The 57,671-nt window shown below is 41.7% G+C and carries 50 protein-coding genes and 2 pseudogenes (2 of these 52 only partly in view); 29 read left to right on the top strand and 23 right to left on the bottom strand.

Annotation, left to right across the window (positions count from 1 at the left end):
- A protein-coding gene (locus tag B9T38_RS08790; RefSeq protein ID WP_086196434.1) for a DNA translocase FtsK crosses the window boundary here: on the top strand, nt 1–2,962 show its 3' portion. It extends 131 nt beyond the left edge of the window; the window shows 2,962 of its 3,093 coding nt (coding positions 132–3,093); its start codon lies beyond the left edge, outside the window; it ends in the stop codon at nt 2,960–2,962.
- A 152-nt stretch (nt 2,963–3,114) separates the two neighbouring features.
- A complete protein-coding gene (locus B9T38_RS08785; protein WP_086196433.1) occupies nt 3,115–4,017 on the top strand; it encodes an AEC family transporter in 903 nt (300 codons plus the stop codon).
- An 80-nt stretch (nt 4,018–4,097) separates the two neighbouring features.
- Here the strand turns inward: B9T38_RS08785 and B9T38_RS08780 are convergent, their stop codons facing one another.
- The 6 genes from B9T38_RS08780 to yihG all read right to left on the bottom strand — a co-directional run bounded on the left by B9T38_RS08780 (nt 4,098) and on the right by yihG (nt 8,630).
- The gene (locus B9T38_RS08780; protein WP_086196432.1) at nt 4,098–4,385 is read right to left on the bottom strand and encodes a PA4642 family protein; all 288 of its coding nucleotides are present in this window, start codon (nt 4,383–4,385) and stop codon (nt 4,098–4,100) included.
- Nucleotides 4,386–4,626: 241 nt separating this feature from the next.
- Nucleotides 4,627–4,899, bottom strand: coding sequence for a cell division topological specificity factor MinE (gene minE, locus B9T38_RS08775; protein WP_086196431.1), 273 nt, complete (start codon nt 4,897–4,899; stop codon nt 4,627–4,629).
- 3 nt (nt 4,900–4,902) lie between these two features.
- Nucleotides 4,903–5,715, bottom strand: a complete 813-nt coding sequence (gene minD, locus B9T38_RS08770) for a septum site-determining protein MinD (protein ID WP_086196430.1) — start codon at nt 5,713–5,715, stop codon at nt 4,903–4,905.
- A 66-nt stretch (nt 5,716–5,781) separates the two neighbouring features.
- Nucleotides 5,782–6,513 carry a septum site-determining protein MinC gene (gene minC, locus B9T38_RS08765; protein WP_086196429.1) on the bottom strand — a complete coding sequence of 244 codons (732 nt, stop codon included), beginning with the start codon at nt 6,511–6,513 and terminating at the stop codon, nt 5,782–5,784.
- A 122-nt stretch (nt 6,514–6,635) separates the two neighbouring features.
- On the bottom strand, nt 6,636–7,688 hold the full coding sequence (locus B9T38_RS08760) for a hypothetical protein (RefSeq protein WP_086196428.1): 1,053 nt from the start codon (nt 7,686–7,688) through the stop codon (nt 6,636–6,638).
- Nucleotides 7,689–7,706: 18 nt separating this feature from the next.
- The gene (gene yihG, locus B9T38_RS08755) at nt 7,707–8,630 is read right to left on the bottom strand and encodes a 1-acylglycerol-3-phosphate O-acyltransferase, YihG family (protein WP_086196427.1); all 924 of its coding nucleotides are present in this window, start codon (nt 8,628–8,630) and stop codon (nt 7,707–7,709) included.
- 248 nt (nt 8,631–8,878) lie between these two features.
- On the opposite strand from yihG, the gene B9T38_RS08750 reads away from it, so the two are divergent.
- The 9 genes from B9T38_RS08750 to B9T38_RS08710 all read left to right on the top strand — a co-directional run bounded on the left by B9T38_RS08750 (nt 8,879) and on the right by B9T38_RS08710 (nt 18,471).
- The gene (locus B9T38_RS08750; RefSeq protein ID WP_086196426.1) at nt 8,879–9,532 is read left to right on the top strand and encodes a YiaD family glycine zipper/OmpA-like lipoprotein; all 654 of its coding nucleotides are present in this window, start codon (nt 8,879–8,881) and stop codon (nt 9,530–9,532) included.
- 137 nt (nt 9,533–9,669) lie between these two features.
- On the top strand, nt 9,670–11,709 hold the full coding sequence (locus B9T38_RS08745) for a UvrD-helicase domain-containing protein (protein WP_086196425.1): 2,040 nt from the start codon (nt 9,670–9,672) through the stop codon (nt 11,707–11,709).
- 51 nt (nt 11,710–11,760) lie between these two features.
- Nucleotides 11,761–12,213, top strand: coding sequence for a dUTP diphosphatase (gene dut, locus B9T38_RS08740; RefSeq protein ID WP_086196424.1), 453 nt, complete (start codon nt 11,761–11,763; stop codon nt 12,211–12,213).
- A 460-nt stretch (nt 12,214–12,673) separates the two neighbouring features.
- A complete protein-coding gene (locus B9T38_RS08735) occupies nt 12,674–14,098 on the top strand; it encodes a phosphomannomutase/phosphoglucomutase (protein ID WP_086196463.1) in 1,425 nt (474 codons plus the stop codon).
- Between the two features lie 10 nt (nt 14,099–14,108).
- A complete protein-coding gene (argB, locus tag B9T38_RS08730; protein WP_086196423.1) occupies nt 14,109–15,008 on the top strand; it encodes an acetylglutamate kinase in 900 nt (299 codons plus the stop codon).
- Nucleotides 15,009–15,202: 194 nt separating this feature from the next.
- On the top strand, nt 15,203–16,051 hold the full coding sequence (locus B9T38_RS08725) for a class II glutamine amidotransferase (protein WP_086196422.1): 849 nt from the start codon (nt 15,203–15,205) through the stop codon (nt 16,049–16,051).
- A 417-nt stretch (nt 16,052–16,468) separates the two neighbouring features.
- The gene (locus tag B9T38_RS08720; RefSeq protein WP_086196421.1) at nt 16,469–16,924 is read left to right on the top strand and encodes a bacteriohemerythrin; all 456 of its coding nucleotides are present in this window, start codon (nt 16,469–16,471) and stop codon (nt 16,922–16,924) included.
- A gap of 141 nt (nt 16,925–17,065) precedes the next feature.
- Nucleotides 17,066–18,148: an SLC5/6 family protein gene (locus B9T38_RS08715; protein WP_086196420.1), complete on the top strand. Its 1,083-nt coding sequence runs from the start codon at nt 17,066–17,068 to the stop codon at nt 18,146–18,148.
- Complete coding sequence (locus B9T38_RS08710) at nt 18,148–18,471, top strand: RnfH family protein (protein ID WP_086196419.1); 324 nt, start codon at nt 18,148–18,150, stop codon at nt 18,469–18,471. Before B9T38_RS08715 ends, B9T38_RS08710 begins: the two co-directional genes overlap by 1 nt.
- Nucleotides 18,472–18,516: 45 nt before the next feature.
- Here the strand turns inward: B9T38_RS08710 and B9T38_RS08705 are convergent, their stop codons facing one another.
- Nucleotides 18,517–18,915 (bottom strand): outer membrane protein assembly factor BamE, encoded by a 399-nt coding sequence (locus B9T38_RS08705; RefSeq protein ID WP_086196418.1) that lies wholly within the window; start codon nt 18,913–18,915, stop codon nt 18,517–18,519.
- Between the two features lie 112 nt (nt 18,916–19,027).
- Here B9T38_RS08705 and fur point away from each other — a divergent pair, with 112 nt between their 5' ends.
- Nucleotides 19,028–19,465: a ferric iron uptake transcriptional regulator gene (gene fur / locus B9T38_RS08700; protein ID WP_086175193.1), complete on the top strand. Its 438-nt coding sequence runs from the start codon at nt 19,028–19,030 to the stop codon at nt 19,463–19,465.
- Nucleotides 19,466–19,536: 71 nt separating this feature from the next.
- On the opposite strand, the gene B9T38_RS08695 is transcribed toward fur, so the two are convergent.
- Together B9T38_RS08695 and B9T38_RS08690 are read right to left on the bottom strand one after the other, a co-directional pair.
- Nucleotides 19,537–20,658, bottom strand: a complete 1,122-nt coding sequence (locus B9T38_RS08695) for a PilT/PilU family type 4a pilus ATPase (RefSeq protein WP_086196417.1) — start codon at nt 20,656–20,658, stop codon at nt 19,537–19,539.
- Between the two features lie 26 nt (nt 20,659–20,684).
- Entirely contained in the window at nt 20,685–21,722 is a 1,038-nt protein-coding gene (locus tag B9T38_RS08690) for a type IV pilus twitching motility protein PilT (protein ID WP_086196416.1), read from the bottom strand.
- 123 nt (nt 21,723–21,845) lie between these two features.
- Between B9T38_RS08690 and B9T38_RS08685 the strand changes: the two genes are divergently transcribed.
- Nucleotides 21,846–22,532: a YggS family pyridoxal phosphate-dependent enzyme gene (locus tag B9T38_RS08685; RefSeq protein WP_086196415.1), complete on the top strand. Its 687-nt coding sequence runs from the start codon at nt 21,846–21,848 to the stop codon at nt 22,530–22,532.
- A 160-nt stretch (nt 22,533–22,692) separates the two neighbouring features.
- Nucleotides 22,693–23,490, top strand: coding sequence for a thioesterase family protein (locus B9T38_RS08680; protein WP_086196414.1), 798 nt, complete (start codon nt 22,693–22,695; stop codon nt 23,488–23,490).
- A 67-nt stretch (nt 23,491–23,557) separates the two neighbouring features.
- On the opposite strand, the gene B9T38_RS08675 is transcribed toward B9T38_RS08680, so the two are convergent.
- Entirely contained in the window at nt 23,558–27,154 is a 3,597-nt protein-coding gene (locus B9T38_RS08675; RefSeq protein ID WP_086196413.1) for an AAA family ATPase, read from the bottom strand.
- A gap of 9 nt (nt 27,155–27,163) precedes the next feature.
- Nucleotides 27,164–28,417 carry an exonuclease SbcCD subunit D gene (locus tag B9T38_RS08670; protein WP_086196412.1) on the bottom strand — a complete coding sequence of 418 codons (1,254 nt, stop codon included), beginning with the start codon at nt 28,415–28,417 and terminating at the stop codon, nt 27,164–27,166.
- Between the two features lie 548 nt (nt 28,418–28,965).
- Between B9T38_RS08670 and B9T38_RS08665 the strand changes: the two are divergent.
- Nucleotides 28,966–29,929 (top strand): annotated as a pseudogene (locus B9T38_RS08665) (diguanylate cyclase).
- A gap of 66 nt (nt 29,930–29,995) precedes the next feature.
- Here the strand turns inward: B9T38_RS08665 and B9T38_RS08660 are convergent.
- The 3 genes from B9T38_RS08660 to B9T38_RS08650 form a co-directional block, all read right to left on the bottom strand.
- Nucleotides 29,996–30,967, bottom strand: coding sequence for an MBL fold metallo-hydrolase (locus B9T38_RS08660; protein ID WP_086196411.1), 972 nt, complete (start codon nt 30,965–30,967; stop codon nt 29,996–29,998).
- 38 nt (nt 30,968–31,005) lie between these two features.
- Complete coding sequence (locus B9T38_RS16865; protein ID WP_213033056.1) at nt 31,006–31,401, bottom strand: hypothetical protein; 396 nt, start codon at nt 31,399–31,401, stop codon at nt 31,006–31,008.
- A gap of 235 nt (nt 31,402–31,636) precedes the next feature.
- Nucleotides 31,637–32,796, bottom strand: a protein-coding gene (locus tag B9T38_RS08650) for an IS3 family transposase (RefSeq protein WP_143222677.1) whose coding sequence is annotated in 2 segments (ribosomal slippage) — nt 31,637–32,562 and nt 32,562–32,796 — 1,161 coding nt in all. Because the reading frame shifts where the segments join, the coding sequence is not laid out codon by codon here.
- Nucleotides 32,797–32,839: 43 nt separating this feature from the next.
- Between B9T38_RS08650 and B9T38_RS08645 the strand changes: the two genes are divergently transcribed.
- Nucleotides 32,840–33,226 (top strand): hypothetical protein, encoded by a 387-nt coding sequence (locus tag B9T38_RS08645; protein ID WP_086196410.1) that lies wholly within the window; start codon nt 32,840–32,842, stop codon nt 33,224–33,226.
- A 51-nt stretch (nt 33,227–33,277) separates the two neighbouring features.
- On the opposite strand, the gene purD is transcribed toward B9T38_RS08645, so the two are convergent.
- The 7 genes and pseudogenes from purD to B9T38_RS08610 all read right to left on the bottom strand — a co-directional run.
- Nucleotides 33,278–34,561 carry a phosphoribosylamine--glycine ligase gene (gene purD, locus B9T38_RS08640; protein ID WP_086196409.1) on the bottom strand — a complete coding sequence of 428 codons (1,284 nt, stop codon included), beginning with the start codon at nt 34,559–34,561 and terminating at the stop codon, nt 33,278–33,280.
- Between the two features lie 130 nt (nt 34,562–34,691).
- Nucleotides 34,692–36,266, bottom strand: a complete 1,575-nt coding sequence (purH, locus tag B9T38_RS08635) for a bifunctional phosphoribosylaminoimidazolecarboxamide formyltransferase/IMP cyclohydrolase (RefSeq protein WP_086196408.1) — start codon at nt 36,264–36,266, stop codon at nt 34,692–34,694.
- 88 nt (nt 36,267–36,354) lie between these two features.
- Nucleotides 36,355–36,624: a DNA-binding transcriptional regulator Fis gene (gene fis, locus B9T38_RS08630; protein WP_001086304.1), complete on the bottom strand. Its 270-nt coding sequence runs from the start codon at nt 36,622–36,624 to the stop codon at nt 36,355–36,357.
- 390 nt (nt 36,625–37,014) lie between these two features.
- Nucleotides 37,015–37,890, bottom strand: coding sequence for a DUF3426 domain-containing protein (locus B9T38_RS08625; RefSeq protein ID WP_086196407.1), 876 nt, complete (start codon nt 37,888–37,890; stop codon nt 37,015–37,017).
- 3 nt (nt 37,891–37,893) lie between these two features.
- Entirely contained in the window at nt 37,894–38,811 is a 918-nt protein-coding gene (gene prmA, locus B9T38_RS08620; RefSeq protein WP_086196406.1) for a 50S ribosomal protein L11 methyltransferase, read from the bottom strand.
- A 132-nt stretch (nt 38,812–38,943) separates the two neighbouring features.
- Nucleotides 38,944–39,819, bottom strand: a complete 876-nt coding sequence (locus tag B9T38_RS08615; protein ID WP_086196405.1) for a bile acid:sodium symporter family protein — start codon at nt 39,817–39,819, stop codon at nt 38,944–38,946.
- A 257-nt stretch (nt 39,820–40,076) separates the two neighbouring features.
- Nucleotides 40,077–40,421 (bottom strand): annotated as a pseudogene (locus B9T38_RS08610) (hypothetical protein); the annotation flags it as partial.
- A gap of 254 nt (nt 40,422–40,675) precedes the next feature.
- Here B9T38_RS08610 and mnmG point away from each other — a divergent pair.
- The 3 genes from mnmG (at nt 40,676) to B9T38_RS08595 (ending at nt 44,528) form a co-directional block, all read left to right on the top strand.
- A complete protein-coding gene (gene mnmG, locus B9T38_RS08605; RefSeq protein ID WP_086196403.1) occupies nt 40,676–42,565 on the top strand; it encodes a tRNA uridine-5-carboxymethylaminomethyl(34) synthesis enzyme MnmG in 1,890 nt (629 codons plus the stop codon).
- Nucleotides 42,566–42,873: 308 nt separating this feature from the next.
- A complete protein-coding gene (gene mhpT, locus B9T38_RS08600) occupies nt 42,874–44,079 on the top strand; it encodes a 3-(3-hydroxy-phenyl)propionate transporter MhpT (RefSeq protein WP_086196402.1) in 1,206 nt (401 codons plus the stop codon).
- Nucleotides 44,080–44,201: 122 nt separating this feature from the next.
- Complete coding sequence (locus tag B9T38_RS08595; RefSeq protein WP_086196401.1) at nt 44,202–44,528, top strand: hypothetical protein; 327 nt, start codon at nt 44,202–44,204, stop codon at nt 44,526–44,528.
- A 67-nt stretch (nt 44,529–44,595) separates the two neighbouring features.
- Here the strand turns inward: B9T38_RS08595 and glnG are convergent, their stop codons facing one another.
- Together glnG and glnL are read right to left on the bottom strand one after the other, a co-directional pair.
- Nucleotides 44,596–46,074, bottom strand: coding sequence for a nitrogen regulation protein NR(I) (gene glnG, locus B9T38_RS08590; RefSeq protein ID WP_086196400.1), 1,479 nt, complete (start codon nt 46,072–46,074; stop codon nt 44,596–44,598).
- Nucleotides 46,061–47,170 carry a nitrogen regulation protein NR(II) gene (gene glnL / locus B9T38_RS08585; RefSeq protein ID WP_086196399.1) on the bottom strand — a complete coding sequence of 370 codons (1,110 nt, stop codon included), beginning with the start codon at nt 47,168–47,170 and terminating at the stop codon, nt 46,061–46,063. The genes glnG and glnL overlap by 14 nt, the downstream gene beginning before the upstream one ends.
- A 360-nt stretch (nt 47,171–47,530) precedes the next feature.
- Between glnL and rimO the strand changes: the two genes are divergently transcribed.
- The 10 genes from rimO to lpxD all read left to right on the top strand — a co-directional run.
- The gene (rimO, locus tag B9T38_RS08580) at nt 47,531–48,874 is read left to right on the top strand and encodes a 30S ribosomal protein S12 methylthiotransferase RimO (protein WP_086196398.1); all 1,344 of its coding nucleotides are present in this window, start codon (nt 47,531–47,533) and stop codon (nt 48,872–48,874) included.
- 58 nt (nt 48,875–48,932) lie between these two features.
- Nucleotides 48,933–49,661, top strand: a complete 729-nt coding sequence (pyrH, locus tag B9T38_RS08575; RefSeq protein WP_086196397.1) for a UMP kinase — start codon at nt 48,933–48,935, stop codon at nt 49,659–49,661.
- A gap of 78 nt (nt 49,662–49,739) precedes the next feature.
- The gene (gene frr, locus B9T38_RS08570) at nt 49,740–50,294 is read left to right on the top strand and encodes a ribosome recycling factor (protein WP_086196396.1); all 555 of its coding nucleotides are present in this window, start codon (nt 49,740–49,742) and stop codon (nt 50,292–50,294) included.
- A 6-nt stretch (nt 50,295–50,300) separates the two neighbouring features.
- Nucleotides 50,301–51,053, top strand: coding sequence for a polyprenyl diphosphate synthase (gene uppS / locus B9T38_RS08565; protein ID WP_086196395.1), 753 nt, complete (start codon nt 50,301–50,303; stop codon nt 51,051–51,053).
- 3 nt (nt 51,054–51,056) lie between these two features.
- Entirely contained in the window at nt 51,057–51,881 is an 825-nt protein-coding gene (locus B9T38_RS08560) for a phosphatidate cytidylyltransferase (protein WP_086196394.1), read from the top strand.
- Nucleotides 51,882–53,078, top strand: a complete 1,197-nt coding sequence (ispC, locus tag B9T38_RS08555) for a 1-deoxy-D-xylulose-5-phosphate reductoisomerase (protein WP_086196393.1) — start codon at nt 51,882–51,884, stop codon at nt 53,076–53,078.
- Nucleotides 53,079–53,081: 3 nt separating this feature from the next.
- Complete coding sequence (gene rseP, locus B9T38_RS08550; protein WP_086196392.1) at nt 53,082–54,437, top strand: RIP metalloprotease RseP; 1,356 nt, start codon at nt 53,082–53,084, stop codon at nt 54,435–54,437.
- Between the two features lie 41 nt (nt 54,438–54,478).
- The gene (gene bamA / locus B9T38_RS08545) at nt 54,479–56,986 is read left to right on the top strand and encodes an outer membrane protein assembly factor BamA (RefSeq protein ID WP_086196391.1); all 2,508 of its coding nucleotides are present in this window, start codon (nt 54,479–54,481) and stop codon (nt 56,984–56,986) included.
- A 35-nt stretch (nt 56,987–57,021) separates the two neighbouring features.
- Nucleotides 57,022–57,519: an OmpH/Skp family outer membrane protein gene (locus B9T38_RS08540; protein ID WP_086196390.1), complete on the top strand. Its 498-nt coding sequence runs from the start codon at nt 57,022–57,024 to the stop codon at nt 57,517–57,519.
- A gap of 3 nt (nt 57,520–57,522) precedes the next feature.
- Nucleotides 57,523–57,671 carry the beginning of a UDP-3-O-(3-hydroxymyristoyl)glucosamine N-acyltransferase gene (lpxD, locus tag B9T38_RS08535; RefSeq protein ID WP_086196389.1) on the top strand. The gene runs 919 nt beyond the window's last position, so the window shows 149 of its 1,068 coding nt (coding positions 1–149); the start codon lies at nt 57,523–57,525; the stop codon falls past the right edge of the window.

The following is a 57,671-nucleotide window of genomic DNA, read 5'->3' as shown; positions in this document are numbered from 1 at the left end:
TGATACCCAGCATGTATCGAATGCCAGCGGAGTTGCCGGGGCGTGGATTGCAGATTTACTGTTCGGTTTCTTAGGCTGGGCGAGTTTGCTCATTCCAATTTTTCTCTTCGTTGAGGCAATTCAGGTCTGGTGGCCGTATAGCTTTTTGAATAAACCTTTTCGCTATGCTGCACAGTTCTTTATTTTACTGGCGACAGCAAGTCTGTTGTATCTGTATTGGCAAGTGCCGGCTGATACGCTGGATAATTCGTCGGGCGGGATCATTGGGTATGAGTTGGGGCAAAGTCTTACCCAGATTTTAACCATTTATGGTGCAACGACTTTTCTGCTGCTGTTTTGGCTGGTTTTATTCACCTTTGCATTTGGGGTGAAGTGGAACAAAACCTGGGTTACGCTCAAGGCGACACCTGCTTATTTACAAGACTTATTTTATAAAAATGTGCCTGAAGCCGAATCTGCATTTGACCGGACAAATCCTGAAGTCAAAAAATCATTGGTAAATAACAAACAAAAAACAGCCACAGAAAAAGTAGCAGTAGTAGCCGAACATAAGGAAGTAGAATTGTCACCAGTCGTTCGTGATCCGGCTGCAGAGCGCCTGTTCGATGACATGGTTGAAAAAGAGCAGTCTGCGCAGCAACAACTGGTGGATGAGGAAGATGAGGCGGAATTTGAACAAATTTTAGAAAAAGCCCATCGTCTGGAACAGAATACACATCGTGTTGTGGCTACAGGTGAAGTGTGGCGTGCATTACATGCAGATGAAAATCAAAATCATAACCAAGATATTGATGCACTGTTAAAAGCGGCTGAAGAATCTGGACCCCATACACCACATGACCATTTTCAGGCATTTGTTGATGAGCAACCTGCAGCAACGACTCCGCAGACCTCGAAGCAAAATCTGGATTGGGATGATGACGAAATTTTTGATGAATTGCTTGCAGCTGTGCCGGGTGGAAAAACTGCAACAGATGTACATACGCCATTTAATTCTGTGAATCCAGAACCAGCAGTAGTCATCCCTGAAGAAAAAATGCTGACAGCATCTGCAAGTATCACGGTATCGCCATCACTGAATCATAGTACGCCTAAAAATAGCGCACTGGATGACGAGTTTGATGAACTGGATGATCTGCTGGTAGATGATTTACCAATAGATAATTTACCGGTGGATCACTTGGAGCCAGCAGCGCCTGTAGCAGCACGTACTACGAGTAGTTATGCCCAATCTTCAGCCTTTGTGCGTGCAGAAATCAATACTCAATTGCAGCCGCAATCCACCATTTCTGAAGATGAAAAGGCGTTGATTGCTGCCAATAAAGATGCCTTCCGTGAAGTTTGGCAGGAAACGGCTGGAAAACCTGTCGACGAGCTTGAATTGGATGAAGATGATTTTGATCCGGATGCCCCTTTAACCGATGCCATGGGTCGTCCGATGTCTCGTTCCATGCAGGTGGCGCAAAAACGTCGTGATTTGCCGCCATTGCCAGGTCTGGAGCTGCTGGATAAGGTTGACCCTAACAAGAAGGTGAATTTCACTGCCGAGCAATTGGCACGATTATCTGAGTTACTTGAAATTAAACTGCAAGAGTTTAATGTGAAAGCCAAAGTGATAGAAGCACAGCCTGGCCCTGTAGTGACACGTTTTGAGCTGGATTTGGCACCGGGGGTAAAAGCCTCTAAAGTGACCAATATTTCACGTGACTTGGCGCGTTCAATGTCAATGGCATCGGTACGTGTAGTCGAGGTCATTCCGGGTAAACCTTATATCGGGATTGAAGTACCGAACAGTAGCCGTGAAATGGTTCGCTTGATTGAGCTGGTACAGATTCCCAAATTCAATGATTCTGATGGCATTCTTTCCATGGCTATGGGTAAAGATATTTCGGGTAATCCTGTGATTACCGAACTGGGTAAAGCTCCGCATATGCTGGTTGCCGGTACAACCGGTTCTGGTAAATCGGTTGCGGTGAACTCGATGATTCTATCGATGTTGCTGAAGTACACGCCTGATCAACTACGTCTGATCCTGATTGACCCAAAACAGCTGGAACTGGCCAACTATAATGATATTCCGCATTTGCTCACGCCAGTCGTGACCGACATGAAAGATGCGGTCAGCGCCTTGAACTGGTGTGTCAATGAAATGGAACGTCGCTATAAGCTGATGTCTTTCCTGAAAATTCGTAAGCTGAGCGACTATAACCGTAAGGTTGAAGAAGCGATTGCCAATGGTGAAGAACTGTTTGACCCGACCTGGAAAGCCAGCGAATCGGTTGTGGGCGAACGTGCACCGCGTCTGACTCCATTGCCATCTATTGTCATTGTGGCGGATGAATTCGCCGATATGATCATGCAGGTGGGTAAAAAAGCGGAAGAAATGATTACCCGTTTGGCGCAGAAATCGCGTGCGGCAGGAATTCACCTGTTACTTGCGACACAGCGTCCATCAGTGGATGTGATCACCGGTTTGATTAAAGCCAATATTCCAACCCGTGTAGCATTGCGTGTGAACTCGAAAATTGACTCGCGTACCATCCTGGATGCTGGTGGTGCAGAAGACTTGTTAGGTCATGGTGATATGTTGTTCCTTGGCCCAGGCAAGATTGAACCGGAACGTGTGCACGGTGCCTTTATTGCCGATGACGAAGTGAACCGTATCTGTGATGCATGGCGTGAACGTGGCGCACCAAACTATGTCGATGAAATCTTAACGCCATTTGATGAAGAGCCAAGTAGCCGTGGTTTTGAAGATGGCGGAGAAGGTGGTTCGGACCGTGATGCGCTTTATGATCAATGTGTATCTTTTGTGCTGGAAACCCGTAAGGCATCCACATCTTCGCTACAGCGCAAGTTTAGCCTGGGTTATAACCGTGCTGCACGTATCATTGACCAGATGGAAGAAAATGGCATTGTTAGCGGTATGGGTGCCAACGGTAAACGTGATATTTTAATTTAAGTGTAGATATCAATAAAAGGCCTGCAAATGCAGGCCTTTTTCTTGAGCACAATTGGACGATATCAGGTAAATTAAGTGAATATTCATGAAAAACAAAAGTATCATGCAGCTCGGGAAAGACTGAAATATTTCATTAAGGATACAGATAGAGCATGAATATTGTCATGGCGCTATTTCCATTGATCATTTTGATTGCAATGGGATATCTACTTAAACAGACACGTTTTGTCACAGATGAATTTTGGGGAAACTCTGAAAAGCTCAATTATTTTATCTTGTTTCCTAGCTTACTCTTTTTGAATTTATCTCATGTCGAGCTAGAGATGCTTACTGTGTCGAGCATGCTGGGAATCTTGATCCTGATAATTTTGCTGGCAGCTATGGCTCTTTTTGTGGCCAAAAAAATCTATAACATTCCAGTACAGCGTTTTGGCGTGTATATGCAAAGCCAGGTGCGCTTTAATACCTATATCGGCCTGTCGCTCATGGCATCTTTATTTGGACCGAAAGGCATGCAAATGTTTGCCATGCTGATCGCTGTCGCGATCCCTTTGGTGAATATTCTGTCGGTACTGGCATTATCCAGTTTGAGCTGGAACACACTTGGAAAAACAGTTATTTCGATTACAAGAAATCCATTAATTCTCGGCTGTATTGTTGGCGTGGGTTTCAATCTGCTGAATCTGCCCTTAATTGATGGCATAGGGCAACTTGTGAAATTACTTGCTGCAATGAGCTTGCCTTTGGGTTTGCTGTCAGTGGGGGCAGCATTGCAATTTGACCAGTTTAAAATCAATATCTATCGTTTATTGATGAATGTGTTTGGGCGTTTGCTCATCATGCCCATTTTGGCATTTGCAGTATGCCAGGCTTTTGATTTAAGTCATTTAGAACGCATGATTTTAGTGGTATTTTTTAGTTTGCCGACAGCTTCAGCTTCTTATATTCTGACCCGGGTATATCAGGGTGACCATCGATTAATGGCGGCTGTAATTAGTTTGCAGACAATCTGTTTTGCGGTGACTTTTCCCGCATTGATGTTATTGCTGCCTTAAAATAAAAGTTTAAAAGAAAATTATTTTGATAAAAAAGCCTGGCTGTTCTATGCAAACAGCCAGGCTTTTTTATATTTTACTTAAGCAAACTTAGCAAGCACTTCCAGAAAGCCTTCGCTTTGACGCGGGTACTGTGCAATCACATCATGAATGCGTTGACCTTCAGGATTGGTGGCATTGACATCACGGCCATCGGCAACGAATTGAGTCAGTAAACGCTCATAATCATTTGGACGCATGTGCTTGAATGCATGATAAAGCACATGAAAATCAGCATTAACGCCTGCAGGAGGTAGCTGGGTTAAGTAGGCAAATACACGCTCATCTGACCATTCTTCATTGAACGTTGCTGGCTGAGATAATGCCATCGCAATCTCCTTGGTATACTGATTAAAATAAAAAAGGCAAAATATGAGGCTAGACAAAGCGGTTTTGCTCGACCCTGCCAACTTGAAGCACAGCTTCTCGTCTTGCGGCTGACTAAAGCAGTACCTAAATTGTTCAGGCACTTCGAAGCACAGCTTCTCGTCTTGCGCCTGAACAAAGCAGTGCTTTGTTCAGGCTCATATTTTGCCTTGATTCAATTTGCTTGACTAATCAAAAATCAGATTATCGCTCTTCAGGCAAATTGATATTCATTTCTAACATTTCAATATTGGCTTCAGAACGAACCGACATTTGAATGTGTTGTTCATCTACACCACGGACATAGCGGTTGACCACCTGCATGATTTCTTTCTTCATGAGGTCAATCTTTTCCTGACTTAAGCGTTTGCCTAGACCCTGTTCAGAGGCGACAATGACTTTTAAGCGATCTTTAGCAGTCTGTGCACTTGATGGTTTATCCTCACTACTAAAAAGTTTACTCCAGAATCCTGCCATTTCTTACGCTCCAAATAGTCTTGCTAACCAGCCTTTAGGTTTGACTTCAATATGACGGTAAGGACGTTCTTCACCCAAAAAGCGCGCTACAAGGTCATCATAAGCCTGACCTGCAGCTTCTTCAGTAAACAGAATAACCGGTTTACCTTCGTTAGATGCTTGCAGTACGCTCTTACATTCAGGAATCACACCTAGTGTAGGGACACGTAAGATATCTTTAGAAATATCGTCAATGGTTAACATTTCTTGTTTATCAGCACGTTCAGGGTTGAAACGTGTAATACAAAGATGCTTACGGATGCGACCTTCGTTCTGCTCTACCTTTTTGGTTTTGCTGTCCAGCATACCAATAATACGGTCAGAGTCACGTACAGAGGAAATTTCCGGGTTGGTCACAATGATCGCTTCATCTGCATGATACATGGCCATGATGGCACCACGTTCAATCCCTGCAGGCGAATCACAAATAATATAATCAAACTCTTGAGAAAGTTCATCCATAACGCGTGCAACACCTTCATCGGTCAAGGCATCTTTGTCACGGGTCTGTGATGCAGGCAAAATATATAAATTTTCAATATCTTTGTCACGAATAAGTGCTTGTTGAAGACGCGCTTCGTTATTCAATACATTCACAAAATCATAAACAACGCGACGTTCACAACCCATAATTAAATCAAGGTTACGTAAACCCACGTCAAAATCGATCACAACAGTTTTGTGACCACGAAGGGCTAAACCTGTTGCAAAAGATGCACTTGTAGTAGTTTTACCTACACCACCTTTGCCTGATGTTACGACAACAATTTTCGCCACCGAATCCACTCCTGTTATGGTTCAAACCCCTTTTTAAATATGGGGCTTTTGGTGTTTATTTATACATTAAAACTCGAGAACTTCAAAGACAAGTTCTTGATGATCATTCAAGTAAATATGGACAGATTTTTTCAGGACATGTTGTGGAATGTCATCTGCCACACAATATGTCCCTGCAATCGATACCAGTTCTGCTTCCAGTGAATGACAGAAAATACGCGCTGCACCATTCCCGCCTGCGCCGGCGATGACTCTACCACGTGCGCTACCATAAATATGTATATTTCCTGAAGCAATGACTTCAGAGCCGCTATTGATTCCTGCGTTAAGAATAATATCGCCATGATCCTGAACCAGGCATTGACCGGTGCGCAAAATTTCATCGTGATAAGAGGTCACATGGCTGATGACACGAGCTGGTTTGACTGGCTCTTCTTCAGCACTGTGGGTTGGGGCAGAGTCAACTTCAGGTTTGGCCTCAACCACTTGTTCTTTGGTCGCTTTAATACGCTGTAAAGGTTTGTTGTCTGCGGGCAGAATAGGAAACTGAATGGCCCGGGCTTCATCGGAAAGAATACCGTCAATCACGCCCATCGGCTGTAAGTCCAGACTGATCAATAGCTGAATCAGTGCAATCAGTTCCTGTTCTACCGTGCTGTCAATAATGACCAGCGTGCCATGAGAAGCAGTTTCTTGGAGCATTTGAGTCAATTGCTGGCGGATTGCATTGTGATCATTGGTGTCAAAAGTTAATCGGGTAAAATTAACCATTCTGCCTGTAATCCGTATATCAGCCATAATTATTCCTTAAGACTTCTGACTCATTAATTTTATGTCGAAGTGATGTTGTAAATAGAGCAAATGCTAGAACAAATTGCAGCTTTTCTCTAGCCACGTTTTCAATATTTTTAATTTCATGATCATTCTTTAACTTGATCATGCTGTTCCAGGATTTGTTGCCATTGTTTTACTTTTACCTGTTTGCGAATGGCTTCTAAACTCTCAAAAACAGCCGATTCCACCAGGTTTTCCACATAGGTATTATTTTCAAATTGTATTTGACTGATTTTATTCGAAATTTCTAAATATGCCAGATTTTTTTCATTTTTATGACCGTATGCAAAAGGTTCAATCAGCCCCAGCGTAATATTTTCTCCCAAACGTTGTCCAATGCTCTGGATTTGTTGCTCGATGCGTCCCCCCACAATCGGAATCAGGCGCAATAATTGGGTCAGTTCAGGGGTGTCTTCAATGGCACGATTGACAATGTCGCCGACATTTTCGGCAATCATGATTTTTTGTGCCTGCAGCTCTTTGCCTAAAGACTCTTGCAAAATATCCGCCAGGGCAGCAGCAAACATGTCACGGTGATGGGCAACCAGATCTTCAATCAGTTTTTTATGTGTGGTACTGGTCGAGAGTTCACGTTTTATGCCATCTAAGACCGTAAGTACAATACGGCTGGTGAGTTCTTCAAGCACCATGTGGTAATAGAATTTAGCCCGCCGATACCAAGCGTCCGGAATGACTTTATAACCATGCTGGTGCAGGTTGTAGCCGATGGCCCCGGCACGTAATAAACGTAAGAAACGCAGCTGCGGAATAATGGAGAGAATTTCGTACCAGTGAATAAAGGGAAAGAAAAACCAGCGCTTATGATGTTGCCCAATGACCGCAATTACCCAGCGGGCCAGCAGTTCAATGACCAGAAAACTGGTAAACCAGCTTTCGGTAATGATGACCCAGGGACGCAATGAGTTACGGTAAAAATGTAACAGTTCAGGAAGATGAATAAAGTCAAACAGCCAGCCGCCAAAATCACTCATCAGAATGGCATTGGCACTCAGGCAGAACAGGTTGATGATGATCAGAATCATCATAAAAATGTCATAGCCCAGTGCGACTTTCCATCCCCAAGTACCTTTTTTTACAAAAGAAAAGGTGGGGGATGTGATCTGGTCGTCTTGCTTCATTTTTTTCCTTGCGTGTGCTTAAGCTTTCGCAGCCAATTCTTGCTGCATGCGTTCAATCAGTTGGTCTTTCTCAGTCCATAGCGCATGAACCCATTGCTGAAAACGTTCACGATATTCAGCATCATCTTCATAATTACCACCTAATACCCAGTCTGGAATATCGATTTTACGCAAATTCACCGCAATGCGATTGACCTCTCCTAGCCAGAAATCGCCATAACCTGGGACACCATCTGGATAAACAATAGTCATGTCGACCAGCGCATCAATTTTGTCACCTAAAATGTTGAGGGCCAAGGCTAAGCCACCCGCTTTAGGTTTGAGTAAATGTTTATAAGGTGATTGCTGCTGCGTATGCTTCTCTGGCGTAAAGCGCGTACCTTCCAAATAGTTCAATAAGGTAAAAGGTTGACTTAATAGCTGCTCGCAGGCTTTACGCGATTCTTCCATATCACGGGTTTTAAGTTCCGGATTTTTTGCAATCTGTTCCTTGCTATGGCGCTTCATCATCGGGAAGCCCAAAATTTTAAAGGCTTGCCCCACGAAAGGAATAAAGATCAGCTCCCACTTGGTAAAGAAACGGGTAAGTGGCATGCGGGTTAAACCAAAATATTGATTTACCGTAGTATCCACCCAGCTTTGATGGTTACAGGTCATCAGGTAACGGCCTTGCATACTGAGCTCTAAACCTTTCTCAATCGTGATATCCCACTTTAAGTTGGGCAATACATGGTCGATCAGCCAATTATTGACACAGAGCCAGCTGTTGGTAATTTGAATGTTGGTTTCGTCTATTTTACGTGATTTTTTAATGAGTTTGGTTAATCCCAAAGCGAGTACAGGTGGTCCATGAAAAAAAGTACTTCCAGTAATGACCGATCCGACAGTAAGCCCGCGAGATATTTTTTTTAATATCGGTTGCTTGGTATTTTGAGATGACATATAAAAAAAGGCCTTAAAAGAAAATCATCGAAGGTTTTTATTTAGTATTCAATATAATTGTAGAATTTAAAATAAAAAAGTCTATTCATACAAGTATGGAGAAATTGTGCTGAAGTTATTCTTGACACTCAGCTGAAATATTACAAAATGTAACTAATAAATGGGTTATTTACAAAAAATCAATGGTATGCCGATTTTTTTTAATTCATTATTCCACTATACGATAAAACACAAGAAGGAGGCATGCGATGCGTGCACTAGTCATTTCAGCAGCAGTAGCAGGGGCATTGGCACTATCAGGCTGTCAAACAACTGGCAACAACATTGGCGGTATGGAATACGATAAAACAGCAATTGGCGCAATAGTGGGTGCAGCTGCGGGTTATGGTCTTTCTAAAAGTAACGCAAATACAAGCGCTCAAAATAACCGTGCTGCAGCAATCGGTGCTGTATTAGGCGGTGCAACAGGTGTATATCTGGACAATAAAGAGAAAAAATTACGTCAACAAATGGCGGGTACTGGTGTAGATGTTACACGTAATCCGGATGGTTCTGTTGGCCTGATTATGCCGGGTAATATTACTTTTGATACCAACAAATCGAATATCAAACCGAACTTCTACGCGACTTTGAACAAAGTTGCACAAACACTGACTGAAGACAACAAGAGCGGTATTCTTGTAACAGGTTATACAGACAGCACGGGTAATGACTCGATTAACATTCCATTATCTCAAGCGCGTGCTCAATCAGTAGCTAACTATCTTGCCGGTCAGGGCGTGGCACGTACACGTATTAATGCACAAGGTCAAGGTTCAGCGAACCCAATCGCATCAAATGCGACTGCTGAAGGCCGTGAACAAAACCGTCGTGTAGAAATCAGCATTTACGCGGTTCAATAATTCTTCATTTAAGTTCATGATGAATTGAAAAGACCACCTTCGGGTGGTTTTTTTATGAATGTCAAATCTGTATTTTAGGTTATGCAAGTTGGGTGGAGATGACTATAATCGAGCTCCAATTAACACGAGGAAATCCTATGTCGTCGGCAAGTCAACTGAATGACAAGCAACTTGAAGCTATGAAATACACTCAAGGGCCCTTGTTAGTACTTGCAGGGGCAGGTTCGGGTAAAACCTCGGTAATTACGCGAAAAGTCGCACATCTAGTCAAGAATTGCGGTATACCGGCACATCGGATCACGGCCATGACCTTTACCAACAAAGCAGCACGCGAAATGAAGGAGCGTGTCGGTAAATTATTGTCTCGTGAAGAAGCCAAAGGTCTGTCTGTTTCAACTTTCCATACCTTTGGTCTGAATTTGCTCCGATTGGAACTCAAACATACCCCATTAAAAAATAATTTTTCTATTCTGGATGCCGATGATTGTAAGCGTATCCTGATGGATTTAATGCACCGTGATAATTTATCCGGCGCGGAAAGTAAAGAACTCATTGCCAAGGCAATGAAGATGATTTCGGACTGGAAAAATGACCTGATTCCACCGGAACAAGCACATACCACCTGTGAAACCACTGAAGATGTCCAGTTTGCGCATTTATATCAGCTTTATGAACGCAACCTGCGTGCCTATAATGCGGTGGATTTTGATGACCTGATCGTGATGCCGACCCGTTTGTTGCAGGAAAATGCTGAAGTCCGGGATAAATGGCAAAATCGGGTGCGTTATCTGCTGGTGGATGAATATCAGGATACCAATACCGCACAGTATATTCTGGTGAAACTGCTGGTCGGTGTGATGGGACAATTTACTGCGGTAGGTGATGATGACCAGTCCATTTATGCCTGGCGTGGGGCAAAGCCTGAAAATATGGCTTTGTTGAAGGAAGATTTTCCGAATTTAAAAGTCATTAAATTAGAACAAAATTACCGTTCCACCAGCCGTATTTTGAAAGCAGCGAATACGGTGATTGGCAATAATCCGCATATTTTTGATAAAAAACTCTGGTCGGATAAAGGCCATGGTGAGGTGATTCGCGTGATTACCTGCCGTAATGATGATGATGAATCTGAACGCGTAGTGAAGGATCTGATCACCCATAAGCTGATGAATGGAAAAAACTGGAAGGATTATGCGATTTTGTATCGCGGTAATTTTCAGGCCCGTATTTTAGAAACACAGCTGCGTCAAATGCAGATTCCATACAAGCTTTCTGGCGGCCAGTCTTTCTTTGCTCGTGCAGAAATTAAAGACATCATGAGTTATTTGCGTCTGATTATTAACCCTGAAGATGACAGTGCATTTTTACGGATTATTAACACGCCGAAACGTGCCATTGGACCTGTAACCTTAGAAAAGTTAGGTCTATTTGCACAGGAAAATCATTTGTCATTGCTGGCAGCGGCAGGTGATCAGCGCCTGACCATGGTGATGCCGAAAAAAGCGACTACACAACTGGCTGAATTTTCTGATTTTATTGGTAATTTTACCCGTAATTTACTAGATGATGACGAGCCTGTGCCAATTATTCGCCAGATGATGCAGGAAGCAGGCTATATCGATTACATCAAGGAATCCGCAGCAACGCCAGCGCAGGAAAAAACCAAGCTGGATAATATTGAAGTGCTGTATAGCAGCATTCAGAGCCTGATTAACCGCGCTGAAGATGTGGATGACAAGAATATTGAAAGTGTGATTCGTAAAATGGTACTGCTGGATATGCTGGAGCAGCAGCAGGAAGAAGAAGATACCGATAAAGTGAATTTATTGACTTTGCATGCATCCAAAGGTCTGGAATTTCCTTATGTCTATCTGATTGGACTAGAAGAAGAAATTCTGCCGCATAAAAACTCGATTGCAGCCGAAACCGTGGAAGAAGAACGCCGTTTGATGTACGTGGGTATTACCCGTGCCCGTCAAGGTTTGACCATTACTTTGGCTGAGCAGCGTAAAGCGGGCGGACAGATGAAACAGATGACGCCAAGCCGCTTTCTGGATGAATTGCCGCAAGATGAGCTGGAATGGCTGGGTCGCAAGAAAAAATTGGCAGGCAATATTGATCCAAAATTGCAAGCCCAGCATTATCTGGAAAATTTACGCGCCCTAATCAAGCGTTAATTCACGATTTAAACCATGCAACATTTAAACTATGCAATTAGGAAAAAACAAATGAAAGTTCAAGTGAAAGTGCTCGATACACGTTTAGGCAATGAATGGCCGATGCCTACCTATGCGACTTCGGGTTCAGCAGGTTTGGACTTGCGCGCTTGTGTCGATGAAGCGACTGTCATTGAACCGGGTCAAACAGTATTGGTGAAAACCGGTTTGGCTATTTATATTGAAGATACAAATTTTGCTGGCTTAATTTTGCCGCGTTCAGGTCTGGGCCATAAACATGGGATTGTTTTAGGCAATCTGGTCGGCCTGATTGATTCGGATTATCAAGGCGAGTTGATGGTATCGGTTTGGAATCGTAGCCAAACAGCATTTACCTTGCAACCGGGTGAACGTTTAGCACAATATGTACTTGTTCCAGTTGTCCAGGCGCAGTTTGATGTTGTGAATGAATTTGAAGCGACTGAACGCGGTGCAGGCGGTTTTGGCCATACGGGTAAAGGCTAAGTTTGATTTAGCATAAAGATGACAAAACCTGATGCCTAAACAATATTATTTGTTTGTGTCAGGTTTTATTCTTTAATTTGAACAGGCTTTTATTTAAAATTATTAGCTTTTTTATAAAAAAGTACAAATAAACAATGAATTATATTATTAAAGTGCAAAATAATTTTTAATGTATGGATCAGTTAAAAATATTTTATTGTTTTTGTAAATAATTGTTTTAAATTAAAGTTATTTGAATACTTTTGTTTTCTAATTTCACAAATGATTTATTTTTCAATCAAATAAAGTATTTTGAAAACAAAGTTGTAAGAAACTTTTACCGTTGCTTAATAACATGAAATGCTTTTAAATATTAATCTTCTTATTTCATCAGATGATGCACTGGTTGTGAATACTGAGCTAATCCAGCATGCCATGAAATTCTCATTTCATGGGTTATTCTAAAGTAGAAGATGTCATCATGAATTTTAAAAATAAAAAATTTCCTCTACAAATTTTTCGTGCTTATGATATTCGTGGAAAAATATCACTTTTGACGCCTGAAATTGTACAAGCGACTGCTTATGGATTGGTTGAGCAATATCGCAAGGCTGGGCAAACACAGCTGGCTATCGGCTATGACGCACGTTTAACCAGTCCTCAATATGCAGAAATTATCAGACGGGTATGTGAAGAAAAAGGACTGCATGCCACAATCATTGGCTGTTGTTCGACACCCCTTTTATATTTTATTGCCCGTCAGTTTGGCGGTAATGGCATTATGATTACAGCCAGCCATAATCCAAAAACTGACAATGGAATTAAATGGATTGTTCAGGGTGAACCACCCTGTCCAGACATGATTCAACAGGTCGGTCAGAGCGCGAGCGCGGCTTTTGATCTATTATATAATCTGGTAATTCAACCGGTTCAGCATGAAATTGTGGTGAAATACTGTCTTGAATATCAACAGGCACTCCTAAACGATATCCAGTTAAAGCGGCCATTTAAGGTGGTGCTGGATGGCCTGAATGGTTCAGCTGGACGCTGTGCAGCCCTGGTGTTAAAAAAACTGGGCTGTGAACTGACCACTATCCGTTGTGAAGCCAATGGCCATTTTCCTGACCATGCACCCGATCCGTCACAAGAGAAAAATCTGACAGAGTTAAAGCAGACCGTACTTGAACAGCAGGCTGATATTGGTATTGCTCTGGATGGCGATGGTGACCGAGTCGTGTTGATTGATGAACATGGCACCACAATCTCCGCAGACCGGTTGTTGTCGCTATTTTCAGAAATGTGCCTGAAAACCCATCCTAGTCATGAAGTAGTTTTTGATGTCAAATGTTCCACCATGGTGGGCAATACTGTGCGTCATCTAGGCGGACAGGCCAAAATGATTCGTACCGGAAGCTCTTTTTTACGGACTTACATGTCGCAGTCCAAAGGCAGAGCTGTATTTGGTGGAGAATATGCAGGTCATTATGTGTTTAATGACGGGCGTGGTTTTGGCTATGATGATGGCTTGTATGCGGCGTTACGGGTACTGGAATATCTTGGTCAGCAGGCTGATTTAACTCTATCCCAAGCCTTAAACGCTTATCCGGAACGTTATTGCACTGAAGACACCTATATCAGTACCCATAACATAGAGCCCAAAGCAGTATTGCATGATGTCGAAATGCAAAGTCAGGATTTTGGTGCCCAGTTAAGTAAAATTGATGGGGTACGACTTGATTTTAAAGATGGATTTGGCATTATTCGGGCATCGAATACCGGGGAATATTTTACCGTGCGCTTTGATGCGGATAATCCTGTAAGATTAAACGATATTCGACACACATTTGTTTCCATGTTAAGTGACCGATATCCTCAAATCGCACAAGACATTTTAGATGCCCAATAAGGAGAGGTGAATGCCATATCAACATACCGGCCTCGACAAAGCACAAGTTTTGACTGAAGCTTTGCCGTACATTCAACGTTTTGCAGGTAAAACGCTGGTTGTGAAATATGGTGGCAATGCAATGACCGACCCAGAGCTGGAAAGCTCGTTTGCGCGTGACATTGTATTGTTGAAAACGGTCGGTTTGAATCCGATTGTGGTTCATGGTGGCGGCCCGCAAGTTGATTCATTTTTGAAACAGTTAGGCCGAGAATCTGACCGTATTGATGGCATGCGCGTCACTGACCCTGCAACCATGGAAGTGGTGGAAATGGTCCTGGGTGGTAGCGTAAATAAATCCATCGTCAATCTGATCAATCAGCACGGCGGTCGTGCCATTGGTTTGACCGGTAAAGATGGCAACCTGTTACGTGCCCAGAAGTTATTGATGGAAAAAACCGCTGAAGATGGCACGGTCAAGCAGATTGATCTTGGTCTGGTGGGTGAAGTCGTTGGTGTGAAAACCGACGTTCTGGAAATGTTTACCCAAGGTGATTTCATTCCTGTGATTGCGCCTCTGGGTGTAGATGAAGAAGGCAATACCTATAACATCAATGCCGATTTGGTGGCAGGTAAAGTCGCTGAAGCTTTAGGCGCAGAAAAACTTATTCTGTTGACCAATATCACCGGTGTGCTGGACGAAAATAAAAACCTGCTGACGGGTTTAACGACCCAGGAAGTGGACCGTTTAATTGAAACGGGTGTGATTTATGGTGGCATGATTCCAAAAGTGGGCTGTGCACTAGATGCAGTCAAAGGTGGCGTGGTCAGCGCACATATTGTTGATGGCCGTGTTCCACATGCCACTTTATTGGAAATTTTTACCGATCATGGGGTAGGAACTTTAATTACCAACCGTGCCAAGCATTAAACCGTGATTTTAAAAAGCCTCCTTGTGAGGCTTTTTTATGGCGACTATTTTGACCCGCTCAATAGACTGATGATTGAAATCTCAATTTTGTCCTAATACATAAAATCGTGATGACTATCGTGAATTGAGATTTGCAACCCTCTGCCCAGTCATGCAAAATAGAAAAATCATGTATTTGCTGTTTGATCAAGATTATGTGCCAGTTACTCGGAATGAATTGTGCTACGCCAACGGATGTGACTTTCTCATTTCGTGGTTTTTCTCAGCGTGCTGGCATTACATCAGACCATTGTGATGGTTTTGGCATTGCTTTTTTTGAAGATAAAGCCTGCCGACTTTTTGTCGATAATCAATCCGCAGTTGAATCGCCGATTGCTGAACTGATCCGTAATTATCCAATTAAGTCGCGCAATGTGATTGCACATATCCGTAAAGCCACTCAGGGTAAAATCAATCTGGAAAATTCACATCCCTTTAGCCGTGAGCTTTGGGGACGGCAGTGGATTTTTGCCCATAATGGTGATTTACATGACTTTAATCCGACTTTATCGGGGCGTTTTACTCCGGTTGGCAATACCGACAGTGAGCGTGCATTCTGTTATTTGTTAGATCAACTGGTACTTAAGTTTGGTTATCATGAACCCAAACTCGATCAGGTCTTCGATTTATTGGCTGAAGTTTCTCCAAAAATAGCCGAACATGGCACCTTTAATTTCTGCCTGTCGAACGGTCAGGCACTCTTTACGTATGCGATTACCAAATTGCACTGGCTAGTACGTGAATATCCTTTTAAACCTGCACAATTGATTGATCTGGACGTTGAAGTTGATTTCAGTCAGGTGACGACTCCAGAAGATCGTGTCGCCGTCATTACCACAGAACCTTTGACCCAAAATGAAACCTGGAACGCTTTTGTACCAGGAGAGATGATTTTATTTCAGGATGGCCGACCAGTTCGGAAACAGCAGACTCATGTTGAGCGTTTAGAACGTGAACGCTTGAATCCGGCATTGAAACGAATCACTAAAGCCGATCAATATTGATTGCAATTTCAGATAAAACTTTAGTGTCAGATATTTATTAGATAAATGTCTGGCTTTATTATTTATAATCAGTTGAAATATTTTAAAATTTTATCGCCAGATTTTAATCTTAAGGGCTTCGGGATATTTTTATATAATCGTACTATATTTATCTAATATAATTAAAAAATGACTTCTAAAAAATATAGTTTATAAAATCATGTTAACTCCTGAATAAAGCATTTTTTTAATGAAGCTGGTTAAAAAATACTTTATCCTTTTAGTGGGTATTTTATCATAATTATATATATATCAATTGGTTATGTTTGTTTTATAAAAAAAACTAAAAGTCGACTGTTTTGGTGCATTTTTATTTGTTTAATATCAATATATTATGAATTTATGTGATTAATCGTTTATATCTGATAGGTGGTCGTAATGAAAATGAAATGGGTTCCAGAATATAATACTGGCATCGATGTGATTGACGATCAACATAAACGAATTCTGGATTACATCAATGAAATTGATGATATCGTTGAAAATACCGACCGTGCGCGTATTAAACAGATTCTTGAAAATATTATTGATTACACTCAGTCGCATTTTACTTTTGAAGAATCTTTGCAGGAAGAGGCGGGTTATAAATACCGCGTACCGCATAAACGTGTTCATGATTTATTCATTAAAAAGATTGAATCTTATCGTGATCGCTTTGAAATGGGACAGGCGATTGAAGGTGAATTGCATGAAGTACTGGCGAAATGGCTGATTAACCATATTCAGCACGATGATGCTGATTATGTCGGTGCTGTAAAACAAAACATGATGGGCATTATTAAAGAAAAAGAACAAAAAAAAGGTAAAAACTGGTTTGCTCGGTTTTTCTCATAAAAGATAAATGAGATAACTACAATTAAAAAAAGATAATAATCTTGCGCTGCAAATCATTAGGCATAATGGTTTGCTTTTTTCTTTTTGATTTTCACTTATGAGAAAGGCAAAATAGCGAAAGACTTTTTTTAGGAACGCATCATGCAGGACAATGCTATGACACGATGGCTATCACCGCTGATGGCATTTTGTTTATCTTTTATCATCATTGCCACTTTAGCACCGATTGTAGGGATTCAGCTTGATCGCCAGCTTGATTTTTGGCTGTTATGGTTAGGTACCATGCTTATTTTGGCTTTACCGATCTGCTATTTAGAAATTGCCTTGGCAAAGCGTTCTAAAACCACAGCTTTAAATGCCTTGTCCAGCTTGACCCGTGATGCGGATGCCTCGCAGAAATGGCGTATCGTTGGCTGGCTGGCCGTGGTCTTTATTCCTTTCCTGGCAGGCGGCATATTGTCGAATGCGAGCCAATTGCTGGGGCATTTTGCCGCTAATGGAATTGCAGCCAATTTTTTATTTATTGCTCTTGCGATAGTTGCAGTTTTACTTTCATTTGCACCACGAAAAATTATTCTGCTTTTAACGGTGATTGGTGTTTTTGCTGCTTTAGTTCTGGCCAATGTGATGGGAACCCCTTTGCCGGCTTGGCATGTCACAGCGGTTGAATTTAGCGAGTGGGGCAGTGCTACCGTTTTGGCACTGGTAGCAAGTGGTTTAGGCATGGGTCTGTACTGGCAAAGTAGTCTGCCTGCTGTTCAACCGCAAGATACTGCAAGTAAAACAGTATTGCCGATCTGGATTGCACAGTTACTTGCGGTAATTGCTTTTGGTTTCTTTGCTGCCAATGCTCAAATCCCGAGTTTGGCTTTTGTGGTTGCCGTGGTGAGTGCTGCGGCCTTGTTATTGCAAATGGCGCGTGAACAGCTGTTACACCGTCAGTTGAATATCGTGATTCAATGGCTGCTTATTTTAGCTGCCGTATTTGTCTGGGCAATTCCAGCCATCACTCCAGTTTTCAATAGCCTGCTGATGCTTTGGGGTTTAGCAATCTGCCTGATCTATGCCATTTTTGCCGGATGGATCATGAAAATTAGCCATCTGCGTAAAGCGATGAATTTCAGCAATGAGTTATTTTATAACCTGTGGCGTATTGCTGTTCGTGTGGTGTTACCTGTTTCGATTATTTTGGCGATAATCGCAATTATTGGGCAATTGTTCTGATGAGTGAGATACAACAGGTTTGGGTCGCCTATGCAGCACCCGAGCAACAGTTTCATATTGCGGTGCCCTTTCAGCAAGGGATGACCGCTTTAGAGGCGATTGAACAAAGTGGTATTCGCGTACAGGTTGATTTGGCAGAACCACTTGCTCTGGGAATTTTTGGCGTGCGCCTGAAAGATCTGCACCATATTTTACAAGCCGGTGACCGTGTCGAGATTTATCGACCGCTAACTATCAATCCGAAGGATATTCGACGCAAACGTGCAGCAGCCAACCCGGTTGGGCGATATTGTCGTGGAAATCGCTTTAAACAATTGAAGTAATAAGAAAAACCCCTCAATGAGGGGTTTATTTTTATTTTAAAGCGTCTATAGTGGTGGCGCAGTTAAAATCGCTTCTTTTGAACCTGGTAAGCCGGGTTGAGATTCTGGAATAGTTTCTAGACCTTCAATCTTTTGCACCGTACCGGTTTGATCGAAGTAAATTTTTAAATGTTGACCATGTGCTGCAGGAATCTTGGCTTTTTTAGCATAAGTTCCTGGGATGTAGTTGTAGATATAGTCCCAACGTAAAGGATTCATTGGATCTGTGACCGTTGGACTGCCTAGCAAAAAGCGAACTTGTTGGTGGCTCATACCGACTTGAATTTTTGATGCTTGTACTTGAGTTAATGGTGTTCCTTGAGGAATATCAACTTTATAAACGCCCAAGGTCGAACAGCCTGCGAGCAGTGAAGTGACGAATAACGTCAACATGATTTTTTGCATTTTGCTACACTATCCCAAATTAATTATGATGCATTTGATCCACGGATAGATCATACTGCATCTTAACTTTGTTGCATATTCCAACTTTAAATTTGTTGAGAGACCCTTTTACATGCCTATTTCAAATCAAGATTTACGCAAAGCTGGACTTAAAGTTACGCTTCCACGAATAAAAATATTAGAATTATTAGAAAATTCAAGACAACATCATTTAAGCGCAGAAGATATTTATAAGACTTTACTTGAACAGGGTGAAGATGTCGGTTTAGCAACTGTGTATCGCGTGTTAACACAGTTTGAAGCAGCAGGTATTATCCAGCGTCATCATTTTGAAAATAATCATTCAGTTTTCGAAATTATGCAAGAAGATCATCATGATCATATTGTTTGCCAAAATTGTAATAAAGTGGTCGAATTCACCAATGACGTGATTGAACATGAACAACATGAAGTAGCTGAAAAATTTGGCTTTACTTTAACGGGTCACTCTTTAAATTTGTATGGTTATTGTGATGCAGCGGAATGCCAGGACGCATTACGTAAAAAATAACACTGACTTGGAATCAGGTTAAAAAAACAGGCTTCATTTGAAGCCTGTTTTTTTGCATTTTAGTATGGAGCTTAAGCCTGACCATCGAAGGTAATATTGGAACTGGCGCGCATTAAGCGATCGCCACCTTCTTCCGACAACTTGATTTGCAAGCGTAGATCGTTTGGTGAGTCGGCATGCTTAAGCGCATCTTTATAGCTAATTTGCTTGGCTTTGTACAAGTCAAACAGGGCCTGGTCAAAGGTTTGCATACCCAGTTCACGTGAACGTTTCATCAGGTCTTTAATTTCATGCACATCACCTTTACGGATCATGTCTGAAATTAAAGGTGAATTGATCAGGATTTCAATCGCTGCACGACGTGAGTTGCCATCTATGGTTGGAATCAATTGCTGCGCTACAATAGCTCTTAAATTGAGCGATAAATCCATAAACAGCTGGTTATGACGGTCTGCCTCAAAGAAGTGAATAATACGGTCAATCGCCTGGTTGGCGTTGTTGGCGTGCAGGGTGGCAAAAACCAGGTGGCCGGTTTCGGCAAAGGCAATGGCATAATCCATGGTTTCGCGGGAACGAATCTCACCAATCAGAATTACATCTGGTGCCTGACGCAGGGTGTTTTTCAAGGCCACTTCAAAAGAGTCAGTATCGATGCCCACTTCACGCTGGGTAATGATACAGCCTGCATGTTCATGGATAAATTCAATCGGGTCTTCAATGGTAATGATATGACCTTTAGAATTTTGGTTACGGTAACCAATAATCGAGGCTAAAGAGGTGGATTTACCGGTACCAGTTGCACCGACAAAAATGATGATGCCACGTTTGTTCATCGCCAGTTCTTTTAAAATGGGCGGTAACTTGAGGTCATCTATGGTTGGAATTACAGTTTCAATACGACGTAAAACCATACCCGGCTGATCGCGCTGTTGAAATGCGCTGACACGGAAACGGGCAGTTTTGTCGCGGTTGTTGATCGCGAAGTTACATTCGCGTGTTTCGGCAAATTCTTTACGTTGCTTATCACTCATAATCGAGTTTAAAAGCTGTCCCACAATTTCACCAGTCAGCTTGGTTTTGGCGATGGGCACAATCTGACCATTAATTTTCATGGATGGTTCAACATCGGCCGTAATAAACAAGTCCGATGCCTTCTGTTGAATCATCAAATTGAGCAAGTCATTAAAATCCATAATAAGAACCCCAATCCGTTTTCAAATTATAAGAATGATTCTGGCTGTTTTGCCATTGTGCGGGCAGTTTGCGCACTGATCACACCTTTTGCAACCAAGGTTTTTAAACTTTGATCAAGTGTGGTCATACCGTAGTTGGCACCAGTTTGAATGGCAGAATACATTTGCGCCACTTTGTTTTCACGGATCAGGTTACGAATGGCAGGAATACCAATCATGATTTCGTGTGCAGCGACACGGCCGCCACCATTTTTCTTCAGCAGGGTTTGTGAAATAACAGCTTGCAAGGATTCAGACAACATGGCACGCACCATGTCTTTTTCTTCGGCCGGGAAGACGTCAATCACACGGTCAATGGTTTTTGCCGCAGAGGTGGTATGTAGCGTTCCAAACACTAGGTGACCTGTTTCAGCAGCAGTCAAGGCCAAACGAATGGTTTCAAGGTCACGCATCTCACCGACCAGAATAATATCCGGGTCTTCACGTAGTGCTGAACGAAGAGCTTCATTAAAGCCATGGGTATCGCGATGCACTTCACGCTGGTTGACCAGGCATTTTTTAGATTCGTGTACAAATTCGATCGGGTCTTCTACCGTCAGGATATGGTCATAACGCTGATCGTTAATATAGTCGATCATGGCCGCCAGCGTAGTAGATTTACCTGAACCTGTAGGTCCGGTCACCAGTACGATACCGCGCGGGTAATTACAGATATCTTTAAAGATCTGACCCATGCCCAGATCTTCAATGGTGAGGACTTTTGAAGGAATGGTACGGAACACAGCACCTGCACCACGGTTCTGGTTAAATGCATTCACACGGAAACGGGCTACACCTGGAACTTCAAAGGAAAAGTCTGTTTCTAGCTTTTCTTCAAAATCACGACGCTGTTTATCATTCATAATGTCATACACAAGTTTGTGTACTTCTTTATGTTCTAAAGCAGGCAGATTAATACGGCGAACTTCACCATCGACACGGATCAGTGGCGGCATCCCCGCAGACAAGTGTAAATCTGATGCCCCGTTTTTAGCTGAAAACGCTAAAAGTTCAGTGATATCCATAATTTCCCCGAGTTCATTTAAATGTTATTTATTTTGATAGAATAATAAGGCTTTCCCAAAACTTAACCAACAGTTAGTTGTAAGGGAAGCCCAAAAAAGATGAATGAAATGAGAACCTCGTCAATGAATAGTCTTCAACAGTCACGAAATCAAGTTATACAGCAAATAGAAGATGCCTGTAAACACGCCCGGCGCAATGTAGAAAGTGTGCAGTTGCTGGCTGTTTCAAAGACCCATCTAAGTGAGTCTTTGCGCGAGATGTACCAAACTGGACAACGTGCATTTGGAGAAAATTATTTACAGGAAGCTTTAGATAAAATTGAGGCTTTAAGTGATCTGGATATTGAATGGCATTTTATTGGTCATGTGCAGCGCAACAAGACCAAGCATCTGGCAGAAAAGTTTGCTTGGGTACATGGGGTAGACCGTTTGATTATTGCAGAGCGCTTGTCGAATCAGCGTGAGGCGAATCAGGCGCCACTGAATATTTGTTTGCAGGTCAATATTGATGCACAAGACACCAAAGATGGCTGCCAGCCGGGTGAAGTTGCTGAGCTGGTGAAGCAGATCAGCCCGTTACCGCATTTAAAATTGCGAGGTTTGATGGTAATTCCTGCACCGAATAATCCACAGGCGTTTAGCGATGCCAAAGCCCTGTTTGAAGCTGTAAAAACTGAACATGCCCATCCTGAAGATTGGGATACCTTAAGCATGGGCATGTCGGGGGATATGCAGGAAGCCATTGCCGCAGGTTCAACCATGGTCCGTGTCGGCACGGCATTGTTTGGCGCACGGGATTATTCGAAATAAATCGCAGAACCACCCATTTTGCTGATTTGGAAAACTGAACCTTAGGGTTCAGTTTTTGTTTTTAAAGTTGAATTTTCCACTAAAGTTGAGTACAAAAAACAATCTAAAAAACGACTTTAGATAAGAAATTATTTATTAAACCAGGGAAATAGGGACGTGTATGGCGGCATATTATCAACTGATCGGGCGCAATACGGATGCGACAGGTATTGTTACGGCACATTATCAATCTACATTGCTGGCACAGGGTGCATGGAATGAGCACGAGCAACACATGGCACCCGCAACAGGCATTATCTGTGCAGAGTTAGACCGTTTTATGCCACGTCAGGGTATGCGGATTGGCCGGATCAGTTTAGATATTTTAGGTCTGATTCCTGCTGGAGAGTTTAGTATCACCACCAAAGTCATTCGCCCCGGGAAAACCATTGAACTGATTGAGTCCGAAATGAAGGCTCAGGGAAAAACCTGTATCGTTGCACGGACCTGGCGCATGATGACGCAAAACAGCCAGTTAATGAAAGGTTTGGAAGATGTCCATGGCGAAAGTCCTGAACATGCGCCCGTTTGGGAAGGAATCCGTCAGTGGCCGGGTGGATATATTGAATCGATCGAAGCACGCAGTCATCAGCGCCGTGCTGGGAAAGGCGTGGTCTGGCTGCGAACGCAACATGACATGGTTGAAGCTGAGCCTACCAGTGATTTTGTTCGTTTAATGGGGATGGTGGATACGGCCAATGGCGTTGTACCACGTCAAGAGGTACCCTTTAGCTGGGGCTTTCCGAATCTGGATTTACAAATTCATATGCATCGTTTACCGCAAGGTCAGTGGCTGGGTCTGGAAACCGTGCAGCAATATGGCGAAGACGGTATTGGTCTGACAAGTTCGGTGTTGCATGATGTTTATGGGCCATTCGGGCGCAGTGAACAGATTCTGACCTTGCGACCGATGGTATAGATATCTTGTTGATAAAAGCCTGGAGCATCCTCCAGGCTTTTTATGCTTTCTTGGATGAATTTTTAAATTAACCGACCACTTCAATGGTACTTGCACCAGCACCCAAGGGCTTGACCTGAATCTGTACCGGAATGCGTTCGTGCATTTCCTGAATATGCGAGATCAATACCACTTTGCGGCCCTGATTTTGCAATTGATCCAGCGCATTCATCACCATATATAAAGATGAGGCATCCAGCGTGCCAAAGCCTTCATCAATAAACAAAGATTCAATTTTCATGGAACCTGAGGCCATATTGGCAATCGCCAGAGATAAGGCCAGTGCAGTCAGGAAGGATTCTCCACCTGAAAGCGAAGCGACTGAACGGGTTTCACCGTCCATATCGTGGTCAATAATCGCCAGACTCAAGGAGTTGTCCAGACGTTTTAAGGTATAGCGCTGCGAGAGCATGGCCAGTTGCTGGTTAGCATGCTCAATCAAGATATCCAGATTATATTGCTGTGCATAATCGCGGAATTTTTTGCCGTTTGCATCTCCCATCAGTCCTGAAATTTTACTCCAACGGTGTTCTTCACTTTGAATGGCTTGAATTTGATCTGCAAATTGCTTTTGCTTTTCAAGATTACGTTGATGCATTTCAATTTTGAGTTTCACTTGATCCCGCTGTTCAATCAATTGCTTGAGCTGTTCAGTAACGGTCGTCAGTTGTGAAGATAGGGTTTCAGCATCAATTTCAGGTTGATGTTCCATATGTTGTAGAAGCTGTTCCTGAATGGCTTTAATACTTGCTAGAGCATCTGAGTGCGCTCGTTCAACATCGACCACACGCTGTTTAAGTTGCTGTTCTTGTTCATGTGAAATTTCGCTCAGTTGTTGCAATAACAGCGCATTGAAATCTGTATGCTGACTTAACCACTGTTGAATATTGTGTTCAACATTTTGCTTTTGGGTTTGAAATTGAGTTTGCTGAGTTTGACATTCTTTTAGCGTGCTTTGAGCAATTTCAAAAGCTTGACGTACTTGGTCAAACTGCTGACGAGCTTCATTAAATTGAATGTGCAATTGTTGTCTGTTTTGATCGAACTGCGCTAACCATTCATGTGGTTTTTCAACATTGCTTTGTGTCATGTCAAAAATGGCTTGAATGGCTAAATCGCTATTTTGTTTGCCTTCTTGTGTAAGGTTTTCTATGCGAGTTTCTGTCGTCTTAATTTTTTCCTGACTAAATTTTAGATTTTGAACAGCTTGATCGCGCTGTTGCGATTTTTGATTAAGCTGAGCATTTAAATCGTTCAGTTGTTTTAAGGTATTTTTACGCTGTAATAACATGACTCGAACTTGTTCAGCCGTACTCAGCGTATTGTGACTCCATGCTTGACCTTGGGTGTCATTCAATAAACCTACAACATCTTGAATATTTTCTTCAGCCTGTTTTAGGACAGAAAGTTGCTGGCTGGTTTGTTGAATTATTTGAAGAAGTGCATGACGCTGTTTTTGTACTTGCTCATGCGTACTGAGTGTAGCTTCAAGTTGTTTTTGCGTATGTTGAAATTCAATAACCTTTGTCGCCAGGGCTTGATCTAATACCAAATGATCTTGCGAGAAATCAAAGGGCATATTCAGCGTATTAAGTTGTTGTTCAAGCTGAGTTTGAGCAGGCTGCAGTCGTGATGACAGTATTGCTAGTTGGCGAGCATTTGCTTCCGATGATGCTATTTGTTGAGCATACATTTTTTGCAAATGTTGCCATGCTTCGAAAGCCGTTTTTTCTTTTTCAAGTTCTTGTTGTTCTTGTTGCTCTTGCAGTTTGAACAATTCGTTTGAAAGTGCATCCTGATTTTGTATATACGGATGATGTGTGCTACCACAAACTAAACATGCTTCACCGTCGACCAGGCTTGCTCTTAAATGTTCAATATTTTCAGTATGGAGTAAACGTTGCTTTTGCAACATCTGTTGTAATTGTTCACGTGCAATTTTTTGATCCTGATAGGCTTTTTCAGCAGATTGAAGTTGTACATGATTCTGTTCAATTTGTTGTTGCAGCTTATTTTGTGCCGAAACTAGCTTGCAGTTTTCAGCACTAATATTTTTGAAGTTTTGCCAATGCGTGTGTATGACATCAAGTAGATTCAGCTGTTGTAAATGATGTTCACGCTCAGTGCGTATAGCAGCAATTTTTTGATTCAGTTCATCATCTTGCCCATATTGCTGCGTCAGTTGTTCAAGCTGTTGCTGTTGTTGCATTACATTTTGATGCGCTTGACTCACATTGCCATGGTTTTTTTCAAATTGAGTATAGCTTTGAATAAAGCGTTGTAACTGGCTCAAATGTGCCGAAAGCCCATCATCCAAAGGATTGAAATGTGTAGATTCAGCCAAAAGTGCAGTGTGTTGTGTAATGTCATGTTGTAATTGTTGAAGCTCATTTTTGACTTGCTGTTCAGCATTTACAAGAGGAGAGTGCTGCTCCCGTAAAGTCTTTAGTTCATCTTTAATTTTAAGCAACTGATCACCCAAAACACGTCGATCGGCAATGCGAGCACGAACCATCTCAATGTTTTGCTGATGTTGAATTTCAAATTGATGTTGCTGTTTTTGCGCGTTATCTATTTTTTCAAAGGTCAATTTTTCAGTATTGAATTGTTGTTCAATCACCGTGAATTGCTTCTGAACGTGTTCTAATTTGGGTTGAAGTATTGCAATGTCAGCATTTAAATTTTTCTGCAGAATGACGCTAGGCCGAATAGAGGAAAAACGTTCAAGTTGTTGCAGTTGTGCTTTTTGCGGAGCAAGTGCATCTAGATATTGTTGCTGAGCCTCCAAATATTGTTGACGTGTTTGTATATCAGCTTGAAGTTTATGTTTTTGTTCAAACCATTGTTGTTGCTTTTGTAGATTTTGCTTTTCAATATCCACTTTTTGATGATCTTGGTTTAGTTGTTGAAGTTTTGAGGAGTAGGCAGTGAAATCCTCTTCAGACAGCAACTCAATATGACCTAAAACGTTTTCGAGCTCTTTGCGCTGATTGGCAATCTGTTTGGTTTTTTCATAAGCCAGCTGGCCAATTTTTCCGAAAATACTCGAATTGGTCAGATATTCCAGCAGTTCACCGCGTTCATTATCGCGGGCTTTTAGAAATGCCGTCACTTCTGACTGTGCCAATAACACAGCGCGGGTAAATTGCTCAAAACTGAGCTGGCAGATTTGATGAATATGGGTATCGACCGCTTTGGCTTTATCGGCAATCACCACGCCGTCGGTCAGGCAGGTTAAATAGCGCTGTACACTTTGTAGTTTGCCATCCACTTTTTCACGTGAACGTTTGAGTTCCCAGCGCGCAAGATAGCATTTCTGATCCTGTGCGACAAAGCAGACTTCGGTAAAACCATGCGCGGTGCCCCGGCGCAAAACGGTCAAAGGCGAGTTGGTCAATAACTCTGAACCATCGACATCCTGCAGTTTGCCATCACTGTCTTTAAGGCGTGGAATCTTGTTGAACAGTGCCAGACACATGGCATCCAAAATGGTCGATTTCCCGGCACCGGTTTTGCCGACGATGGCAATCAAACCCGCACTGGCCAAAGGTTCAGTTTCAAAATCAATAAAATGCTCACCCGAAAGCGAAGCTAAATTTTTTATACGAATGGATAAAATTTTCATGGACAGTTCTTAACGTATTTGTTGTTCTTCAAGTGATTTTTCTGCTTCTTGCATTAGACTGATAAAATCTTTTAATACATTTTCATCATTGCTATAGCCTTGCTTTTCCCAGATCTGCTGAAACAGTTTTTCCGGTGTTGGCGGTTCCAGGCAAATTTTGGCAATTGTTGAACTGTCACTTTCCGAAGATAAATATTGCCGTGAAATTCGTACTAGACGATAGCGATTTTTAGGCAGCGCGTCTTCAAACTGTTGTCTTAAATTGGGCAAGGGCGGTGTCAGGGTGTGATATTCAATATCGACATATTCACGCTGATCAATCTGTTCAATTTCACCTTCAGGCAAGGTTTTGAGTTTTTGCAGCACTTCATTCAGCTCGCCACGAATTTTATGAAACTGAATACAGCGCGGAATGGCAATCGCTTCAAACTGAAAGCATGATTCATCCTGCTTTAACGGATCAATCTGTACTTCTACAACCTGATGTTTGTAGTTGATTTCACTAAAAGACAAAGGGATAGGCGAGCCACTATAACGGATGTGCGGATGCTGAACTTTTTGTGGTTTGTGTAAATGCCCCAGCGCCACATAATCAATACAGTCATCAAATAATGCAGTCGATAAGGCTTCTTCATTGCCAATAATAATCGGACGTTCCGAATCAGACGTTTCACAGCCTTGCATATGCGCATGTGACATCAGAATAAGCGCCTGATTATCCGTTTTACGTTTTTTGGCTTCGGCAATCAGTTGCTGGTGCAAATAGGCAATGGCATTTTGGCTATTACTGGTGTGTTCATTCACACCGGTAATTTCTGCTGGACGTAAAAACGGTAGTGCCAGACACCAGGCTACAATCTGTTTTTGCTGATCGTAAATAGGCAGCAGCAAACGGTCTAAATCAATCTGGCCTGCCGCATTTTTATGAATCACTCCCACTGTTTTAGCATTATATTTTTCCAGTAAAGGTTCGACCTGTTCAATGCGATAACCCGAATCATGATTACCGGCGATCATCAGCGTTTGCATATGCGGGGCAAGGGCATGGGCATCGGCTAAAAATTGATAAAGCTGTTTTTGCGCGCTAGATGCAGGGTTGATGACATCAAAAATATCGCCAGCAATCAGCAGCGCATGGGGCTGTTTCTGCTGGATTTGTTGAAGTAGCCAGCTTAAAAACTGTTCATGTTCATACTGGCGTGAATGGTTATAAAAGAACTGTCCCAAGTGCCAGTCAGATGTATGCAAAAAATGAACAGCCACGAATGCCCCAAATCACAATGGATAAAATGAGCTTATAAATTACCATAAATGATGTAGCTGATTCTGTCATTGATTACAGAAAGAACCATTAAAATTAAAGTAAGTCTTTAGAATTAAAATATTTAATTTTTTGTTTCAGCAAAATATTTTACTTTACCAAATTTCCGGTCAAAACAATTTGTTGAATATGAAGGTCGCTAGATAGGTGCAAGGTTTGGACTGCAATCTAGACAATCTTATTCGCTCTTTGATCTAAACATAATGCATTCTGCATATTTTAGAAAATTTATAGGAGATATTTCGGATAAGAAATTTTTGACTACTTTTTAAAATATATTAAATGATCTGAAGGATATACTTTTTTTGGAGAGAAATTATAGAATAAATAATCATATTGAAACGTAAAAATGTTCAGTTGTGAAAAAGCAGTTTTTATTGGGGAACCTGCTGCAAGCAGGTTAATCATCAAGAGCGTATTGAAATGTCGTGTATGATAAAACCAGAACATGCGAAGACATTTTTTTGCCCATTCAAATTAGAGTAATTTTATGCCGGAAAACCCGTTTGATGAGCAGCAATTGTCGAATGACATGTTTTATAAAACATTATTAGAGTCGACTTTGGCCATACCCTGGAGCATAGACTGGGCCACCAAACAGTTTAGTTATATTGGTCCTCAAATTGAAAAGTTACTGGGCTGGGAACAGGATTCCTGGAAGTCGGTGCAGGACTGGGCAAGATCGTATGCACCGGGATGATCGTGATCATGTGTTGAATTATTGTGTGTCGCAATCGATTGCCGGCATAGATCATGAAGCGGATTATCGTGCCTTAAAGGCAAGCGGTGGATATTGCTGGATTCGTGATGTGGTTCATGTGGTACGCAAGGAAAATGGTGAAGTTGAACGTTTAGTCGGTTTTATGTTTGATATTTCTGAACGTAAGAAAAAGGAAGAGGAACTAAAAGCATTGCACCGCAAGCTGGAAGAATTTTCCTATAAAGATGGTTTAACTGAAATTGCCAACCGACGCTTATTTGATGATTTTTATTCACGTGAATGGAACAACGCAATACGTGAACAAAAGCCACTGTCGGTCATTTTGATCGATATCGATTTTTTTAAACAATACAATGATTTTAATGGGCATATTATTGGCGATGCCTGTATCAAGCAGATTGCACAGATGCTGGAAAGTTGCTGTGTACGTCCACGTGACCTGGTGGCACGTTATGGGGGCGAGGAATTTGCGATTGTATTGCCAGAAACGGATTTAGAAGGTGCAATTCAAATTGCAAACAATATACTTCGTATGATCGATCAGGCAAATCTACCCCATCGGGCATCTCCCATTTCAGAAAATGTCAGCTTAAGTCTGGGGGTGAAATGTATTTGTCCGACAGAGAAAGATGACAAAATACATTTTTTAAATATGGTCGATAAAAACCTGTTTAAAGCCAAACAGACCGGACGTAAACGTTTTGTTGCCGATGAAAATAAAATCACGGTTTAGGGCACAGCAGCTCATTAAAAAAGTAAAAAATCCCCTTTATGAGGGGATTTTTTTATTCATCTTTTATCAATCTTTAAAATGTACCGGAATCCACTGATAACTCTTCTCATCTTTGGAATAAATATGTCCAATTCCCGGGAAAGGTAAATGGGGGGCGGCAATCAGCTGACCCTCTTTGGCATATTCGGCAAAGTGTTTTAAACGTGTCTGTACCGCTGTTTGGGGATCAGTATCAAATTCAATCGAGGTTTCAGGTTTGTCGAATTGCAAGGTGTGTGAATGCACGATGTCGCCAATAAACACAACTTTCTGACCATCAGCTTTCAGTTTAAAGCTGTAATGTCCCGGTGTATGACCAAAAGAAGGTTTAAATTGAATATCGCCAAAGGCTAAAGATTTATCTGAGAAGACTTTAATCTTTTTAGCTTTTTCATACGGTGCTAAAGCAGCCTTAATTTTCTCAACCGTACCTAAAAATGCAGCCTGTTTGTCTTTTGGCAGTTTCTTCACGGTATTGGGATTTAGCCAGTAATCATATTCGGTTTTGGCAATGTGCAGTGTGGCATTTGGATAATTCGCTACGCCGTTATTGGAAATACCGCAGACATGGTCCGGGTGTAAGTGGGTGAGGAAAATCTCGTTCACTTGTTCAGGCTGATAACCCGATGCTTTGAGGTTGTTATAGATTGAACCCAGATGTGCGCCAAAGCAGCTGGCTGCACCGCTGTCTACCATTAATAGTTGGTTGCCTGTATTGATCAGGAATGCATTCACAGACGTTTGAATACCTTGGGCTTGATCAGCATAATATTTTTTGAGAATCCCGGTTTTTTCGGTGTCGCTTAAGCCTTTAAACATGGATGGATTGAGGTAAAGCGTGCCATCTAACAGGGCAGTGATTTGGGTATTACCGATTTGATGGTGGTAATAGCCAGCGACTTGTTTTGGAGCTTGGATAGTTGTTGGTTCAGCAGCTTGAGCGGTGACGGCTGTGGTGCTAAGGGTAAGGGCTAGGAATAAAGGTTTTAAAGTTTTCATCAGATTCTCATATAGATATTAAATCGCGTTGTTAGTACTTACTCATATTCGCCGATATTAAGAGTTTGTTTTAGTCGAAATTTTTCTTTCCAATCATCTTTTTTCAATTTTTGATCATGAATCAGTTTAACTAGAAAGTTGATCCATTCATCTTGATATAAATAATCTTGATGTGCTTCGTCGTAATGACAATATTTTGTGTTCGTATCAAATGGATCAGTTATTCCTCCAAACTCTGAATATGGTCGAATTTTAAATATGCAAAGTAAATGCTTATGATCAGTATGGTTTAAAGTAGCATTAGTTCTCTCTTTCACTTTTGATAAAACTTGACCAGGTTTTAATTTACCGATATTTACAGCTTCAACTTTAACAACTTTATCTTTTACAATTGCTGTTAGTTGGTCATATTTCTCTTTATCTTCTTCTGACAATGAACTCCAATTGACAAACTCAACAGCTAGATCACTTTTGTTTGTATTGGATATTTTAGGGATTTGGATGAGTTTGATACTATATTCTTGGGACTCGAATACGTCATCCCGTATGTGATCACGATACTTTTTAATGAAATCCACAATATCTTTATATTCATTAGAAAGTAGTTGTTTACTAGCTTCTTTTTGCTGGGTTGTTCGTACTCTAGAGAACTGTAATGAATATGTGATCCTAGACAGTATCGTGGACAACAAGTCCCTCTAAATTCTTACAATATTTCTGCTCAAAGGCTTCTGGACTTAACCAGCCGTTTGCAGAATGCCTTCTGACCCGATTGTAATAAATCTCAATATAGTCAAACAATATAGCATTAGCCTCTTTTCGAGTGGCAAACACACTGCCATGTATCACATGACCTTTCAATGTATGAAAGAAGCTTTCGGTTACTGCATTATCCCAACAGTTCCCTCTGCGTGACATACTTTGAATACACTGGTTCGTCAATAATAGCGCTCTAAAATCACGACTACAGTACTGTGAGCCTTGATCCGAATGTACCATGACACCCGTTGGATAACCCTGACGAGCCATGGCATAGTTAAACGCATCACACACCAATTGACGGTCTATTCGATGGCTGGTTTGCCAACCCACAATACGACGACTAAATAGATCCAGCATCACACATAAATACAGCCAACCTTGCTTGGTACGGATATAGGTAATATCCGTTGTCCAAACCTTATTAGGCTCAATGACTGTAAATTGGCGATCTAACAGATTTGGTGCTGTAGGCAAACGATGATTTGAATCTGTCGTATGCCTGTATTTACGCGAAATCCTGTTACGTAAACCAAGCTTTTTCAGCATTCTTCCAACGGTTCGTTCGCTCATGCTGTAACCTAAATCATGCATGTCATGTACCAATGAAGGTGCACCCAATCGTGCATGATGCTGCCAATATACGGCTTTTAAGTCATTATATTTCTGCGCTGTATTGGCCTTGCGTTTTCGCCAGGCATAATAGCCTGAAGTGCTGACACGCAGGCATTTACAGGCAGAAGATACAGTAACTCCATTCACAGCCAGATCTTGAATTACCGTGTACTTTTCTTGGCATGATCTGTCAGAAAGTACACATGCGCTTTTTTTAAGATGTCATTGGCTTCCCTGAGCTGTTTGACTTCTTTCTCTAATTCTAAAATCCGCTGTTGTTCTGGTGAAAGTTGGCGTTTGCTTGAACCCGCCGGATTGGTTTCACGAATCCATTTATCCAATGTTGAATAACCAACACCTAATTTCTGGGCGATTGCAGCTACAGATTCGTGTGAGTTTGAAAGTGCATAATCAATTGCTTGCTGTTTAAATTCAGGACTAAAACGTTTAGCCATTCTTGTATCTCCAAAGTTAACGTTACGTTATCTTTAGAGGGAAATGCTGTCCATTATTTTGGCTAGGATCAATTTTACATTAAGTGAGCTGATAGAAGTCGCAAGCTCATTAGACAAAAAGCTTGGATTTGAATCTGAAAGTCTAAAGTCAGGAAATAAAGAAAATATTAATTCAGGTAAAGCTTTTGAGGGATACTATAAAAAATATTCAGACAGCAAGCAGTCTTTAAAAGGTGTGCAATGGGGTGAAGCTTTAGCAGCGTATGCTATTGAAAATCCATTAAAAGAAGATGCTAAGCAAAGACGTACTTTTCTGGAAACTATAGATCAGATTTTGCGTGCAAGAGGGGTTCGATATGATTATCAAAGAGAAAATTTTGAAATAGATACAAATAATTTTCAGATTAAAGAAAAAGATAATTCTATTTGAAGGTGAAATCAAAAACCCCGCACTAAGCGAGGTTTTTCAACTTAATCAAAATTAAGCATTTTCGCGTGCAATCGCGCGGTAACCAATATCCTTACGGTATTGAACACCATCAAAAGTCACTTTTTGGCAAAGTTCCAAAGCTTTGGCTTGTGCTTCACCGATGGTATTGCCGAGTGCAGTTACGCAAAGTACACGACCACCAGCAGTCACAATTTCACCTTTTTCATTGGCTTTTGTACCTGCGTGGAATACTTTTGCATCTGCCATTTCAGTGTTTAAGCCTGAAATTACATCACCATTGCTTGAAGTTTCAGGGTAGCCTTTCGATGCAAGCACGATGCCTACAGTTTTACGTTCATCCCATTCAGCGTCCGCAGGTAAGCTACCTGCAATACCTGCTTCAACCAGATCCACCAAAGATGATTTTAAACGCATCATGATTGGCTGGGTTTCAGGATCACCAAAACGACAGTTGAATTCGATCACTTTAGGCTGACCTTGTTCATCAATCATTAAGCCTGCATACAAGAAACCTGTATAGACATGACCATCAGCTTTCATGCCATCAACGGTTGGACGCATGACTTCTTTCATAACTTTGTCAAAAACGTCAGCAGTCACAACAGGAGCAGGAGAGTAGGCACCCATACCACCAGTGTTTGGACCTTGGTCACCTTCAAAGATACGTTTGTGATCTTGAGATGTTGCCATTGGCAGAATGTTGTTGCCATCAATCATACAAATGAATGAAGCTTCTTCACCTGCAAGGAATTCTTCAATGACTACACGCGAGCCAGCATCACCAAATTTGTTGCCTGCAAGCATGTCGTCGATTGCAGCAAATGCTTCTTCGTTGGTCATGGCAACGATTACGCCTTTACCCGCAGCAAGACCATCGGCCTTGATTACGATTGGTGCACCATTTTTCTCAACAAATGCTTTGGCTGCATCTACTTCAGTAAATACGTCATAGAAAGCAGTAGGAATGTTGTGACGTTTCAAGAAGTGCTTGGCAAAGGCTTTAGAGCCTTCAAGCTGTGCAGCAAACTGGGTCGGACCCCAGATTTTAAGATCAGCCGCGCGGCAAGCATCGACTACACCATTTACCAGTGGTGCTTCAGGACCAACCACGATCAAATCAACTGCATTGTTTTTAGCAAAGTCGATAATTGCAGCATTGTCTAAAATATTTAAGGCAACATTTTCGCATTTATTTTCTGTTGCAGTACCTGCATTACCCGGTGCTACAAATACTTTTGCGACTTTGTCATCTTGCGCGATTTTCCATGCCAAAGCATGTTCACGACCGCCATTACCCAAAACTAAAATATTCATCGGTTCATACTCCATGAATCGAAAATGACATAAAGTCCTCAACCTAAAAATAGGAGAGGACTTTATGCAAGATTAGAAATCTATTTGTCTAAATGTAGATGACTTTGTCATTACATTAATATCCAATCACTTAGTGACGGAAGTGACGCATGTCAGTGAAGACCATTGCAATACCTGCTTCATCAGCAGCAGCAATTGTTTCTTCATCACGCATAGAACCACCCGGTTGGATAATACATTTGATACCTGCTTTCGCAGCGTTATCAATACCATCACGGAATGGGAAGAATGCGTCAGACGCCATTACAGCACCTTCAACCACTAAGCCAGCATGTTCAGCTTTGATCGCTGCGATACGTGCAGAGTTTACACGGCTCATTTGACCTGCGCCGACACCAATGGTTTGACGGTTTTTCGCATAAACAATCGCGTTAGATTTTACATATTTCGCAACTTTCCAGGCAAAGATCATGTCGTCGATTTCTTGCTCAGTCGGTGCACGTTTAGTCACAACTTTAAGATCATCTTTAGTGATCATACCCAGGTCTTGATCTTGAACCAGTAAACCACCGTTTACACGTTTGTAGTCAAGCTGTGCTTTACGCTCATCAATTGCTGGCAATTCACCACATACAAGAACACGGACGTTTTTCTTTGCACCAGTGATTTCAAGTACGCCTTCAGCTACGCTTGGCGCAATGATCACTTCAACGAATTGACGGTCAACAATCGCTTGCGCAGTTGCAACGTCTAATTCACGGTTGAATGCAATGATGCCACCGAATGCAGATTCAGGGTCAGTTGCATAAGCAAGATCATAAGCAACTTTAATACCGTCTAAAGATACTGCAACGCCACATGGGTTCGCATGTTTTACAATCACACAAGCAGGCTTCGCAAATGATTTCACACATTCAAGCGCTGCATCTGTATCTGCGATGTTGTTGTAAGAAAGTTCTTTACCTTGTAGCTGTTTCGCAGTTGAAACAGAAGCTTCTGTTGCATTAGCTTCTACATAGAAAGCAGCAGCTTGATGTGGGTTTTCACCGTAACGAAGGTCTTGGGCTTTATTCAATTGAGTATTGAAAGTACGTGCAAATTTGTCTGCTTGACCTTCTTCTTTACCTACGCGAGCGCCAAGGTAAGAAGCAATCATGCCGTCGTATTGCGCAGTGTGTTCAAATGCTTTCACGGCTAGGTCGAAGCGAGTTGCATAAGACAATGCACCTTCAGCTTTAAGCTCGGCAACTACAGTCGCATAGTCAGCAGCATTTACAACAATACCTACAGATGCATGGTTTTTCGCAGCTGCACGAACCATAGTAGGACCACCGATGTCGATGTTTTCGATTGCATCAGCCAGTGAACAGTTTGGTTTTGCTACAGTTGCAGCAAATGGGTAAAGGTTCACCACAACCAGATCGATTGCATCGATGTTGTGTTCAGCCATTACAGCTTCGTCTAGACCACGACGAGCCAGGATACCACCATGGATTTTCGGGTGAAGTGTTTTTACACGTCCGTCCATCATCTCTGGGAAACCGGTGTGCTCTGAAACTTCAACTACAGCGATATTGTTGTCTTTTAAAAGTTTGTAAGTACCGCCAGTAGATAAAATTTCTACCCCAAGAGCAGCAAGGTCTTGTGCAAATTCGACAATGCCGGTTTTGTCAGAAACAGAGATTAAAGCACGTTTAATAGTCATGATGTCGTCACAGTTATCAAGAATTAAATCAAAAAGCTAAATAGCAGGCCAAAAAAAATGCCTGCGGAAACCGCAAGCATTTTATCACTTATTCACTCATTAAACCGTGAGCTTTTAACTTTTTGCGCAAAGTACCACGGTTAAGGCCTAGAATTTCAGCAGCGCGGGTTTGGTTGCCGCGAGTGTATTCTAAAACAACAGATAAAAGAGGTTTCTCCATTTCTGCCAGCACCATGTCATACACCTGAGAGGGTTGCTCGCCTTGCAATTGTGCAAAGTAATGGCGAACTGCGCGATCTACGTGAATACGAAGAGCGACATCAGATTGTGCAGTAAAAATAGGAGACTTGCTATTCATGCGAATTAATCCGAAAAATCAAATATCACTTGGGTAAAGAGATATATAAAAGTGGTCTATAGAAATTCAATGAACCCCGTTTTAGGTCCTAAAACGGAAGTTCTAAAACTTGATCATTTAGCTTGCCACAACTCGATGTTTTTGATCGAAATTTAAGCGTAACAATAGATTAATATTTGTTACCACCCAAAATCAAAACAAAAAAATCTACTCAATACGCTATATCTAATAAAGCGTATTTCAGTTAGACGATTTTGTTGTAAAAATTTTCGAGGAGTTTGCAGCACTAAGCTTTCGTGGCGCGTATGATAGCATTGTCTAAGAAAAAGTGAGCAAGAAAACTACATTTTTTTTACATTTTTTTGTATTTTTTAATAGTTTTTTTCAATGTTACGGGCGAATTATTTCTAAACTATAAGTGTCAAAGCTTTTGCGTGGCATAGGAACGCTAAATTTGAATTTAAAAGGACTATTCTGGGGAATTCGTTGAATTCCTTGCAGACTCGTAATCAGATATTCAGAAGGCTTAAAGGAATAGGTCGAGATGGTTTCCCCATTTGCTTTTAGATCCACCCTGATCATTGGAAGAGCCAGGCTTTGAGTATGATAGTTAATTAGTTCTCCGCTAAACTGGGTTTCTTGTTTGGAAATTTGTTTAACCTTTAACTTGTTGGTAGAGAGTAGTCGATAATTTTCTTCCATAACCGAACATTTAAGTGCCTGACATGCTGTATTAAACAAAGCACTGAATACTGGGCTATTGTTTAAAATTTTCGGATTAAACCAGAAAAACTGAAAAACAAGTAAGCTGACTAAACATAAGTTGATTGTTCCCCATAAAATATAATGCCGCGCACCATATTTTTTCTCTTGTTCAGCTTTTTCTGACCAGTTTAGTATGGGATAGTTGCCAATCGGTTCTGTACTAAAATAATTTAAGTTATTGAGATAGGTTTTTAAATCGATATTCGAGTTTTCAACTTTACGATCGAAAATATCCAATAAATGTTTTACCGGTTTCTGTTCTGTAATTAGCTGTTCTTTAATGAATGCATTGGATAAAGAAGTTTGTTTGGCTGGATCTAAAGAGGGAGTTGCTTGAGGGAGAGAAAAAGCCTCTTCTTTCTCTACGACCAGATGGCTCAATGCATTAAAGTTGGTTGAGCATTTGGCACAACAAACCATGCCGCGAGCAACTGTAAGTTGAGCCACAGAGACTTTGTACTTGGTAAAACAGTTAGGGCAGCAGGTTTGTTTTTCGCTCATAGCCTATTCATGATTAGCAGGGGTATTTTTGCGTTTACCCGAAATTCGACACCAATGTTCGTCACGTTTTTCGACTTGCAGTATATCAAAAAATTCAGAATAAACACTAGAAACATCAGCAACTTGCTCTTCTAATATGCCGGCAAGTGCGAACTCCCCCTCAGATTTAACCAAAGTTGCGAATTCAGGCGCAAGCTCCATTAAGGGACCTGCCAGAATGTTGGCAACAAACACATCGGCTTTCTGGTTTTTCAGCTCTTCATTGAACTCTTCAGGTAGTCCAACATACAAATTTTCAAGTACACCATTCAATTCTGCATTTTGTTTGGTTGCCAGTACAGCTTGTGGGTCAATATCGGTAGCATAGACTTTTTTCGCGCCCAGTAATAAAGCGGCAACCCCTAAAATGCCTGAACCACAACCATAATCGATGACAATTTTATCTTTGAGATCGACTTTGCCGAGCCATTGCAGGCAAAGGAAAGTTGAGGCATGGTTACCGGTACCAAAAGCTAGACCCGGGTCAAGCTTGATATTGACTGCATCGGCTTCAGGGGCTTCCATCCATTCAGGTACAATCCAGTATTTCTCGCCAATTTGAATAGGCTCATAGGCATCCATCCAGGTACGTTCCCATTCTTGGTCTTCAAGAAACTCGTAACGTAATGGTGCTTCAGGCATCTGTGCAGTAATAAAGGTAATGAGGGCATCTACATCAATTTCTTCATCATCTTCCTGCGCATAGATACCGGTTACAATGACTTTATTCCACAGAGGTGTTTCACCTGGAAGTGGTTCAAGCAAGTCCTGATTTTCAGCATCGTCTAAAGTTACGCTCACTGCACCCAATGAACTTAATAATGTTTCAGTAAAATCGACTTGAGCCTGCTCAACAGTAATATGAATTTGTAACCACTTCACGGAGATAACCTAAATTTGTGTTTTTAAAAATGCCATTGTAACGGAACTCAGGCTGAAACCACTATATATTGATGAAAACTATCTTGAAAAAGCAAAAGAAGCAGTTTGCACTCTTTATTTACAGAAGCGAAATCAGGGCGTTATAGCCGCTGGATGAGCTGCGAATTTATTTAATAACATGCCGAATAATGTGGCAAAAATATACATAAAAATAGTGTAAATTCCTGCGGGAATGGCAATGGTGGTATTTGATAACACGGAAAGTGCAATAGTAAGCGCCATGCCTGTGTTGTGAATTCCTACTTCAAATGTACATGCGCGTGCCTGTCTGTCGGAAATTCCAGATAAATGTGGAACCAGATAACCCACTAAAAAACTGATGAGGCAAAACAGCGCGATGGCAACCCCAATCTCGGAAAAGTATTCGGTGACATTGAATCGTTCTTTATAGAGAGCATACAGGAAAATCGAAAATAAAAAAATTACTGAAAATAATCTCATGGGTTTGTTGAGTTGTAATGCAGTGTTGGGGGCAAGTGAACGAATCAACATACCCAAACAAACCGGAACAAAAATAATTAAAAAGACTTGGGTAATTTTTTCAATAGGCATGGCAACGCTTTGCGACTCACCTAAAAAATAATGCATGGATAAATTGACAATAAACGGCAGGGTAAAGGTACAGATAATAGAATTAAGGGCTGTAAGGGTAAGGTTTAATGCCACATCTCCCTTAAAAATATAGCTAATCAAATTGGCTGTAGGGCCACCAGGAGAAGCAGCAAGCAACATTAAGCCAATCGCTAAAAGTGGAGAAGGCTTAAATAAAATACAGATAAAAAATGCCACGCCAACCAAAATGACCTGTTGCGAAAATAAAGCTAAAAAAATAGCTTTAGGGTGATGACGGATACGAAGAAAATCTTTAACTGTGAGTTCAAGCCCTAAACCAATCATCATAAAAGCAAGTATAAGAGGTAAAAAAAGGGTAAAGAGACCTGAATCCATGGAATATCCTTTATTGTTTTTATCCTTTGATATCCGTAGAGTTTAAACAAGATTTTTAAATAAGCAATATATGAAACGGGTAAAACCTAGGTATTTTACCCGTTAATAATTTTAATAAAATTAACATTTTATGGTGATTATTGTGGTTGCATCTCAGGTTTTGGCTGCATTTGAGGCTGGGTTTGCATTTCTGGTTGAGCATGCTGCATGTGCATTTGTGGCTGAGATTGTTGCATCTGCATTTGGGGTTGAGAAGAAGGACGAGGAGCCATAAAACCTAAAGCACATTTACCTTTAACTTCAGTCCCGTTGATGTTTACAGTTGTTGCACCGGTATCTCCGCTACATGCACTGGTTAACTCAGGTTCATCTCCTGCGATGGACGAATTTTTTGCTGAGGGAAAGAATTGAGGTTCACAGGTACCATTCCAGATAATACCTCGATATGCAAAACTCACCTGTGCACCCTGACTTTTACCTTTACACACCTTTTGGTACCTTTGAGTATCATATACCTTTTCGACCTTATCATTTGCTGAAGCTGCAAATGGCGCAAGACATAAACCACAGAGTATGGATGAGAGGAAAATATTCTTATTCATCTTTTATACCTTTGTTCGTAATGTATCCAATCTATAGATTAAAAAGTAATCAAATTTAAACAATGCTAATCAAGTAAAAAAAATTGCTTAAATGTTTAATTTCTATAGCGAGTTTGAAAAGCAGGATTACATTGCAACATTAAAAGGTTAAAAATCTCTTCAATCTTCATCAAGAAATTCGACTCATTTTGTCAACTTATTTTGCTCAGTTTTGATATAATGCTCCGTCATCATTTTTAATCTCTCAAACCATTATGCATTATCCTAAAGTTTACGATGTCATTGTTATCGGTGGCGGTCACGCAGGTACCGAAGCAGCCCTTGCTGCAGCGCGTATGGGTCGACAGACTCTGCTCTTGACTCACAACATTGAGACTTTAGGGCAGATGAGCTGTAACCCGGCCATTGGTGGTATTGGTAAATCACATCTGGTTCGTGAAATTGATGCTTTGGGCGGTGCAATGGCATTGGCTGCCGATAAAGGTGGTATTCAGTTCCGTATCCTGAATTCACGTAAAGGTGCTGCAGTACGTGCAACACGTGCCCAGGCTGACCGTGTACGTTTTAAAGCTGCAATTCGTCATACTCTGGAAAATCAGGCGAATCTGGATATTTTCCAGCAAGCGGCAGATGACCTGATTGTTGAAGGCGATACCGTTAAAGGTGTTGTAACCCAAATGGGCATCCGCTTTGATGCGAAAACAGTAGTCTTGACGACCGGTACTTTCTTGGGTGGTGTGATTCACATCGGCTTAAACAATGCCTCTGGTGGTCGTGCCGGTGATCCTCCATCTATTGCATTGGCTGCACGCTTACGTGAATTAAACTTGCCTGTAGGTCGTTTAAAAACAGGTACGCCACCGCGTATTGATGCACGTTCAGTGGATTTTTCTGTCATGACTCCGCAACCGGGTGATTTCCCGTCTCCGACCATGTCATTTATGGGTGATGCATCAATGCATCCGGAACAGATCAACTGTTATATCACCCATACCAATGAAAAAACTCATGACATCATTCGTGGAGGCCTCGACCGTTCACCAATGTATACTGGTGTGATTGAAGGGGTAGGTCCACGTTACTGCCCATCGATTGAAGATAAAATTCACAAATTTGCCGATAAAGACTCGCATCAGGTATTCCTTGAGCCGGAAGGCCTGGATACGCACGAGCTTTATCCAAACGGTATTTCTACATCTCTTCCATTTGATGTTCAGTTTGAACTGGTGCGCTCAATTCGTGGTATGGAGAATGCACATATTCTTCGTCCAGGTTATGCTATTGAATATGACTATTTCAATCCGCAAGCCTTGAAATTCTCATTGGAAACTAAAGCCATCAATAACCTGTACTTTGCAGGTCAAATTAATGGTACAACTGGTTATGAAGAAGCAGGTGCGCAAGGTTTGTTGGCAGGTTTGAATGCGGCACGCCGTGCATGGGATCAGGAACAATGGACACCGAAACGTGATGAAGCGTACATGGGCGTATTGGTTGATGACTTGATTACACTCGGGACCAAAGAACCGTACCGCATGTTTACCTCACGTGCGGAATATCGTTTGATGCTGCGTGAAGACAATGCGGATCAGCGTTTAACTGCCATTGGCCGTGAAATGGGTCTGGTGGATGATGAGCGTTGGGAATCTTACTGTGAAAAAATGGAAGCGGTAGAAACAGAAAAAGGCCGTTTGCAACACCTTTGGGCTGCGCCAAACAACCCGATGGGTAAAAAATTCGTGGAAATGACTGGTGCAGACTTGTCTAAAGAATGTTCTGCTATTGATTTGTTGAAACGTCCTAACATCAGCTTTGCTCAAATTGCGGAACTGACAGGTTCAGAAGTTTCTGCATTTGTCGGTGAGCAAATTGAAATTGCGGTGAAGTACGAAGGTTATATCAACCGTCAGCAAGAAGATGTGGCGCAAATGAAGCGTCTGGAAGAAACTCGTATTCCAGCAGACTTTGATTATGATGTGGTTTCTGGTCTTTCTCGGGAAATTACACTTAAATTAAAAGATGTGCGTCCTGAAACATTGGCTCAAGCAAGCCGTATTCCAGGCGTAACACCAGCAGCAGTTCAACTGGTGATGATTACCATTCGTAAGAACAATCAAGCGAAAAAACTGCTTAATACAATGTGAGTCAAGTTAATAAAAGCCCGCTAAATGCGGGCTTTTTTATCATTTAATTTTAAACTATTACTTTTGACTATGGTTTGATCATAAATAACTACCAAAATTATAAGTATTTGAAAATATGAAATAATAAATAAAATTAAGATCTATTATGTCTATTTGTTTAATCTTTTATGTCTAATTTGAATGATTTTCTTTGAGGTAGCGCACATTAAACCCGACCATTGTAGTGGTATTTATTTCAACAGATTGATCTGAAAATAGTGAAGCAAATTGCTGTGGGCTAATTTGCTTAATATGGACGGAGTTCAATCATGGCACAAATACAAACAGGTAAAATGCAGAAATTCTTAACAGTATTTTTGTGTTTTTGGGTCGCATTTTTTGAAGGTTTTGATCTTCAGGCTCCCGGTATTGCCGCAAAAGGAATTGCTGAAACATTTGCTCTAGACCAGGTGCAAATGGGCTATGTATTTAGTTTGGGTGTTTTTGGTATGTTGTTTGGTGCGTTCTTTGGTGGACGTGTTGCCGACTTTTTGGGTCAGAAGAAAGTTTTAATGCTTTCAATTGCAATTTTCGGCCTATTTATGTCGCTTACTGCGATCGCGCCGAGTATGGAAATTTTATATGCAGCGCGCTTTTTTACCGGCTTAGGCTTGGGTGCTGCGATGCCAACCATGATTTCTGTGGTGGGTGATGAGGCGACTGAAGCCAATCGCGGCAAGCTGAACAGCTTGATGTATTGCGGATTACCGGTAGGCGCAATTTTTGTTGCAGGCCTGGCTATCTTATTTAAAGATATTTCTTGGCATACTCTATTTTTGATTGGTGGCTTAACCCCTTTAGTTCTGCTGCCATTCATGGCGATTATTCTTAAAGACAAGCCTAAGAAAGTCGCTGTTGAGCAAGCTGCAGATGAAGCTGTTCCGGGTATGGTTGAGGTGCTATTTAAAAACCAGCAATATAAATATACCATGCCGCTTTGGGTGGGCTTTTTCTTTACCCTGATGATCAATTATATTTTGATTAGCTGGTTACCTAATTTGCTTATGGAACAAGGTTTGGAAAAACCACAGGCTTTTATGGTGATGCTGGTATTCCAGGTAGGTGCTGTAATTGGTACTCTGGCTTTGGGTTATTTGCTGGACCGTTTAAAACTGTGGCAAATGGCGGTGATTATCTATAGTGGTTTATTTATTGCCCTTGTACTGTTATTTACCTCTAGCTCTATTCCAGTACTTGTTTTGGCAGGCTTTATGGGCGGGATTTTCTCGACAGGCGGACAATCGATTCTGTATGGCATTTCACCGATTTTCTATTCGGGTACAGGTAAAGTCACAGGCGTGGGCAGTGCGATTTCTTTGGGTCGATTAGGTGCAATGACTGGGCCGTTACTGACAGGAAAAATTTTAGCGATCGGCTTGGGAACAACAGGGATTTTAATGGCCAGTTTACCTGCTGTGGCTATCTCGGCAGTAGCGGTGACTGCACTCTCACATTATAAAGCAGCACATAAATAAAAGCATAAGGCTATGAAAAAAGGGGGAATCTTGAGGATTCCCTTTTTTTATTAAGTATTTTAAGCATTCACTTTACTTGAGTTTGTTAATATAGCCGGATAGAAAACTGAATTTAAAATGTTATGAGCTATCAACTGATCGAACTCGATATTCAAGCCACAGATAATATCCAATGTCCACACTGTCAGCAGCACGTGATCAATTGGGCTGAAGAACAATATATACAACCCTGTGAACATGTCTTGTTTATCGCTATGGATATTGGCTTTGAATATATCACGGATGAATTCGAACACACCATGCTGCGCTCTGTAGATGATCTGCATGCCCATGATGACCAGGTGAATATGTGGGCCGAAATTATCCAAGCTACGTATCCCGATTATCTGATTTTTAAATCTGATCTGGGGGCTGAAGGCTATTTTCGTTATGTGGGTTTTACTGCGTAAGTATTTACTAGGTGAAAATACAATAATAAAAAAGCGCCTTTAGGCGCTTTTTTATGGATAGAAAAGTTTAGCTTTCGATTTCTTCTTCTACATCATCATCGGCAGTATCCATACCCAGCTCTTTCAATTTTCGGGTCAGGGTATTGCGTCCCCAGCCCAGTAATTCAGCTGCATGACGTTTACGCCCGCGGGTTTGCTGCAAAGCGGCAGTAATTAGCGTGCGTTCAAACATTGGTGTGGCAATGTCCAGAATCTTCATTTCACCATTTTTCAGTTTCTGGATGGCCCATTGACCCAATAACTCATCCCAATGATGTAGGGAAATACGGTCAAAGGTGTTGTGTGGTTGTGTATCTTCGGCTGAGCGCTGAATTGGAATCTGTTTCAGTTCTGAAGGCAGGTCTTCAGGATAAACTTCACGTCCGGTAATCATGACAGTCAGCCAGCGACAGGTATTTTCTAACTGACGCACGTTGCCTTGCCAGGGTAGCTGTTGCATATATTCCTGGGTTTCAGGGCGCAAGATTTTAGGATTGACACCCAATTCTTTACCCGCGCGAGCCAAGAAGTGCTGCGCCAGCATAGGAATGTCTTCGCGACGATGGGCCAGTTTTGGAATATGAATACGGATCACATTTAGACGGTGATACAAGTCTTCACGGAAGCGTCCGTCATGCACCAGTTTTTCCAGATCCTGATGGGTTGCTGCAACAATACGTACATCGACCTTAACCGGGATATGTCCACCGACACGATAGAACTCGCCATCTGCCAGAACACGCAGTAAACGGGTTTGGGTTTCAAATGGCATGTCACCAATTTCATCTAGAAACAGGGTGCCACCATTGGCTTGCTCGAAACGGCCTTGGCGCTGTGAGTTGGCACCAGTAAAAGCACCTTTTTCATGACCGAAAAGTTCGGTTTCAATCAGGTCTTTAGGAATGGCTGCCATATTTAAAGCAATAAAAGGTTTGCTGCTGCGTGGAGAATGGCGGTGTAACGCATGCGCGACCAGCTCTTTACCAGTTCCCGATTCACCATTGATCAATACGGTAATGTGTGACTGGGATAAACGGCCAATCGCGCGAAACACTTCCTGCATGGCAGGAGATTCACCAATAATTTCAGTCGATTGAATGGCCGGGGTGACTTTGGCAGATTCCTGCTGCTGTAATTTGGCAATATGCAGGATGGCACGGTTGACCAGTGCCAGCGCTTCATCAATATCAAAGGGTTTTGGCAGATATTCAAAAGCACCGGTTTGATAGCTGGATACGGCAGATTCCAGATCTGAATGCGCGGTCATGATAATAACCGGTAAATCAGGATGGGTGCCTTTGACTTTGCCCAGGAAAGTCAGACCATCGATGCCAGGCATACGAATGTCAGTTAAAATAACATCAGGTGCATCTATGCTGAGCTGATCCAGTGCAGACTGTGCCTCTTCAAAACTGGTCACGTCAAAGCCTTCTTCTTTGAAGGTTTTTTCCAAAACCCAGCGCATGGCACGATCATCATCAATGACCCATATTTTATTTCGCGACATGGTTAGACTCCCAAGGTAAATATAAGCTAAATACTGTTTTTCCTGGAATAGATTGGCATTCAATCATTCCGTTATGTTGGTGCATAATATTCTGTGCAATGCTCAGGCCCAGTCCGGTGCCTTTAGCACGTCCTGTGACCAGTGGATAAAATACCGATTCTAAAATTTCTTCCGGAACGCCGGGACCGTTGTCTTCAATATCAATACGGACTGCAGAACGTTTTAATACCCCATTAATGGTGACCAGGCGCTGAATCCGGGTTCTTAAAATCAGTTCCGGTTGATGATCAACAAAGAATTCTCTGTTTTCCATCATGGCCTGTACGGCATTCACACTGATATTGAGCATGACCTGAATCAGCTGGTCGCGATCTGCCATTACTTCAGGCAAGGACAGATCATAGTCGCGGGTAATTTTGATTTTCTTTTTGGTCTGGTTGGTAATCAGTGAACGTACACGTTCCAGAGGCTCATGCACATTGACCAGTTCATAACTTGGTAGCTGGCGGGAGCCGAGCATGGTGTCGGCCAGATTGCGCAAACGGTCTACTTCACTAATGATAATATCGGTAAATTCTTTGTATTGCGGGTCATTCAGGCTGCGCGCCAGTAATTGGGTAGCGCCACGAATGCCGCCTAAGGGATTTTTGATTTCATGGGCGACACCACGAATCAATTGTCTTGCCACCTGGTGTTGTTGAATCAGGTTTTCTTCTTTGGATATTTTCAGCATCCGGTCAATTTGATTCAGCTCAATCAAGAGGAGCGGATGATAGGGTTTTTGTGAATTAATCAGAGATACGGTGTAATCGACATGAATATCTTTAAAATTGACACTAATCGTGGCTTCACGACGGGTATAGGGCTGTCCGGTTGTAAAAGTATTGAGTAACGCTTCTTCAGTATTGAACTCATCATCCGGCATATGCAGCAAATTTAACACCGGCTGTCCCGCCGCCCGCAGTAAACTGATGTCGAACAAGGATTCGCAAGAAGAATTTAAATAAAAAATATTCAGGTTACTGTCGACCAATAAAACTGCAGTGGTTAAATTATCCACTAAAAGGCGATAGTCGATAGCGACGGGTTGATCCATTTGCGAAAGCATCCTGTATTAAAATAGCGCAATGGCATCTGCACTTCTTTTCATTTCTCCCTGTTATGGGACATTCAACGAGTTAAACGTGGTCGAAATAAAGCAAAATGCACGCCAACTTTGAGCATGGAGGTAAATATAAATTCTGCCGCTATAAAACTGTGCTTTTTTGTTTTTGATAACAGAATTCCAATTTCATAGTAATAGAAATACAATTATTAGTGAACCAAAATGGTGCGTTTGAATTATTTGCTAAAAATATAGCCGTATTTTGGTGCGTAATACAAAGAGTCGGGATTCCACCTGTTTTTATGATTGGAAAAGACATACAATACGCGCATTATAGTGGAGCGCAGATTCATGAAATCCCCCAAAGTCGGTTTTGTTTCTTTAGGTTGTCCTAAGGCATTGGTAGATTCCGAACGAATTTTAACTCAGTTGAAGACTGAAGGTTATGATGTAGCATCGGATTACGATGGTGCTGATTTAGTAGTTGTTAATACCTGTGGTTTTATTGAATCTGCAGTACAAGAATCTTTAGATGCAATTGGCGAAGCCATGAGTGCAAATGGTCGTGTGATTGTGACCGGCTGCTTGGGTAAAGATGAAGAAAAAATTCGCCAGATGCACCCCAATGTCCTTAAAGTGACGGGTGCTGCAGCATATCAAGAAGTGATGGAAGCCGTACACCAGTACGTGCCTGAACCACCAAAACATAATCCGTTTATTGACCTTGTTCCGGAGCAGGGTATTCGTTTAACCCCTAAACATTATGCCTATCTAAAAATATCAGAAGGCTGTAACCATCGTTGTACCTTCTGCATTATTCCAAGCATGCGCGGTGACCTGGTATCACGTCCGGTCGGTTCTGTACTTGAAGAGGCAGCAGCGCTCAAGCGTGCAGGTGTGAAAGAAGTCCTGGTGATTTCTCAGGATACTTCTGCTTATGGTGTAGATACCAAGTACAAACTCGATTTCTGGAATGGCCAGCCAGTTAAAACCAAGTTTTACGATATGTGTGAAGCATTGGGTCAATTAGGCATCTGGGTACGTTTACATTATGTCTATCCATATCCGCATGTGGATGCAGTCATTGATTTGATGGCACAAGGTAAAATCCTACCTTATCTGGATATTCCATTCCAGCATGCTAGCCCTAAAATCCTGAAACTGATGAAACGTCCAGCGCACAGTGAAAATACATTGGAGCGTTTAAAATTGTGGCGTGAAAAATGTCCAGATTTGGTGATTCGTTCAACTTTTGTGGTGGGTTTCCCTGGCGAAACAGAAGAAGACTTCCAAATGCTATTGGAATGGCTCAAAGAAGCTCAGCTTGATCGCGTAGGTTGTTTTACTTACTCACCAGTTGAAGGTGCAACTGCCAATGATTTGCCAGACCATGTAGCGGAAGAAATCAAGCAAGACCGTTATGAACGTTTCATGCAAGTGCAGCAGGAAATTTCTGCAGCCAAACTGCAAAAACGTATTGGTCAAACCATGACTGTGCTGGTCGATGATCTGGAAGATGAATTCCCGGTTGCAGTTGCGCGTTCTTATGCCGATGCGCCTGAAATTGATGGTAATGTCTTTGTAGAAGATATTGATAAAAGTCAGATTAAAGCGGGTGATTTGCTAGAAGTGGAAATTACTGATGCCGATGAATATGACTTGTATGCAAAGTTGATTCGCATTAAATCAGCTTGATCTGTCATAAAAATAGACGAATAAAATTTTAGATATTGGAAGATTTGGAGATTTCCTGATGTTGGACTCAAAAAAGCCCCGTTATGCACGTATTTTATTGAAACTTTCTGGTGAAGCACTTGCCGGAAACAAAGATATGGGTATTGACGCCACTGTGCTTGATCAAATGTCCTTGGCGATTGCGCACTTGGTCGGTTTAGGCGTACAAGTGGGTATCGTAGTGGGCGGTGGTAACCTGTACCGCGGTAGCCAATTACAAAAAGATGGTCTGGTTGGCCGTGTAACCGGTGACCAGATGGGTATGTTGGCTACGGTAATGAATGGTCTGGCATTACGCGATGCTTTAGTGCGCCGTAACATTAAAACCCGCTTAATGTCAGCACTTCCAATTGGTGCTGTGGTTGAATCTTATTCAAGTCGTGATGCGATTCGTCATTTAACTCAAGGCGAAGTCTGTGTATTTGTTGCTGGTACAGGTAATCCGTTCTTTACTACCGATACAGCAGCCTGCTTACGTGGTATCGAAATTGAAGCCAACCTGATCCTAAAAGCAACTAAAGTGGATGGTGTTTATAATAAAGACCCAAGCAAATACGATGATGCTGTGAAATACGAAGCACTGACTTTCGATCAGGTACTTGATGAAAAACTAGGTGTGATGGATTTAACCGCGATTTGCCTATGTCGTGACCATAACGTGCCACTTCAAGTATTCGACATGAACAAAGCTGGTTCATTGCTTTCAGTGGTGATGGGTGAAAAAGAAGGGACTCACGTTACGAATTAATGTACGTGAGCCTGAAAGCTCTTTATACTACACGCTATTTAGTTATTACATCTCTTAGAATTAAGTAAGGAAGATCACATGATTAACGATCTTAAAAAAGACGCTGAAGACCGTATGAACAAGACGCTTGAGTCTTTGGATCATGGTTTTGCCAAGGTTCGTACAGGACGCGCGCATCCATCCATCCTGAACGGTGTTATGGTTCCTTACTATGGCTCGGATGTGCCATTAAACCAGGTGGCGAACGTGGGTGTTGAAGACTCGCGTACATTGCTTGTTCAGCCATTTGAACGTTCAATGGTCTCTGCAATTGATAAAGCGATCCGTGAATCGGACTTGGGCTTGAACCCAATTACGGCTGACGCGATTCGTGTACCGATGGCGGCACTGACTGAAGAAACACGTCGTGATATGCAGAAAGTTGCACGTAATGAGGCTGAAAATGCCAAAGTTGCCATTCGTAACATTCGTCGTGATGTGTTGGGTGACATCAAGGCATTACTGAAAGAAAAAGAAATTTCTGAAGATGATGAGCGTCGTGCAGGTGATGACATTCAGAAAATCACCGATAAATTTGTTGCTGAAGTTGAAAAACGTCTGGCTGCTAAAGAAGCTGAATTGATGAAGGTCTAAGATTGAATGACCGTATCAGAAGATAATATGCTTCTTCCAAAACATGTTGCCATCATCATGGATGGCAACAATCGTTTTGCAAAAAAAAAGCAAATGCAAAAAGGGGCTGGACATCGTGAAGGGAAAAATGTCCTGGATCCGATTGTTGAACACTGTAGAAAAAATCATATTCAAGCGCTAACCGTTTTTGCATTTTCCAGTGAAAACTGGAATCGCCCTCAGTTTGAGGTTGATTTGCTCATGCTACTGTTGGAAGAAACCATTCATGAGCAATTGCCACGGATGGAAAAATTCAATATTGCCTTACGTTTTATTGGTGATCGTTCCCGTTTGTCCGACCGTTTGCGCGAGTTAATGTTGCAAGCCGAACAAAGGACTGCTAAGTTCGACAGCATGACTTTAACCATTGCCATCAGTTATGGTGGTATGTGGGATATGGCTCAGGCTGCAAAACAGATTGCAGCAGATGTGCTGGCGAAAAAAGTTGCGGTTGAAGATATTGACGTGGAGCTTTTTGGGCAACACGTCTGCATGGCCGATTTGCCTGCTGTAGATTTACTTATTCGTACAGGGGGTGATTATCGTTTGTCAAATTTTTTACTTTGGCAAGCCGCGTATGCTGAGCTATATTTTACCCCAACCTTGTGGCCTGAATTTACTGTAGAAGAATTAGATGATGCATTCGCGGTCTTTGCTGGACGTGAACGTCGTTTTGGTAAAACTTCAGAGCAAATCCAACAAGAGAAACTTGAGAATTAATAAATGTTAGAGCGGATTATAACCGCATTGGTATTGGTAGCAGTTGTACTGAGTTGTATGTTTGCTACACAGTCTCAGTATCCAATGTTTATGCTGATGATTGTTGCAGCAGGGGTTGCAGGGTATGAGTGGTTTAAGCTTATGCCAAGAAAGAATAAAAATCTTATTAAGCCCTTAGCCTGGGTTTATGGATTTGCTACTGCAGCTTTAGCAACTTTAGCATTATATTTTAATGATATTGCTCTGCTACTTTGGGCAGCTTCCATTATTTGCTGGATCTGCAGTATTTTTTGGGTTAAATCATATCCAAACTATGATGGATGGTACAATTCCAGCTTAAAGATTATCGGATTTATTTTAGTTTCTGCTGCAGTCACCGCAATTTTCTCTGTATGGCATAGCTCGCCATGGTGGCTCATGTACCTGTTTTTACTGGTATGGGGTGCAGATAGCGGTGCTTACTTTGTTGGGCGTAAACTGGGCAAGAAAAAACTGGCTCCAGATGTTAGTCCAAATAAATCAGTAGAGGGTTTATATGGTGGTATTTTTACTGCCATGCTGATTGTGGTCGCGGTAGAAATCCTTTATTTGGATTTAACTCTGGCACAGCATATCTTATTTCTAATTTTATCTGTGATTACCGTATTTAGTTCGGTTCTGGGCGACCTGTTTGAATCCATGATTAAACGTCGTGCTGGAATTAAAGATTCGGGTCGTATTCTGCCAGGACATGGTGGGGTGCTTGACCGTATTGATTCATTGCTTGCTGCTGCTCCAATTTTTGCTGCAGGCATGTATGTTTTGAAACTTATTGGTGTAGATTTATAGATGTCACAATCTGTTTGTATATTAGGTGTAACGGGTTCAATCGGTCAAAGTACCTTAAAAATTCTGCAACAGCATTCTGAAAAGTATTCTGTTTTTGCAGTCACGGCGCATAGCAGAATTTTAGAACTCGTTGCAATATGCAAACAATATCGGCCAAAAGTCGTGGTCGTTCCTTCTAGTCGTGTTAAAGAATTACAGCAATATTTTCATGATCATTCTTTAATCGATATTGAAATTCTGACTGATGAAGCAGGTTTGATTGCTGTTGCTGAACATGCAGATGTCGATGTGGTTATGGCAGCCATTGTAGGTGCTGCGGGCTTATTGCCGACCTTGGCTGCAGTTAAAGCCGGTAAGCGTGTCTTGCTGGCCAACAAAGAAGCACTGGTGATGTCAGGTGATCTCATGATGCAGGCAGCACGTGATTATCAGGCTGAATTGCTTCCAGTCGATTCTGAGCATAATGCGATTTTTCAATGTTTGCCTGCCGGTTATTTTCAGGCAGAGCGCAATGGGCAACCTAAACAGGGGGTGTCGCGCATTCTGCTCACCGCATCGGGTGGTCCATTTTTAAACCATAGTCGGGAGCAACTGCTAAATGTGACTCCTGCACAGGCATGCAAGCATCCTAACTGGTCTATGGGTCAGAAAATTTCAGTTGATTCGGCAACTTTAATGAATAAAGGACTGGAACTGATCGAAGCCTGCCATCTCTTTGCAATTTCAGAACAGTTTGTAACAGTGGTGGTACATCCACAGAGTATCATTCATTCTATGGTTCAATATGTGGATGGGTCGACTTTGGCACAAATGGGCAATCCTGATATGTGTACGCCAATCGCGTATGCACTTGCATGGCCAAAGCGTATTCAAACCCATGTGCCTGCACTTGACCTGTTTGTCCATCAACAACTGGATTTTCAGGAACCTGATACACTGCGTTTCCCAGCATTAAAGCTTGCACGTCAGGCCATGCAAACGGGCGGTTTAGCTCCTGCAATTCTAAATGCTGCCAATGAGATTGCTGTTGCTGCCTTTTTGAAAAGTGCTATTGGCTTTACAGAAATTCCTCAGGTAGTCGAACAGACTTTAAATCAGGTTGAAGGGGGCGCTGCAGAGTCGATTGAGCGTATTTTACAAGTCGATCAAATGGCTCGATCTGCTGCCCAGCAAATTGTCATCAATAAAGGAAGCTAAAAAATGAGTACCTTGTTTATGATTGTGGCAGCAATTTTACTTCTTGGACCGCTCATTGCGATTCATGAGTTTGGACATTATATTGTTGCGCGTAAACTGGGTGTTAAAGTTTTAGTTTATTCGATTGGCTTTGGGCCAACCTTAGTCAAGTGGACCTCTAAAAAATCGGGCATTCAATATCAGCTTTCAGCATTGCCGTTAGGTGGCTATGTCAAAATGCTGGATGAACGGGAAGGCAGCGTTGCTGAAGAGGATTTACCTAAGGCATTCAACCATCAGCATCCCTGGAAACGGATCGCAATTGTTGCTGCCGGGCCGTTAATCAATCTGGTTTTTGCCGTCTTATTGTTCTGGGTTTTGTTTATTCCATCGCAAGAACAATTGAACACCCGTGTGGGTAAAGTGTTGCCAAATACCCCGGCAGCTACAGCTCAAATGCAGGTTGGTGACAAAATTACAACAGTCGATGGAACGCAAGTCACAACTTGGGAAAAGTTAAATTTTGCCTTGGTGGATCGTGTTGGTGAAACCGGTTCTATTGAAATTCAGGCAGACCGTCACGGTCAGTTGCAAACCTTTTACTTGCCTATCCAGAACTTCTTAAAAAATCAAGACCAGTCTGCATTGGATAGTTTGGGCTTTATGCCATACCGTCCATATATTGCTCCCGTGGTCAGCAAGCTGAGTGAAGGTGGTGCCGCTATTCGTCAGGGGATGAAAGAAGGCGACAAAATTGTGGCCATTGATGGCGTGAAAATGAATGACTGGTTCGATGTTGTTCAAGTTGTTCAGGCTTCTCCAGAAAAATTATTAAAAATAGATGTATTACGTCAAAATCAACTGCTACATTTACAGGTGACGCCACAAGCCAAGCGTGACAGCATGGGTAATGTTTCAGGTATGCTTGGTGTACAAAGTACCCCTGGAAAAATAACCATTCCCGAAGAATATAAGCAAACCATTCAATACAGCCCGACTGAAGCACTGGTGATGGCTGTTGATAAAACGGGCCAAATTTCAGGTATGATTTTGAACTCGATGGTTAAGATGGTCCGTGGTTTAATTGGGCTGGATAATTTATCTGGACCGATCACCATTGCCAAGGTAGCAGGGCAAAGTGCGGAAATGGGTTGGCAAACCTTTATCTCATTTATGGCCTTAATGAGCGTGAGTTTAGGTATTTTAAATTTATTGCCTATACCAATGCTTGATGGTGGACACTTGGTTTACTATGTTATTGAGCTAATTCGTGGTAAACCTGTTTCTGAACAAATACAATTGTTTGGTTTAAAAATTGGTATGGTACTGCTCGGTAGCATGATGCTCCTTGCACTATTCAATGACTTCATGCGTTTATAACAACGTAAATATGTAATAAATTAACATCGGAAAAGACTGGCATGCAGCACACACATTTATTTATGCCTTTGGCACTCGTTAGTGCAATGGCAGCAGTACAACAAGTATATGCAGCAGATGAATTCATTGTTCGCGATATCAAAATTGATGGACTTGTTCGCTTAACGCCAGAAAATGTTTATGGAGTGTTGCCTGTCAATGCTGGCGATCGGGTTAATGATGCGATCATTGCAAATGCGATTCGTGCCTTGTATGCCACTGGCCTGTTTGATGATATCAAGGCATCTCAACAAGCAGATACGCTTGTTTTTAGCGTGGTAGAACGCCCGGTTATTTCCAAGGTTGAGTTTAAGGGAAATAAACTGATTCCCAAAGAAGCCCTTGAAGAAGGCTTGAAAAAGATGGGTATTGCAGAAGGCGAGGTTTTGAAAAAATCTGCTTTGCAAACCATTGAAACTGAACTTGAACAGCAGTATATGCAGCAAGGTCGTTATGATGCCGATGTTAAGGTCATCACGACTGCCAAACCGAATAACCGTGTTGATTTAACCGTTGACTTTGTTGAAGGTAAGGCAGCTAAAGTTGTTGATATCAATATTATTGGTAATACCGTTTTTAAAGAAAGCGACATTAAGCAGGCTTTTGCCGTTAAGGAAAGTGGTTGGAGTTCGATTGTTACCCGTAACGATCGCTATGCACGTGAAAAGATGGCAGCCAGTCTTGAAGCTTTGCGTGCTTTATATTTAAACAAGGGTTATATCAATTTCAATATCACCAACTCGAGTTTGAACTTGAGTGAAGATAAAAAGAATATCTTTGTCGAAGTTGCGGTAGAAGAAGGCGAACAATTTAAATTTGGTCAAAGCAAGTTTTTGGGTGATGCACTTTATAAACCTGAAGAATTAAAAGCACTGCAAATTTATAAAGATGGCGACATTTATTCTCAAGAAAAAGTCAATGCAGTCAAGCAGCTTTTACTGCGTAAGTATGGTAATGCCGGTTATTACTATGCGGAAGTGAATGTTGTTCCTGAAATTAATAAAGAAACCAAACAGGTTGATTTGAATTATTATATTAATCCGGGTCAGCAAGTCACTGTGCGTCGTATCAACTTTACTGGTAATAGCAAAACAGCCGATGAGGTATTACGTCGTGAAATGCGCCAGATGGAAGGTGCATTAGCCAGCAATGAAAAAATTGATTTATCTAAAGTTCGTCTAGAACGTACAGGTTTCTTTAAAACAGTCGATATTAAACCGGCACGTATTCCGAATGTACCTGACCAGGTGGATCTGAACGTGAATGTTGAGGAACAGCATTCAGGTACCAGTACACTGGCAGTCGGTTTCTCGCAAAGTGGTGGTGTAACCTTCCAGGCGGGCTTAAGTCAAACCAACTTTTTGGGTACAGGTAATGCGGTATCAATTGACTTGTCGCGTTCAGAAACACAAGATTATTATAATTTAAGCGTGACTGATCCATACTTCACCATTGATGGTGTACGTCGCGGTTATAACATGTATTACCGTAAAACCAAGCTGGATAATAACTATAACGTCAATAACTATGTAACCGATAGTTTTGGTGGTGGTATCAACTTCGGTTATCCAATTGATGAGAACCAGAGTATCAGTGCAGGTCTAAATATTGACCAAACAGAAGTGACTACCGGTCCTTATGTATCTACTTATGTTCGTGACTATTTGCTAGCGAATAGTGGTAAAGCCACTGGTTCGGATACAAAGTGTAATGTAGATACTGTTCTTGATCCGTCTACAGGCCTATATAACTGCCCAACAGGCCAGGAAGTAACTTTTGATAATAAGTTTAATGGTGATTTCCTAACCTATAACCTTAATTTAGGTTGGTCTTATAATACTTTGAACCGTCCTGTTTTCCCTACATCAGGTATGTCACATCGTGTGAATGGTGAAATTGCATTACCAGGCAGTGATGTGGAATATCAAAAAATTACTTATGATGCCCAAGCCTTCCAGCCTTTAGGTAAGGGCTTTGTATTGCGTGGTTATGGTAAGTTGGGTTATGGTAACGACTTGCCATTCTATAAAAATTTCTATGCCGGTGGTTTTGGTTCAGTACGTGGTTATGACAACAGTACATTAGGTCCTAGATATCCTGGTGTTACTTATAATGAGTCAGGAACTAAAGATTATAATCCGGAAGAAGTCGGTGGTAATGCTTTAGTACAATTTGGTACCGAACTGGCACTACCTTTACCATTTAAAGGGGATTGGACCCGTCAGGTTCGTCCAGTGCTGTTTGCTGAAGGTGCACAAGTATTTGATACTCAGTGTGATATTCCAAAAGGAAACTTATATCTGGATTCGACTAATACTCAAGTCAATGCGAAACAATATTGCGAAGATAACTTCGGCTTTGATGCTGGTAATATGCGTTATAGCGTAGGTGCAGGTTTTACCTGGATTACCATGATTGGGCCACTATCTCTCAGCTATGCTTATCCGTTAAATGAAAAAGACGGTGATAATACTAAAAATATCCAATTTGAAATTGGTCGTACTTTCTAAGTGCGACCCTCAATGGGTTTAAAGAGGATATGTGTATGAAGAAAATATTAATGAGCCTTGTTTTTGCTGGTTTGGCGAGTACGTCGATAGTACATGCCGCTGGTTATGGGGTTGTTGATCTGGAAAAAGTGGTAGAAAATAGCACTTATTTAAAACAGCAGAATGTTTCTTTGCAGCAAAAAGTCAAGCCGCAAACCACTAAACTAGAACAGTTAGCTAAAGAACTCGAAGCTCTACAGCAACGTGCTCAGCAAACGCCTAATTTATCTGATGCTGAAAAGCAAAAAATGTCTGTGCAATTTCAGACTCAGCTAAAAGAATTTAATACGCTGCAGCAAAGTGTACAGTCAACCGTTCAGTCTACGATTCAGATGATGAACAAGACTTTAGGGGCTCGAGTTAAGCAAGTGGCAGAACAATTGCGTAAAGAAAATAACTTGGATGTTGTTTTGAATAAAAATTCAGCACTTGCTTATGACCCTAAATATGATTTAACTGATAAAATGATTCAAAAGGTTAACGTTATTAAGTAATCAATGAATCCTAGACAATTTCGCTTAGAAGATCTTGCCCGTCTGGTACAGGGCGAGCACGTAGGTCAATCTGATTTAATATTAGAAGGATTGGCCAGCTTGGATGCAGCTCAAGCGAAACATATTGCATTTGTAAATGCTGATAAATATCT

The organism is Acinetobacter sp. ANC 4218, assembly GCF_002135245.1.
Classification (GTDB): domain Bacteria; phylum Pseudomonadota; class Gammaproteobacteria; order Pseudomonadales; family Moraxellaceae; genus Acinetobacter.
This window is presented reverse-complemented; position numbering and strand designations above follow the sequence as displayed.

Excerpts from the sequence above, each read along its gene's own strand:
- B9T38_RS08595 (WP_086196401.1), top strand. The coding sequence starts at position 44,202 with ATGAGCTATCAACTGATCGAACTCGATATTCAAGCCACAGATAATATC.
- B9T38_RS08540 (WP_086196390.1), top strand. The coding sequence starts at position 57,022 with ATGAAGAAAATATTAATGAGCCTTGTTTTTGCTGGTTTGGCGAGTACG.
- B9T38_RS08625 (WP_086196407.1), bottom strand. The coding sequence starts at position 37,890 with ATGAGCGAAAAACAAACCTGCTGCCCTAACTGTTTTACCAAGTACAAA.
- B9T38_RS08720 (WP_086196421.1), top strand. The coding sequence starts at position 16,469 with ATGAAAATGAAATGGGTTCCAGAATATAATACTGGCATCGATGTGATT.
- frr (WP_086196396.1), top strand. The coding sequence starts at position 49,740 with ATGATTAACGATCTTAAAAAAGACGCTGAAGACCGTATGAACAAGACG.
- B9T38_RS08760 (WP_086196428.1), bottom strand. The coding sequence starts at position 7,688 with ATGAAGCAAGACGACCAGATCACATCCCCCACCTTTTCTTTTGTAAAA.
- B9T38_RS08645 (WP_086196410.1), top strand. The coding sequence starts at position 32,840 with ATGCTGTCCATTATTTTGGCTAGGATCAATTTTACATTAAGTGAGCTG.
- B9T38_RS08705 (WP_086196418.1), bottom strand. The coding sequence starts at position 18,915 with ATGCAAAAAATCATGTTGACGTTATTCGTCACTTCACTGCTCGCAGGC.
- fur (WP_086175193.1), top strand. The coding sequence starts at position 19,028 with ATGCCTATTTCAAATCAAGATTTACGCAAAGCTGGACTTAAAGTTACG.
- mhpT (WP_086196402.1), top strand. The coding sequence starts at position 42,874 with ATGGCACAAATACAAACAGGTAAAATGCAGAAATTCTTAACAGTATTT.
- B9T38_RS08745 (WP_086196425.1), top strand. The coding sequence starts at position 9,670 with ATGTCGTCGGCAAGTCAACTGAATGACAAGCAACTTGAAGCTATGAAA.
- B9T38_RS08615 (WP_086196405.1), bottom strand. The coding sequence starts at position 39,819 with ATGGATTCAGGTCTCTTTACCCTTTTTTTACCTCTTATACTTGCTTTT.
- purD (WP_086196409.1), bottom strand. The coding sequence starts at position 34,561 with ATGAATATTTTAGTTTTGGGTAATGGCGGTCGTGAACATGCTTTGGCA.
- B9T38_RS08750 (WP_086196426.1), top strand. The coding sequence starts at position 8,879 with ATGCGTGCACTAGTCATTTCAGCAGCAGTAGCAGGGGCATTGGCACTA.
- ispC (WP_086196393.1), top strand. The coding sequence starts at position 51,882 with ATGTCACAATCTGTTTGTATATTAGGTGTAACGGGTTCAATCGGTCAA.
- bamA (WP_086196391.1), top strand. The coding sequence starts at position 54,479 with ATGCAGCACACACATTTATTTATGCCTTTGGCACTCGTTAGTGCAATG.
- pyrH (WP_086196397.1), top strand. The coding sequence starts at position 48,933 with ATGTTGGACTCAAAAAAGCCCCGTTATGCACGTATTTTATTGAAACTT.
- B9T38_RS08715 (WP_086196420.1), top strand. The coding sequence starts at position 17,066 with ATGCAGGACAATGCTATGACACGATGGCTATCACCGCTGATGGCATTT.
- B9T38_RS08695 (WP_086196417.1), bottom strand. The coding sequence starts at position 20,658 with ATGGATTTTAATGACTTGCTCAATTTGATGATTCAACAGAAGGCATCG.
- fis (WP_001086304.1), bottom strand. The coding sequence starts at position 36,624 with ATGAATAGCAAGTCTCCTATTTTTACTGCACAATCTGATGTCGCTCTT.
- yihG (WP_086196427.1), bottom strand. The coding sequence starts at position 8,630 with ATGTCATCTCAAAATACCAAGCAACCGATATTAAAAAAAATATCTCGC.
- B9T38_RS08560 (WP_086196394.1), top strand. The coding sequence starts at position 51,057 with ATGTTAGAGCGGATTATAACCGCATTGGTATTGGTAGCAGTTGTACTG.
- minE (WP_086196431.1), bottom strand. The coding sequence starts at position 4,899 with ATGGCAGGATTCTGGAGTAAACTTTTTAGTAGTGAGGATAAACCATCA.
- uppS (WP_086196395.1), top strand. The coding sequence starts at position 50,301 with ATGACCGTATCAGAAGATAATATGCTTCTTCCAAAACATGTTGCCATC.
- dut (WP_086196424.1), top strand. The coding sequence starts at position 11,761 with ATGAAAGTTCAAGTGAAAGTGCTCGATACACGTTTAGGCAATGAATGG.
- B9T38_RS08785 (WP_086196433.1), top strand. The coding sequence starts at position 3,115 with ATGAATATTGTCATGGCGCTATTTCCATTGATCATTTTGATTGCAATG.
- B9T38_RS08675 (WP_086196413.1), bottom strand. The coding sequence starts at position 27,154 with ATGAAAATTTTATCCATTCGTATAAAAAATTTAGCTTCGCTTTCGGGT.
- purH (WP_086196408.1), bottom strand. The coding sequence starts at position 36,266 with ATGACTATTAAACGTGCTTTAATCTCTGTTTCTGACAAAACCGGCATT.
- rimO (WP_086196398.1), top strand. The coding sequence starts at position 47,531 with ATGAAATCCCCCAAAGTCGGTTTTGTTTCTTTAGGTTGTCCTAAGGCA.
- B9T38_RS08735 (WP_086196463.1), top strand. The coding sequence starts at position 12,674 with ATGAATTTTAAAAATAAAAAATTTCCTCTACAAATTTTTCGTGCTTAT.
- mnmG (WP_086196403.1), top strand. The coding sequence starts at position 40,676 with ATGCATTATCCTAAAGTTTACGATGTCATTGTTATCGGTGGCGGTCAC.
- rseP (WP_086196392.1), top strand. The coding sequence starts at position 53,082 with ATGAGTACCTTGTTTATGATTGTGGCAGCAATTTTACTTCTTGGACCG.
- argB (WP_086196423.1), top strand. The coding sequence starts at position 14,109 with ATGCCATATCAACATACCGGCCTCGACAAAGCACAAGTTTTGACTGAA.
- B9T38_RS08725 (WP_086196422.1), top strand. The coding sequence starts at position 15,203 with ATGTGCCAGTTACTCGGAATGAATTGTGCTACGCCAACGGATGTGACT.
- glnG (WP_086196400.1), bottom strand. The coding sequence starts at position 46,074 with ATGTCGCGAAATAAAATATGGGTCATTGATGATGATCGTGCCATGCGC.
- B9T38_RS08680 (WP_086196414.1), top strand. The coding sequence starts at position 22,693 with ATGGCGGCATATTATCAACTGATCGGGCGCAATACGGATGCGACAGGT.
- B9T38_RS08690 (WP_086196416.1), bottom strand. The coding sequence starts at position 21,722 with ATGGATATCACTGAACTTTTAGCGTTTTCAGCTAAAAACGGGGCATCA.
- minC (WP_086196429.1), bottom strand. The coding sequence starts at position 6,513 with ATGGCTGATATACGGATTACAGGCAGAATGGTTAATTTTACCCGATTA.
- B9T38_RS08685 (WP_086196415.1), top strand. The coding sequence starts at position 21,846 with ATGAATAGTCTTCAACAGTCACGAAATCAAGTTATACAGCAAATAGAA.
- B9T38_RS08710 (WP_086196419.1), top strand. The coding sequence starts at position 18,148 with ATGAGTGAGATACAACAGGTTTGGGTCGCCTATGCAGCACCCGAGCAA.
- B9T38_RS08780 (WP_086196432.1), bottom strand. The coding sequence starts at position 4,385 with ATGGCATTATCTCAGCCAGCAACGTTCAATGAAGAATGGTCAGATGAG.
- B9T38_RS08660 (WP_086196411.1), bottom strand. The coding sequence starts at position 30,967 with ATGAAAACTTTAAAACCTTTATTCCTAGCCCTTACCCTTAGCACCACA.
- glnL (WP_086196399.1), bottom strand. The coding sequence starts at position 47,170 with ATGGATCAACCCGTCGCTATCGACTATCGCCTTTTAGTGGATAATTTA.